Source organism: Amycolatopsis sp. NPDC051371, from assembly GCF_040682155.1.
GTDB lineage: Bacteria > Actinomycetota > Actinomycetes > Mycobacteriales > Pseudonocardiaceae > Amycolatopsis.
In genome coordinates, this window is the sequence record NZ_JBFBAG010000001.1 from 114,470 (window position 1) to 172,140 (window position 57,671).

A 57,671-nucleotide genomic window follows, 5' to 3' on the forward strand; every position below is an offset into this window, starting at 1 on the left:
CTGGACGGCCGGGCCGGACGGCAAGCGCGCCAAGGACGGCAAGCCGTTGACCCTGACTTTCCTCTACCAGAACAACAACGGCAGCGGAGGTGACGCCGCCGCCGAGCTCGCGGTGAAGCAGTGGAAGGCGATCGGCGTCGAAGCCACCGCGCACAGCCAGGACGAGACGACGCTGACCAGCACCATCTTCGGGTCGGGGAACTGGGACGTCGTCTGGGTTTCGCTCAACGTCAGCTCGCCGGACCAGCTCGTGCCGTTCCTCTCGGGGCCGGCTTCGCCGCAGGGGAACAACTTCGCCGCGATCGCCGACCCGGACTACGACAAGGCCGTCAAGTCGGCGATGGCGATCCCCGGTGCGACCGGGTGCCGGGACTGGCTCGCCGCGGAGTCCGGGCTGATCGCCAGGGCCGCCCTGGTGCCGTTCGCGAGCAAGGTCGTGCGGACGTTCGGCAAGGCCGCGGAGTTCCAGACGCCCGGACAGCTGGTCCCGACGAGCATCCGCATGCTGGCGAAGTAGCGGAGGGCGGCAGACATGACCGTGACGTCGATCGCTCCCGCGCCGCCGCAAGCGGATCCCGGCCGGCCGCGACCCTGGTCGCACCCGTGGGTGCGGTTCGCCGGGCGGCGCCTGGGGCGCCTGCTGGTCTCGCTCTGGGTACTGGTGACCGCCTCCTTCGCCATGATCCACCTCATCCCCGGCGACCCGGTCCGCGCGGCGCTCGGCCCGACCGCGCCGGCGGACCTGGTCGCGGCCCGCCGGCACGCACTGGGACTGGACGATCCGTTCTTCGTCCAGTACTTCCACTACCTGAAGGGGTTGGTCACCGGCGATCTCGGTACGTCGCTGTCTTCGCAGCTCCCCGTTTCCGACGTCGTCGCCCAGCGTCTGCCCGCCACGCTTTCCCTTGCCGTGCTGGCGTTCCTGGCGGCGGTGGTGGTGGCGGTCCCGCTGGGGGTGACGATGGGCGTGCTGACCCGGCGCGGCCACGGCCGCCGCACCGAGCTGGTCTTCACGACGTCGAGCATCGTCCTGGCGACGGTTCCGGACTTCCTGATCGGGGTCGCGCTGGTCTACGTCTTCGGGATCCGGCTCGGCTGGCTTCCGGTGGCCGGCAACGACACCGCGGCGGCCTACGTGCTCCCGGTGGTCTCCTTGGCGATCGGCCCGGCGGCGATCCTCTCGCGCATCGTCCGGGTGGAGATGGTGGGCGTGCTCGAAGCGGACTTCGTGCGCACCGCCCGGGCCAAGCGGCTGCCCGCCCGCACGATCTACCTGGGACACGCCCTCCCGAACGCCGTCACCGCGGCCTTGACCCTGGGCGGGCTGCTGCTGAGTGCGATGGTCGCCGGCACGGTGCTCGTCGAGAACGTCTTCGCCTGGCCGGGGCTCGGCAGCACCATCGTGCAGTCCATCCTCGTCAAGGACTACCCGGTGGTGCAGGCGATCGTCCTCCTCTACGGGCTCGGCGTGCTGCTCACCAACCTCGTCGTCGACGTGGCACTCGCCCTGCTCGATCCGCGTTCGAAGATCCGGGAGGACTGAGCGATGCACGGACGCTGGACACGGGTCGTCCGCACACCGCTGGGGCTCACCGCGACGGTGCTCGTGGTCGCGATCCTCGCCCTGGCCTGCCTCGGGCCGCTGCTCTGGGGAGCCGGCGCCGACGCCGTCGACACCGACAACATCCTGGCCCAGCCGTCGGAACAGCACTGGGCGGGGACGGACAACCTCGGCCGGGACATCCTGCTGCGGGTGCTCGTCGCGTCCCGGCTGTCGATCGCGCTGGCGCTGCTCGCGATCGTCATCTCCGTGGCCGCCGGCCTGGTGCTCGGCTCCGCGCCGTTCGTGCTCGGCAGGCGTCCCGCGCGGTGGGTGTCGGCGGCGGTCAACATCGCGGTCGCGTTCCCGGGGCTGTTGCTGGCACTGTTCTTCGCGGTCGTGTTCGGCGCCGGCGCGACCGGGGCGGTGCTGGCCATCGGGCTGGCCGGAGCCCCGGCGTTCGCGCGGCTGACGCAGACCCTGGTGGCCGGCGTCGCGGCGCGGGACTACGTCGCGGCCGCGCGGACCCTGGGGGTCGGCCGGCTCCGCGTCCTGCTCCGCCACGTCCTGCCGAACATCGCCGAACCACTCGTCGTCAACGCCACCATCGGCGCGGGCAGCGCGTTGCTGGCGTTCGCCGGGCTGTCGTTCATCGGGCTCGGTGTCCAGGCGCCCGCCTACGACTGGGGCCGGCTGCTCAACGAGGGAACCAGTGCCCTGTACGTGAACGCGGCCGCGGCGCTGGTCCCCGGCGCCGCGGTGCTCCTGGCGGGCCTGGCGTTCAACCTCTTCGGCGAGTCGGTCGCCAAGGGGCTGGGTGTTTCGGTGGGGCTCGGCGTGCGCGCGCTGCCCCGCCTGCGCCCCGGCGCGGCGCGCCAGTCCGAGCCGGCCGCCGCGGAACCGCGGATGAACTCCTACCAAGCGGTGCTCGAAGTCCGGGATCTCGAGGTCGCCTTCCCCGGGCCCGCCGGCCCGGTGCGGCCGGTCCGCGGGGTGTCCTTCCAGGTGGGCCGGGGCGAAGCGGTCGGGATCGTCGGGGAGTCGGGGTCCGGCAAGTCCCTGACCGCGCTGGCGATCACGCGGCTGCTCGGCGACCACGCCCGGGTCGACGCGTCCCGGCTGGAACTGCTCGGGGACGACCTGCTGGCCCCGGACTCGGCGGTGCAGCGGCGGATGCTCGGCACCTCGCTCGCCATGGTCTTCCAGGACCCGATGACCGCGTTCAACCCGACCCGGCGGATCGGCGGGCAGCTGGCCGAGGTGGCCACCCACCACCAGGGCCTGAACCGCCGCGAGGCGCTCGCCCGCGCCGTGGACCGGCTCGCCGCGGTCCGCATCCCGGACGCGGACTCCCGCGTCCGGCAGTACCCGCACGAGTTCTCCGGTGGCATGCGTCAGCGGGCGATGATCGGCATGGGGCTGATGGGGACGCCGGCGCTGATCGTCGCCGACGAGCCGACCACCGCGCTCGACGTCACCGTGCAGCAGCAGGTGCTCGACCTGCTCGCCGCGATCCGCGCGGCGGACGACGTGGCCCTGATCCTGATCAGCCACGACGTCACCGTGGTCGGTGAGGTCTGTGACCGGGTGCTGGTGATGTACGCCGGGCGGATCGTGGAGGACCTGCCGGCCGCCGAGCTGACCACGGCCGCCCGCCACCCCTACACCCGGGCGCTGGTGGCCGCCGTACCGGACATGACCACCGATCCGGCCGAGCCGCTCGCGACCATCCCGGGCCGTCCGGTCGCGCCGGCCGACGTACCGGCCGGCTGCGCCTACGCCGACCGGTGCCCGCTGGCCGACGCCCGCTGCCGGGCCGAGGACCCGCCGCTGTCGGACGACACGGCGGCCCCGGGCCGCCACCGGGTCGCCTGCTGGCACGCGGGAGAACCGCTGCCGGCCGATGTCAGTCCCGACGAGCTGGTGGAGTCACCGTGAGCGAGCTGAGCTTCGAAGACGTCACGATCCGCTACGGCCGCACGACCGCCGTGGACGGGGTCAGCCTGACCGTGCCGGCGGGCGCGGTGGTCGGGCTCGTCGGCGAGTCCGGGTCCGGCAAGTCGACGCTCGCCAGGGCCGCCGTCGGCCTCGCCCCGCTGACGTGCGGGCGGATCACGCTCGCCGGCGCGCCGGTCCCGACCCGGGGCCGGCCGCGTCCGCTGCAGATGGTCTTCCAGGACCCGTACTCCTCGCTCGACCCGCGGATGACGGTGGGCGACAGCGTGGCCGAGGCCATGCCCCCGGGCAGTTCGCGCGCCGAGCGGCGAGCCGAAGCCGCGCGGCTCCTCGAACTGGTGCACCTCGACCCGGTCTGCGCCGGCGCCGTGCCGTCCCGGCTGTCCGGCGGTCAGCGGCAGCGGGTCGCGCTGGCCCGCGCGCTGGCCGCGCGTCCCCGCGTGATCATCGCCGACGAGATCACCTCCGCCCTCGACGTCTCCGTCCAGGGCACCGTGCTGAACCTCGTCCGCGAACTGCAACGCGAACTCGGTCTGTCGATGCTGTTCATCTCGCACAACCTCGCCGTGGTGCGCTACGTCGCTTCGCACGTCGCGGTCATGCGAAGCGGCCGGATCGTGGAGCAGGGCCCCACCGCGCGTGTGCTCACCGAACCCGCTCACGACTACACGCGCGCGCTGCTCGCCGCCGTGCCGGGCAGTCGCAGGCATCCGGCGAAGCCGGGAGCAGGACAGCGGTGACCGACATCAGAGCGACCGCGGATCCGGTGGCGGACGCCGCGGGGCGGGCCGCGGAGGCGGCGGCCCGGGTCTCCGGTGTCGTGGTGCGCGAACTCGCCGACATCCGGCAGCTGACCCAGGTGGTCAGCCTGCTGGCCACCATCTGGGGACGGCCGGCGAACCCGCCGATGACCATCGAGCTGTTGCGCGCGTTCACCAAAGCCGGCAACTACGTCGCCGGGGCCTTCGATGACGGCCGCCTGGTGGGAGCTTGCGTGGGGTTCTTCCACGACCCGGCGGACCGGGCTCTGCACAGCCACATCGCCGGCGTCTCCCCGGAGGCCGCCGGGCGGAAGGTCGGGTTCGCGCTCAAGCTGCACCAGCGGGCGTGGACGCTGCGGCGGGGCGTCTCCGAGATCGCCTGGACCTTCGACCCGCTGGTCGCCCGCAACGCCTACTTCAACCTGGCCAAGCTGACCGCGCGCGTGGAGGAGTACCTCCCGGACTTCTACGGGCCGATGTCCGACGCCATCAACGGTGACGAGGACTCCGACCGGCTCCTGGTGCGGTGGCGGCTGCGCGACCCCGGGGTGGTCCTCGCGAGCGCCGGTGACCGCGCCGGTGCGGCCGCGGAGAAGGAGATCGCGGCGGGCGCCGTCGTGGCCCTCAGCACCGCCGGCGACGGCGGTCCGCTGACCGGCGCGCTCGACGGCAGGACCTCGCTCGTCGCCGTGCCTCCGGACATCGAGAAGCTCCGCGCGACCGACCCGGCACTGGCCCGGCGCTGGCGGGTCGCGGTGCGTGAGGCGCTCACCGGCCTTGCCGCACGCGGCGGGCGGATCGACGGCTTCGACCGTGCCGGGTGGTACCTCGTCCGGCGGTGATCGCGGAGCTCTCCCGTTTCGAGCGCGGCTGGTGTCGCGCGTTCGCTGCCGCGCTGTCAACGGACCTGGAACGCGGTGGTGCCGGGTCCGCCGCGGCCGGCCGCCGGTTCGCGGTCAGCCGCGGGTCAAGGCCACCGAGACCGTCCAGAGGCGCTCGGCCTTGGCGGGGTCGAGCGCCCACTCCTTCACGCCGTGCGGGTGATCGGCGAGATCGGCGTCGTCGGGCACGGTGTAGGCCTCCTGCCCGTCGTCGAGGTAATGGCCGCCGGTCCGCGCGAACTGCGGTGCGACGGCCGCGACGATGCTCGTCGCGGCGCCCTGCTCGATGGTCTTGTAGGCGAAGATGCCGGCGGCTTCGGCCGCGGCGAGGGAATCCTTCTGCGCCTGGGAAAAGTTCCGCTGCAGCCCGGTCGCGACGCCGCCGGGGTTCACGGCGTTGGCGAAGATGCCGTCGGCCGCCCAGCGGCGGGTCGCTTCGACCGCGAACAGCGAGTTCGCCGTCTTCGACTGCGCGTACGCGAGCTGGGGGTCGTAGGCCCGGCGTTCGAAGTGCAGGTCGTCGAAATCGACGCCGGTGCGCATGTGCGCGGTGGAGCTGACCGAGACGATGCGCGCCTCGCCACGATCGGCTCCGCCGCGGGCCAGCGCGTCGTGCAGCCCGGTGGCCAGGACGAAGTGGCCGAGGTGGTTCGTCGCGAACTGCAGCTCCCACCCCTGCGGCGTGGGGGCCGGTCCGCCGGTGACGAGCCCGGCGTTGCCGACGAGCAGGTGCAGCGGACCTTCCCAGGCTTCGGTGAAACGCCGGACGGACGCCGGGTCGGCCAGGTCGAGGGGGCAGACGCGGGGGCGGTGCGCCGCGCCTGCGCCGGCGATGGTGGCCGCGACGGCCTCGCCGGCGGCGGTGTTCCGGACCGCGAGGGTCACCTCGGCGCCGGAGGCGGCCAGCGCCCGCGCCGTCTCGGCGCCGATGCCGGAAGACGCCCCGGTCACGATCGCCCGCACCCCGGCGAGATCGACGCCCGCCAGCACCTCGTCCGCGGTCGAGGAGGCGGAGAACGGAGTGGTGATGAGCTGCTGTGCGGTCATGGCGCGACTATACAGAATGAACAGAAGTTGTATAGTTTGAGAGTAACGCGTACGGTGATCGCATGGCCGCACCGCCGAAGGTCGCCGATCCGGGCCGTCGTGCCGCGGTGCTCGAGTCGGCCCTGCTCACGTTCGCCCGCCACGGCTATCGGAAGACGTCCATGGAAGAGGTGGCGCGCGCGGCCCGCATTTCCCGGCCGGGCCTGTACTTCCTGTTCGATTCCAAGGAAGTGCTGTTCCGGGCCGCGGTCACGCGCGCGCTGGAGAACGACCTCGCCGCCGCCGAACGGATCCTCGCCGACACCGGCCGACCGGTGCGCGAACGCCTCGTCGACGCGTTCGACCAGTGGGCCGGCCGCTACGTCGGACCGCTGGGCAGGGACGTCCCGAGCGTCATCGAGCAGAATCCGGACCTGCTCGGCGCGATCGTCGAGACCGCCCCGAAACGCTTCGAAGAACTCGTCACGGCCGCGATCGCCGCGGCGTCGGGACGAGCGTCCGCCATCGGTGTGGCGCAGACCCTGATCAGCGCGTCGGTCGGGCTGAAGCACCAGGTGGAGACCCGCGAGGCGTACCGCGCCCGCTTCGCCACCGCGGTCGGCCTCCTGGTCGCCTGACGTCGAGGGCTGCCCTCGGGGCGTTTGTTCGGCGAGCGGCGTCCGGCGAGGCGCATCTTCGCAAGTCGCGGCGCGACGTCACCGAGGTTGCCGGTTCAGGTCCGCAATCGGACATTTCGGCTGGGGGCGAAACGTTTTTCGGGCGATTGACGCTGTCCGGGCACCGCTGGCACGGTCTGTCTCACGGGAGTGTTCAACCCGGCTGGGGGATGACGACGGAAACCGTCGGTATTCGGGGTTCACTTTTCTGGAAAGCGGAAGACCGCATGGGGGAAGAATGACGGCTGTCGTCGACACGTCCTGTGGAGCTGGTGGACACCGCCGCGGGCCAAGCCGCCTGCGCTGAGCTGAAGTACCGGCTGCTGGGACCACCCATGCCGGCTGTCCTCATCGGCGGGCGCCTTTCGTCGAGAAACGTGATCGCGCGGTGCCACTGAACCGCAACGGTCGCGCCCTTTGTCCGACTGCGACGAGTCCCACTCTGTTGCGGCAGAAAACCGAAAGAACGCGTGTTTCTTAAATGAAACTGAGAACAAGAGTTCTTGCCCTTGTCACGTTCACCCTGTCCGCGGTTCTCATGGGTACTACGCCGGCGCCGGCGGCCACGGCTCAGACCGTGGAACTCGCCGCGCCGGCGGGCAGCGGCCTCGCGCCGTACGTCGCCGTCATCAAGCCGGTCACCGCGGAGCGGCTCGGTTCCAGCTGGCACGAGGGCTGCCCGGTCGGTCCCGATCAGCTGCGGCTGGTGAGCCTGAACTTCCGCGGCTTCGACGGTGCGGTGCACCGGGGCGAGCTGGTCGTCAACGCCGATCGCGCCACCGAGGTCGCGCACATCTTCGCCGACCTGTACTTCGGCCGGTTCCCCATCGAGCGGATGGAAACCGTGGAGAAGTACGACTCCGACGACGACGCGTCGATGGCGGCGAACAACACCTCGGCGTTCAACTGCCGGGCGATCACCGGCGGAACCGCGTGGTCCAACCACTCCTACGGGCGCGCCATCGACGTCAACACCGTGCAGAACCCCTACATCTCCGGCAGCGGCGCGGTTTACCCGCCCAACGGCGCGCCCTACGTCGACCGCACGCTCGGCACGCCCGGCATGATCCATGCGGGCGACGCCACCGAGCAGGCGTTCACCTCCCGCAGCTGGACCTGGGGTGGATCCTGGGACACCCCGATCGACTACCAGCACTTCGAGAAGCCCTGACACCGGCCGGGGAAGCGGGCCGTCTCCCTCTGTTTCGGGGGAGGCGGCCCGCTGACGGGAACCGGATCTCAACCGCGAGCCGCGGCCACCGTGACCGGCGGCATCAGCTTCGGGTATTCCTTCTGGAACTTGTCGATCATCGTGGCGGACGGGACGATCCGGTTCGGGTTGCCCTGGCTCGTCGCCTGCTTCTCGCCCCAGGCGCCGGCGGCCTTGCGCTGGTCGGGCGTTCCGTGGCTGTGGTAGCAGTCACCGATGGAGGCGTCCAGGTAGGTGACCTCCTGCTGGGTGCGAGCGTTCCACCCGAAACCCTTGGCGTGCGCGACGAAGTAGCCGCCGTAGGCGTCGGGACCCATCTCGGAGGACTCGTTGCGCGGGTAGTTCTCGTGGGCGAAGTCGACCTGGTGGCCGTACTCGTGGCCGACCACGGACTCCACCGAGACGTCGTCGAACCCGAGGAAGTTGACCGTGTCGAGCAGGCCGTCACCGAGCGCCACGCGCTTGCCGCCGAGGCTGTCGGCGGGGGCGGAGAACGCGTTCAGGGTGAGCAGCGGGTGGCGGCCACCCTGCAGTGCCGGCACTTCGTAGAGCACCTTGGTGGCGAGCGCGGCGGCGTCCTTCACCTTCGCCGGCGCGAGGCCGAGGCTGAAGGTCTGCGCCATCTTCGCCTGACTGCCGAGATCGGTGCCCTTCCAGGCGACGAGCTGGACGTTCCAGCTCTCGATGTCCCAGAAGCCGCGCAGCTTGTCGATCGTGTCGGTGGCGCGCGAGGTGTACTGACCGTCGGTGCCGAAGACCTGCGGGGTCTTGTCGGACGCGACGCCCTGGACGTAGAGCTGGCTGAGCCCCGACAGCGCGTTGAACGCCTGGTTCTCCAGCGGGGTGAGCTGTGCCGCGAGGTTGTTCGCGTAAGTCAGCAGCGAACCCTCGGTGCAGCCCGGAATCGGGTCCTGCGCGGCCTGGCTCCGGGGGCCGATCCGCGGGATCGGTGACTCGATGAGCCGGTCGACGCCGCGCAGCGCGCTCGCGGGCAGGCCGTTGTAGAGGTCGACGACGTCCTGGTACAGCTGCGCGACGTCCTGCTCGACGGTGGATGGTGCGGCCGCGGCGGCAGGAACGGCCGTGGCGAGCGCGAGCGCCGCCACGGTGCCCGCTGCCGCGAGCGTTTTGCCGAGGAATCTGGTCCGGCTGGGCAAAATGGTTCCCCTCTTCTGTTCCGGTTCAAGATCACGAAGCACCGCCACACTAGGGCGGTGATTGGCGGTGGAACCGGCACCGGGACGAGAACCCCGGAATGGCCCACGTCTTTCGGAGGGTTTTCGCCGTGCGGGCATCGGCCGAAAGTACTAGGAGCTGCCGCGCCGGACTCAGGGTCCTGACCGGTGCCCGAAAGCCCGGTGGGCCTCCCACAACCACGTCCACGCCGGATCGCCGACAAACCCGCCGGGACAACGAATACGGTGGCGTTCGCGGTCGAGAGTCACGGATTCATCGACCCGGCAGCTGATCGAGTCTTTCCGCCGGAGGCCGTAGGCCCCTTCAGGTGCCGGGTGAATCAGGAGGCGTGTAGCGCCAGAACGACCGCACCAGGACGGCGCCGGCCAGGACGAGCACCACGCACGTCAGCGCGGGCGCCGACCAAGCCACCGAGAGCGGCAACGCCGAGGCCATGATCCCGGCGCGGAGGTCGCCGAGGCGGGGACCGCCGGTGACGACGACCGTATACACACCCTGCAGCCGGCCGCGCATCCGATCGGGGACGGCCGTCTGCAGGATCGTCTGCCGGTACACCGCGCTGACGAGGTCGGCCGCGCCCGCGACGACGAGCAGCGCGACCGCGAGCCACAGGCTCGGGGCGAGCCCGGCCAACGCGACGGCGCCCGCCCAGATCGCCACCGCCGCGGTGAGGGCGACGCCTTGGCGCCGCACCCGCCCGATCCAGCCGCTGGACACCCCGGCGAGGACCGAACCGATCGCGATCGAGGAGTACAGCAGGCCGACTCCGCCGTGCCACCGCGTCTCGGCGGCCTCGGGGAACAGGGCGGTCGGCATCGCCAGCACCATCGCGGCGATGTCGACGAGGAACGACATCAGCAGGACCTGACGGCCGGCGAGGAAACGCAAGCCGTCGAGGACCGAGCGCAACCCGGGGCGGCCGATGGGGTCCGCCGCCGGCAAGGGCGGGAGCCGGAAGGTGGCGTAGAGCGCGGCGGTGAACAGCACCGCGTCGGCGCCGTAGGCGTAGCAGAAGCCGTTCGGGAGTCCTAATAGGACACCTGCGATGAGGGGACCCAGTACCTGTCCGACCGTCGAGGCGGTGTAGGTGAGCGAGTTGGCCGCGGGCACCAGGCCGGGCGGGACGAGGGCCGGGGTGATGGCGCCGCGGACGGCGGACGACACGGCGAAGCCGCCGGACTGGACGGCGACGAGCGCGAGGATCACCGGCACCGACCCGAGTCCGGCCACCGCCTGGGCGAGCAACGCGAGCGTGACCGTCCAGGTGAGCGCCGACGAGGCCAGATACAGGCGCCGCCGGTCCACGGCGTCGGCGACCGCGCCGCCGTAGAGCCCGAACACGAGGATCGGGACGAGCCCGGCCAGCCCGGCGAGACCGACGTCGAACGACGAGTGCGAGAGGTCGTAGACCTGCACCGGCACGGCGACTTCGGTCACCATCGTCCCGACCACGGCGGCGCCCTGACCGAAGAAGGTCCGGCGGAACACCGGATTCGCCAGCGGCCGGGTGTCCATCGCGATCCGGCGCAGGCGGTTCTTCGGCGAACTGGTCGTCATGGGGTCACGATCGCAGCAACCACCGGAGCCGTACTTCCGATAATCTGTCGACTTGTGTCAGAAAACCGCCACCAGCACGCGGCCGGGCACGTCATCGAACGGCACCGCCACGACGAACACCAGCTGGTGTACGTCAACCGGGGCGTGCTCGCGGTCCACACCGACCACGGCACGTGGGTCGCCTGCGCCGACCGCGCCGTCTGGATGCCCGCCGGCACCTGGCACGAGCACCGCGTCTACGGCGACTCCGACGTCCTCACCCTCATGTTCCGCACCGACGACGCGCCGTTGGACGGCACCGCGCCCACGGTCATCGCCGTCAGCGCCCTGCTGCGCGAACTGCTCATCGCCGCCACCGAACCCGGTCTCGGCACCGCCGAGGCCGCCCGGCTCCACGCCGTGCTCCGCGACCGGCTCCGCCGCGCCCACGATCGGCCGCTGACCCTGCCCGAGGCAAGCGACCCCCGGCTGGCCCACGCTTGCCGGCTCGTCACCGACGACCTCAGCCGGCCCCGCACGACGGCGTGGCTCGCCCACCACACCGGCACCAGCGAGCGCACGCTGTCCCGGCTGTTCCGCCTGGAGTTCGGCACCACCTATCCGCAGTGGCGCACCACGACCCGCGTGTTCCACGCGATGATCCAGCTCGCGGAGGGCGCCAGTGTCACCCAGACCGCGCACCGCTGCGGCTGGGCCACGCCGAGCGCGTTCGTCGAGACGTTCACCCGCACCATGGGCCGGACGCCCGGCAGCTACCGGGCCACGTGACCTCGACGCCGGCCGCTCGTCCGAACGTGCGTGCTCAGAGCTGCAGCGCCTGAGTGCCCAGGACGACGGCGAGGTCCAGGCGGTCCGCGTCTTCGGTGCCGGGCTCGGCGGTGTAAACGGTGATGCGCAGGTCGTCCAGCGTGACGAGCAGCGTGTCGCAGTCCAGGGTGATCGGGCCGACCGCCGGGTGGTCGATGGTCTTGCGCCGGGACGGGTCGGCCAGGGGTGGCGGTGCCTCGGCGTCCCAGAGCTCGGCGAAGCGCGGGCTGCCGGCGGTCAGGTCGGCGATCAAGCGCCGCAGCGCGCGGTCGGCCGGGTAGCGCGACGCAGTCAGGCGCAGGTCGGCCACGAGCCGGGCCTCGTGCTCGGCCTGCTCGTCCGCGGTGTGCACGACCCGGGAGGGCAGGCGGGCGACGTTGCGCCAGACGGCGTTGCGGTCCAGGCCGCGCCAGGTGGTCGTGTCGCCCATGAGCGCGTCGTAGGGCGCGTTCGCCAGCACGAGTGTCCAGCCGGCGTCGTAGACGACCACCGGGGTGTGCGAGAGCCGGTCGAGCAGCCGTTGCACGCTCGGCGGGACCCGCGACGACACGACGTCCGGGCCCGGTGCGGCGTGCCCGGCCAGCCGGTAGAGCAGGTCTCGTTCGGCGTCGGACAGGCGCAGTGCGCGCGCCAGCGACTCCACCACTTGAGCCGACGGCGCGGTCGCGCGGCCCTGCTCGAGGCGGGTCAGGTAGTCGGCCGAGATGCCGGCGAGCGCGGCCAGCTCTTCGCGGCGCAACCCCTCGGCCCGGCGTCGGCGGCCCACCGGCACGCCGACGGTCTCGGGTGTCACCCGGTCGCGCCAGCGGCGGACTGTCCGCCCGAATTCCCACGCTTCCACGCCGTCCAGTCTGCCCGGGTCCGCACTGGTTGTCCTGGCCCTGGCAGTCCTACGAAAACCGGACGCCTGTCTGACGCCTGGCCGTTCCCGCAGGCTGGGGCCATGACCGAAACCGGAACCGTGTTGATCACCGGACCGACCCGCAACCTGGGCCGCCACGCCGTGCTGGCCATGGCCGGCCGCCCCGAGGGGCAGCGACCCGACCTGCTGCTCGTCGGCCGCGCCGGCCGCGACCTGACCGCGATCGCCGAGGAGGCCCGTGCCCTCGGCGCGCGCGTCCACGAGATCGGCTGCGACTTGGCGATGCTGGCCGATGTCCGGGCCGCCGCGGCCACCGCGCGCGGCCTGGTCGCCGACGGCGTCGTCCGGCCGCTGCGAGCGCTGGTCGCCAACGCCGGCACCATGTCGGTCGACACCCGGCAGGCCTCGCCGGACGGCTACGAGCTGACCTTCGCCGTCAACTACCTGGCGCACGCCCAGCTGATCGGAGACCTGCTCGGCTCGTTCACCGCTCCGGCGCGGGTGGTGCTGATCGGCTCGAACACCTACCACGCCAACTTCTGGCGCAAGCTGCTGCACGTGGCCGAGGCCGAGTGGGCCGATCCCGTCTCGCTGGCGCGCCCGGCCGCCGGTGAGCAGGTGCCGGGGATGACCGCCTCCGGCGTCGCGTACTCCAACGCCAAGCTGGCGATCCTCTACTACGCCCACGAGCTGCAGCGACGGGCCGGCGCCGGGATCGGTGTGTCGGTGTTCGAACCGGGCTGGATGCCCGGCACCGCGCTGGGCCGCGGGGCTCCCGCGGCGTTCCAGGCGCTCAGCCGCGCCTTGGGCCGGATTCCGGGTGTGTCGACGCCGCGGCGCTCGGGGCCGCTGCTGGCCGCGATGGCCCTCGACGAGAAGTGGGCACACCTGCGCGACGGCGCGTTCGTGGTGAAGACCAAGCTGACGGAGGTGCGGCCGGTCGCTCACGACCGCGACCGGGAGCGGCGCCTGTGGGAGGCGACCACCGAGCTGCTGGACCGTGTCCGCGCTACGCGGAGGGAGCGGTGATGCTCTCCGTGCCCAGCACGTTCAGCAGCGCCAGTGCTTCGGCGTCGCGGGAGCCCGCCGCCGCGGTGTAGAGCACGAGGTGCTGATCGCGGTCGGTGAGCGCGAGCGCGTCGCAGTCGACGGTGACGTCCCCGACGACCGGGTGGTGGAAGGTCTTCGTGAGCATGTGCGCGGCCTGCACGTCGCGCCGCTCCCAGAGCCGGGCGAACTCGGGGCTGCCGTCGCGAAGCTCCTCGACGAGGCCGGTCACCGCCGGGTCCGCCGGGTAACGGGCGAGCGTGGCCCGCAGCTCCATCACGACGTGGTGCCGGAACTCGGCGGCGTCGGAAACCCCGTACAGCGTGTTCGCCGGGTGCAGGAACGCGCGGCGGGCGAGGTTGCGCTCCCGCGGGGACAGCTCGCCGAAGTCCTCCATCAGCGCGGCCGCGAGGTCGTTCCACGCCAGCACCTCGAACAGCGCCGACGTCACGAACCCGGCGGTCTGCGGCAGCCGCTCGAGGAGCGTGAGGATGCTCGGCCGGACGTCACGCCGATGCAGCCCGGTGCGGCTGGGCGCGGTGCCCGCGAGGACGTGCAGGTGGTCGGATTCGGCGTCGGTGAGCCGCAACGCGGCCGCGATCCCGGCGAGGACCTCACCCGACGGCCGCGGCGCCCGGCCCTGTTCGAGGCGGATGTAGTACTCCGTGGAGATGTGCGCGAGGACCGCGACCTCCTCGCGGCGCAGCCCGGGCGTCCGGCGGCGCGGACCCGGCGGCAACCCGACGTCCTGCGGCCGGAGCCGTTCACGGCGGCTGCGGAGGAACGTGCCGAGCTCGCGCTTGTCCATACCCCGAGTATGCGCGCCGAACGACGGCGCACCCTGGTACACCCTGTGCCTGTCTGCGGTCGGCGACCGCTCCGAGACTGGAGTCATGAACACCACTTCCACTGCTCTCGGCCTGCTCACGGGCAAGGTCATCTTCATCACCGGTGCCTCCCGCGGGATCGGCGCGGCCGCGGCCCGGCTCTTCGCCCGCGAAGGCGCCGCCGTCGTGCTGGCCTCCCGCGGCACCGACGCCCTCGACCGGATCGTCACCGAGATCCGCGGCGAAGGCGGTACCGCCCACGCCGTCGCCATGGACCTCGCGGACCGGGCGAGCGTGCGCGCGGCGGTCGCCCGCGTCGAGGAACTGCACGGCAGGCTGGACGGCGCCTTCAACAACGGCGCGGCCATCCAGCGCCGGCCCGGCCCGCTCGACACCACCGACGACGAGGACGTGGACGAGCAGTTCGCCGTGAACTTCCGCGCGCACTGGACCGCCATGAACGCCGAGGCCGCGCTCATGCGCCGCACCGGCGGCGGCGCGATCGTCAACACCTCCAGCATCGGCAGCCGCCGCGCGAACCCCGCGCTGCCCGCGTACGGCGCGATGAAGCGCGCGCTCAACAGCCTCACCGAGACCGCGGCCGTGTCCTGGGCGCCGGACGGGGTCCGCGTCAACGGCATCACCCCCGGCGGCACCGCGACGGAGATGATCGACGCGTGGGAGGCCGCGACGCCCGGCGTCGTGGCGCGGATCAACTCGTCGACCCCGCTGGGCCGGATGGCCGAGCCGCACGAGGTCGCCGAGGCGGCGGCGTGGTTGCTGTCCGACCGCGCGTCGTTCGTGACGGGCGCGATCCTGCCGGTCGACGGCGGCGCCGGCGCCTGAAGGTCGGCGTCCGTCGTCTTTACCGGCCCTGGTCCGGCATATATGTTGTCACCCGCAACATATGTCGACCGTGGTGTGGGCCGCCGCGGGTCCTGCCACGAAGAGGTGCCGTTTCGATGAAGAAGCACGGCGAGGCCGGCAGAGCGAGGCAGGGTGTCACGCGCCGCGAGTCGGCAAGGAGCCGGGCGGGTTTCGCGCTGACGGTCGGCTGCCTGCTCCTGGGCGTGGTGACGGCGCCGGCCTCGGCCGCACCCGCGCCGGGGCACACCGGTGACGACGGGTGGGTGCTGAGCACGACCGACACGTCGAAGAACTATTCCCCGACGTTCGTCGGCAACGGCTACCTCGCCGCACGGGTACCGGCGGAGGGGCACGGGTACAGCAGCAAGCCCATCGTCACCCAGTCCCAGCTCGCCGGCTTCTACGGCGCTCCCTCGGCCGGGCAGGAGGAGCGGGCCGGTCTGCCGACCTGGACCACGCTCGGGTTCGGCCGCGGCAGTGACGTCTACGGGCTGGGGGAGTGGTCCTGCGGATTCGGACAGCTGTGTCCCACCGCGTACGGGAAGATCTCCGGGGGCGCGTTCGTCGAGAGCTCCCACCCCGGTTCCACCGTCGGTGCTTACCTGGCCGGACTGAACACCGACAACGCCCCGACGGTCGGCGGCAGCGACGTCATCCCGATCCGGGACGCGCCGGCCGGTCCGGCGACGCTGGCCGTGCGGTACGGCAACGGCAGTGGGAGCCCGCAGACCGTCCACATCGGCGTGAACGGCACGCTGCAGCAGCTGTCCGTGCCCAGCTTGGCCAGCTGGGACGACTGGGCGGTGGTGACCGTGCCGGTGACCCTGAACGCCGGCGCCAACACGCTCGAGGTCGAAGTCACCGACGGAGACACGGCGCGGGTGAACGTCGACTACCTCGCGCTGTACCCGGACGGCGCGCAGGCGCCGACGCAGATCGCGCCCGCGACGGTCGGCACCACCACGAACTACCGGCAGTCGATGGACTTGCGCACCGGGGTGCTGACCACGGCGTTCGACTGGACCTCGCCCGCGGGCGACACGACCGGCTTCACCTACGAGGTCAACGCCAACCGCGCGGACGGCCACCTGGGCACGGTGAGCGTGCGGGCCGTCCCGCACTGGAGCGGAACGGCCACGGTCGTCGACGAGTTCGACGGCCGCGGTCTGGACCACGCCTCGACGACGGATTCGCGGGTGGACGGCCGGACCGCGACGCTGTCGCAGACCGTCGTGACCGACGGGAACCTGGTCACCGCCGGGGTGAACTCCGTGCTGCGCGTCGATGAGAAGGCGGTGCCCACCCGGGCGATCGCCGACCCGGGCGACGGCGGCGCCGGCCAGCGCGCGGACTTCCCGGTCCGCGCCGGGGTGCCGGTGCGCGTCACCAAGTACGTGGGCGTCGCCTCCAGCGTCGACACCGACCGTGCGCTCGCGGCCGCGACCCCGCGGCAGGCCGCCGCGAAGACCGCGGCTCGTGCCGCCGCAGACGGCTACCGGCGTGCGTTGGCACGCAACGACGACGCCTGGTCGCGCCTGTGGCAGTCGAGCATCTCGGTGCCCGGCGACGCCACCATGTCCGCGCAGGTCCACGCGTCGATGTTCTACCTGCTCGCGAGCGTGCGCGCCGGGGTCGTCTGGAGCGCCAGCCCGGGCGGGTTGTCCTCGGACGGCTACAGCGGGCACGTGTTCTGGGACATGGAGACGTGGATGTACCCGGCGCTGCTCGCCCAGTACCCCGACATCGCCGCCGACGCGAACACCTACCGGCAGCAGCGCCTGCCGGCGGCCCAGGCCGCCGCCGCGGCACTGTCCACTCCGGACCACCCGATCAAGGGCGCGAAGTTCCCGTGGCAGAGCGCGCTGACCGGCAAGGAAACGACTCCGGACTGGTCGCCCGACGGCAAGCAGGAAATCCACATCAACTCCGACATCGCCCTGGCGCAGTGGCAGTACTACGAAGCGAGCGGCGACAAGGCGTGGCTGCGGGACAAGGCCTGGCCCGTGCTGCGGGGCATCGCCGACTACTGGGCCACGCGCGCCGTGCCCGACCCGGCCGGCGGGTACGCCGTCAACGACGTCAAGGGCGCCGACGAGTACCACGACAACGTCGACAACAGCGTGACCACCAACGCCGGGGCGCAGGCCTCGCTGCGCATCGCGATCCGCGCTGCCGGCATCGTCGGCCGGACCCCCGATCCCGCCTGGGGCAAGGTCGCCGACGGCCTGAAGATCCCGGTGGACGCGGGCGCGAACATCCACCCCGAGTTCGACGGGTACGCCGGGCAGACCGTCAAGCAGGCCGACGTCACGCTGCTGCAGTACCCGTGGGCGGTGCCGATGTCGCCCGAGCTCGCCCAGCACGACCTCGACTACTACCAGGAGCGCACCGACCCGAACGGCCCGTCCATGACGGGCGCGATCGACGCCATCGCCGGTGCCGCCCTCGGGTCGCCCGGCTGCGCCGTCTACACCTCCCTGCGCACCAGTGCGGACCCGTACCTGGCCGCGCCGTTCGACCAGTGGTACGAGACCCGCACCGGTGGGGCGTTCGACTTCACCACCGGCCAGGGCGGCTACCTGCAGGAGTTCCTCTACGGGTTCACCGGGCTGCGCTGGGGAACCGACGCGGTCACCGTCGACCCCTTCCTGCCGCCGCAACTGCCGGGCGTCGACATCACCGGGATCAAGTGGCACGGCCGCACGTTCGACCTGTCCGTCGGCCGGCAGACCACAAAACTGCATCTTCGTGCCGGCCCGCCGCTCCCGGTCCGGGTCGGTAGCGGCAGCGGTGACGTGCGCCAGGTCAGGCCAGGCACCGCCCTGCAGGTACCCACCCGGCACCCCGGAGGCGATCCGGCGAACTGCGGTTCGTGACTGTCGCCTCACTCCGGAACTCTCGAGCCCGGGCTCGAGAGTTCGCCGGCTCCAGCGCTGTCGACCCGGTCGCTCAGCGCAGCGTCCACTGCTGGTTCGCCTGCCCGCCGCAGGTCCACAGGATCAGCTGGGTGCCGTTGGCGGTGCCCTGCCCGTACGCGTCGAGGCAGAGGTTCGACTGGACGCCGGTGATCGTGCCGTTCGCGTTGACGGTCCACTGCTGGTTGGCCTGGCCGTGGCAGTCCCAGACGATCACCGGGGTGCCGTTGGCCGTGCCGTGGCCGGAGGCGTCGAGGCACTTGGTCCCGCCGACGGTCAGCGTCTGACCGGCCGGAGTCCACGCCTGGCCGGTCTGCCCGCCGCAGTCCTGCAGCCGTACCTGGGTGCCGTTGGCCGCGCTCGCGGCGTCGGCGCAGCGGCCCGACTGCGCGCCGACGATCTGCCGGGCCGCGGACGTCCCCGGCGTGCCGATGCTCCCGGGAACGGACCGCAGCGCGCCGAACCAGGTGGCGGCCATCTTGTCGTACCCGGCGGCCGTGGGGTGGACGCCGTCGATCAGGTCGGCGGCGGTCAGCGCGGCGTGCATGTCGACCAGGTGCACGTGCTTTCCGGCGTTCTGGTTGTTCGCCACGATGCCCGGGATGGCGGAGTTGAACGTGCGGACGGCGGACTCCTGCCCGGAATCGGCGAGCGGGATGATCGTCGCGACGAAGACCTCGGCGTCCGGTGCCGTCGCGGTGATGTGGTCGATCAGCCCGGACAACCGGGCGGGCGCGCGGCCGACGTCGTAGTTCTGCAGGACGTCGTTGGTGCCGATGTGCAGCAGGACCGTGTGCGAGGTGGTGGCGCGCAGCCAGGTGACGATGTTCGCGTCGATCTGGTCGATGCGCCAGCCCGGGTGGCCCTCGTGGTCGTGGTCGCCGAGGGCGGCCGGGCCGTTGTACTGCGAGCCGGTGAAGTCGACCCGGTAGCCGCCCGCGTTCAGGCGCTGCCACAGCCCGATCCGGTACCCGCCGGGCACCTGCGTGCCTTCGGTGATGGAGTCGCCCAGCGGCATGACGCGGACCCCGCCGTTCGACTCGGCGGCGGCCGGCGTGCCCGGGAGCAACGCGCTCAGGAACAGGGCCGTGGTGGCCACGACGAGCCGGATTCTCATGGTTCTCCTCGATCGTTCAGCCGAAGGCCGACTGCGGGTTGGCCCCCGGCGCGGCATCCCTTCGCCCGCGCGGTGATCGCGGGCGCCCGGCAGTCCACAGTGGACCAGGCGAACCAAGGACGGATGTGTCCGACTCATGGGAGATCATGGTGCGCCCGGCGTCAAGGAACGAGCCGGCGCATCGCCGGTGTTCGATATTTTCACCTGGGGCAACGCATGTAAGTTTCATCCGTGCTTCGCCGGTGTTGACCGGGCGGGCGGGTCGCGAGGTACAGTCACTGGCCGTCGCCCGCTGAGTAATACTCATCGGGTGACTCGCAATGAGGAAACCGCACCGCCTGCCCCGTACCGGCCCGGCTACGAAGTGGTGGCCGAGCAGATCCTGCACCTGATCGCCGAGCGGGAACTGAAGCCCGGCGACCGGATGCCGACCGAGGTCGAGCTGGCGGCGCGGATGGGAACCAGCCGGACCGTGGTGCGGGAGGCCGTCAAGATCCTCTCGGCGATCGGCCGGGTGCGAGCGCACAAGGGACGTGGGCTGTATGTGTCCGACGACGAGGGCATGCTCGGCGCTTCCCGGTGGGGCGGCTTCTTCCTGCCCACCGACCTCGACCACGTCTACCAGCTCTTCGAGTTCCGCCGAGTCCAGGAGACCGCCGCCGGCCGGCTGGCGGCGACGAACGCGACCCCGGTCGAGCTGCGTGCGATCGAGGCCGCCGCCGAGACCTGCCGGCACGGTCACCTGACCGGGCAGAGCGCGCTGTTCGACCGCGGCGACGACGACTTCCACGTCGGCATCGCGACCGCGTCCCACAACCAGTTCCTCGTCGCGGCCGTGCGGGAAGCCCGCCGCCTGCAACGCCAGACGAACATCATCGGGATGTCCGGCGCGGTCGGCGGCCACGCTTCGGCCGCGGTCGACGAGCACGCCGCCCTCTACCGGGCGATCCGTGACGGCGACCCGGACGAGGCGGCCCGGGCGGCCGCCATCCACCTCGACAACACCTTGGAGGACTACCGGCGGGAGATTCAACGGCGGCTCTTCAGCCAGTGAGCACAGGAGTGCGTACCCGGGGTCCGGCTTCGGGTACGCACTCCTGTGCTCATTCCGGTGCACGGTCCTTTGTGGACCGTGATGATCGAGCGGCGGCCGCGATCCGTTGCGGGTGAGTAAGTTTCACCGCGCATTGACCTTTGCCGCCGACCGCTTCTATCTTGGCTCCAGCCCGTTCGGTAGCCGAGCGATTTCGGAGCGCGCATCCCCGCGTGCTCCTTCCGTTCCTCAGTGGGAGTACCTGTGACGACACTCCTGGTGTACTCCAAGGCCACTCGGTCCGGCACGGCTCCATCCTGACCAGGAGGCGACTGTTAGCGTGAACAAAGTCACCGGTGGCCAGACCGGCCGCGCGGGCGGGAACGTCGTCAAGTCGGCTCAGCAGTGGGCCGATCAGGCTCACGCCATGTACCCGGGCTACTCCGGCACCTACCCGCGAATGCAGCTGTGGCAAGGGAATCAGGACACCACCCTGGCGTACCCGAACTACGGCGAGGAGATCAAGCAGTGGACCGCCCTGCGCGGGGTGAGCCGGACGCCGTCCGCCACCGACCACCCGCAGTCGTCCTGGACCCGGAACCGCTACGGCGGCACCGGCACCCAGGCACCCGTCGAAGGCATCACGATCGCGGGTACCGGCCACACTCTGCCGCAGGTGGGGATGATCGCGTATGCCATCGGCGGCGGCACGCGAACCCAGATCCGGGACTGCCACGGCGGACCAACCAGAAGGGGCGGATCGGCTCCGACGGCTCGATCACCGCGACACAGTCGGGACTCTGCCTGGAGCTCGCCGCGGGCTCGACCGCGAACGGCACCGCCGTGCGGCTCGGGACCTGCACGCACGCCATTACCCAGCAAGGGAACCGACCCGGAACCCTGGAGAACGACGATGTTCGCAGACCGGAGGGAGCCGCATGATGGTGAGGTTTAGAGGTTTGCTGGTGTCCGTGGCCGTCGGGGCGCTGCTCGCGATGGCCGGAACCGGCACCGCACAAGCAGTTCCCGGTGTTCTGCCGGCGGCCGGGACCGCGGGCTGCGGGACCGCGCCCGGCCTGGCGAGCGGCAACCACACGATCTCCAGCGGCGGCCAGAACCGCAGCTACATCCTGCGGATCCCGGCCGGCTACGACAACAGCCACCCGTACCGGCTGTTCGTCGGGCTGCACTGGCGCGGCGGCACGGCCAACGACGTCGACTCGGGCGGGACCGACGGCTACAACTGGTCCTACTACGGCCTCCGTCGGCTGGCGGACAGTGCGGGCAACAACACGATCTTCGTGGCGCCCCAGGGCAACGGCAACGGCTGGGCCAACCCCGGCGGCCAGGACGTCACCTTCGTCGACGACCTGCTGAGGCAGCTCGAGGCGGCGCTGTGCGTCGACACCTCGCAGGTCTTCGCGGGCGGGTTCAGCTACGGCGGCGCCATGAGCTACGCGCTCGCCTGCGCGCGGCCGACGGTCTTCCGCGCGGTCGCCGTCTACTCCGGGGCGAACCTCAGCGGATGCAGCGGCGGCACCCAACCGGTCGCGTACATCGGTATGCACGGCATCGGGGACAACGTCCTGCCCATCGCGTCCGGACGTTCGCTGCGCGACCAGTTCGTCCGGAACAACGGGTGCACCCCGCAGAACCCGCCGGAGCCCTCGAGCGGCAGCCACACCCACATCGTCACCGCCTACTCCGGCTGCCGGGCCGGGTACCCGGTGGTCTGGGCCGCGTTCGACGGGGGCCACGACCCCGGCCCGCGCGACGGGTGCACCTGCAGCGGCTGGCAGACCTGGACATCGGGCGAGGTGTGGAAGTTCCTGACGCAGTTCGATTCGTCGACCCCGCCGGCCGGGGCACCGGTGCAGGTCGGGGTGGACTACACCCTGGCGGCCGGGCACAGCGGCAAGCTCCTGGACATCAGCGGCGCCTCCACCGCGGCCGGCGCCCTGCTGCAGCAGTGGACGGCCACCGGCGGGCGAACCAGCGGTTCGACTTCCTCGACTCCGGCGAGGGCTACTACCGCGTCCGGGCCCGCCACAGCGGCCTCGTGCTCCAGGTCGCCGGTTCGGCCACCGGCGCGGACATCAGCCAGCAGCCGGATTCCGGCGCCACCGCCCAGCAGTGGCGCGTGGTCGACCAGGGCGGCGGTGTCGTCGGCCTGGTCAACCGCCTGAGCGGCCTGACGATGGACGTGTGGGGGGCCTCGACCGCCGACGGCGCGCGAATCTCCCAGTGGACGGCCACCGGCGGAGCCAACCAGCGGTTCGGCGTCCAACGCGCCTGAGGCGCCGGCTACCCGGCGGTACCCTCTGGTGAGCCCTGCAGAGACAAAGACGTCTTGGGAGAGCGAACGTGTCGTCCGTCGAGGTGCCCCAGCTCCGTCCGACCCTGGCCGACGTCGCGCGGGCGGCCGGGGTGTCGACCGCCACCGCGTCCCGCGTGCTCAACGGCTTTCCGCGGGTCCGGCCGAAAACGCGCAAGCAGGTGGAGTCGGCGATGTCGGCTCTCGGCTACGCCCGGCAGAGAGCCGCGCGGGCGACGGCGGGGCGCACGGGATCGGTCGCGCTGGTCGTGTGCGAGGAGGTGCTGCGGCTGTTCGCCGATCCCTATTTCGCCCGCATTTCCGCCGGTGCCGGGAAGGAGCTCACCGAGGCGGGCCTGCAGCTCGTCCTGCTCACCGTGCCCGCGACGGAGAACTACCAGGCCCCGGTGGTGCGGTACCTCGACGGCGGTCACGTCGACGGTGCGCTCGTCGTCGGCATGCACGGCCGCCGGCCGCTGGACCTGGACTGGCTCGGCATCCCGGTGGTGTTCGGCGGCCGCCCGGTCCGCGAAGGGGGCCGCTCGTCGTACGTCGACGTGGACAACCGGGGTGGTGCGCGGCGGGCCACGCAGCGTCTCATCGACGCGGGCCGGCGCACGGTGGCGACCATCGCCGGCCCCCAGGACATGACCGCCGGCGTGGACCGGCTGCTCGGCTACCGGCAGGCGGTGGTGGGCGCCGGCCACGCCGACCGCGGCCTGGTGGTGTTCGGGGACTTCGGCCAGGCCTCCGGCGAGCACGCCACCGCCCGCCTGCTGGACCGCCGCCCGCACGTCGACGCCATCTTCGCCGCCTCCGACATGATGGCGGTCGGCGCGATGCGGGCCCTGCACCGCGCGGGCCGGCGGGTACCCGGGGACGTGGCCGTCATCGGGTTCGACGACCTGCCGATCGGCCGCCGGACGGACCCGCCGCTCACCACCGTGCGCCAGCCGATCGAAGAGATGGGTGCCCGGATGACGGGTGAGCTGCTCGCGATGCTCGGCGGCTCGGCCGCGCCCCGGTGCGCCGTGCTGGACACCAAGCTCGTCCTGCGGGCTACGGGGTGAAGCGAACTGTGTCCTCAGTTCGGTGTTAGCGCTAACAATGGGTCTGCGGAGGGATTCGCAGCGCTCGAAGGAGGATTCGTGACCACTCGAGTCAAACCGGTCCGGGCCGTCCTGGTCCTGGCCGGGGTGCTGGCGGCCGCGCTGACCGGCGCGCCACCGGCGTCCGCGGCGTCGACGTCTCTCACGAGCGCGGCGTCGGGGCGGTGCTTGAACGTGACGGGCGGCGTCGACACGGCGGGAACGGCGCTGGAGATCCGGGACTGCACCGGTCAGGCGAGCCAGGCCTTCGAGTTCGGCTCCACCGGGGAGCTGCGGACGATGAGCGGGACGCGGTGCGTCGACGCCTACGGCAACCGGACGACCCCCGGCACGGCGGTGATCATCTGGTCCTGCACCGGCGGGGCGAACCAGCAGTGGCGGCAGAACTCCGACGGGACGGTCACCGGGGTCCAATCGGGGCTGTGCCTGGACGTGACCGGGGCCGGCACGGCCAACGGCACCGCGGTCGTCCTGTGGACGTGCCACGGGCAGAGCAACCAGCGGTGGACCACCGGAACCCCGCCACCGGCCGGCGCGGGCCCGTGCGATCTCTACGCCTCGGGCGGCACGCCGTGCGTAGCCGCGCACAGCACGGTTCGCGCGCTCTACGGCTCCTACACCGGAAATCTCTACCAGGTCCGGCGCGCGTCCGACAACACCACCAGGAACGTCGGTGCCGTGGCGGCGGGCGGTGCCGCCGACGCCGCGGCCCAGGATTCCTTCTGTGGCGGCACGTCCTGCGTCATCACGGTGGTCTACGACCAGTCCGGACGGGGGAACGACCTGTGGTACCAGGGGTCGAGCGCGGTTCCGGGCTCCAGCCAGAGCAGTCCCGCGAAGGCGACCACGGAGTCGCTCACGGTCGGCAGCCGGAAGGCTTATTCGCTGTACATCAACCCCGGCAACAGCTACTGGCGGGACGGCCACCTGACCGGCGTGCCCACCGGCAGCGCGCCCGAGGGCATGTACATGGTGACCAGCGGGACGCACGTCAACAGCGGCTGCTGCTTCGACTACGGCAACAGCGAAACGACCCGCAAGGCCGACGCCGCCGGGGCCATGGACGCGATCAACTTCGGCAAGCAGTGCTGGTTCGGCGGGTGTTCCGGCACCGGCCCGTGGGTGCAGGCCGACCTCGAGTGGGGGCTGTACCCCGGCGGCAGCCAGTCGTGGAACCCGAACCAGCGGGCGTTCGGCAGCAAGTTCGTCACGGCGACGCTGAAGAACAACGGGACTTCGCGGTTCGCCATGAAAGGCAGCGACGCCCAGTCCGGCAGCCTGACGACGTTGTGGGACGGCGCCCTTCCGAGCGGGTACAGCCCGATGAAGAAGCAGGGGGCGATCGTGCTGGGCAGCGGCGGTGACTGCTGCAAGCCGGGTGGGGGCGCCAACCTCAGTGCCGGGACGTTCTACGAAGGAGCGATGGTCGCCGGGTACCCGTCCGACGCGACCGAGAGCGCGGTGCAGGCCGACATCGTCGCCGCCGGTTACCGCTGACCCGCACGGAGGCCCGGGCCGTCCTCGGACGACCCGGGCCTCCGTGCGGTCAGGCGCGTCCCCAGTGCTGGTTGGGTTGACCGTTACAGGCCCAGAGGAGCACGCGGGCCCCGTTGGCGGTGCTCGCCCCTTCGACGTCCAGGCAGAGCCCGGCACGGACGTTGCGGAGCGAGCCGTCCTGGGCGAGCGTCCACTTCTGGTTGTCCTGCCCGGTGCACGGCCTGCTCGTCACCCGGGCGCCGCTGGTCGTGCCGTCGAGGCACTTGTCGCCGAAGACGCGCACTTCGCCGGTCTCCCAGCTGGTCCAGAGCTGGTTCGCCGCGGTCTGGCAGTCCCAGATGAGCGTGCCCGCGCCGGCGGCCGTCGAAGCGTTGTCGACGTCGAGGCAGCGCCCGGATCCCGCGCCGCGCAGCCGTGACGTCGTGGCGTTCAGCGGCGAACCACCGGACACCCGGTACGCCGCGGCGCCGTGCGCCGGCACGCTCGCGGTGATCGCGCCGGCCGTCGCGGACGTCGTGCCGGTCCACAGGTCGGTCAGGGTGAACGCCGTGCCGGAGAGCCCGGCCTGTGCCGCCGTCGTGCTCACGGTGGTCGTGGCGCTGCCGCGGTTGAGCAGCCCGACCGCCACCGATCCGTCCGCCAGTGGCTTCGCGAAGACCTCGACATCGCCGTCGTCGCGCACCCGGCGGCCGCCGGCACCGAGCCGGTCCTGGTCGACCGCCAGCAGGCGCGGGTTCCGGAGGACGGCGCTGATGTCGGCCGACATCGTGCGGATGTCGTTGCCCGCCATCAACGGCGCGGCCATGAGGGCCCACAGCGCGAAGTGGGCGCGCGATTCGGTCAGTGACAGCCCGGGCCGGCCGACCACGAGCATGTCCGGGTCGTTCCAGTGCCCCGGGCCGGCCTGCGCGGCCAGCGGGGCGGTGACGTCGAGGACGTTGCCCACGCCCATCGGGTAGCTGTTGGTGTTCCCGTTCTGCCAGATGTCCAGCAGGTCCTCGGTGGTGCGCCAGAGGTCGGCGACCTGGCCCCAGTCGTACTTGTCCCCGGTGATGGCGTGGTAGCTGTTGGGGTTGATGCTGTAGACGATCGGGCGCCCGGTGGCGCGCACCGCGTCGCGCATCACCGTGAACCGGGCGACCTGCTCGTCGCGCGTGCCGGCGGGGGAGCACCAGTCGTACTTGAGGTAGTCCACGCCCCAGGACGCGAACGTGCGGGCGTCCTGGACCTCGTGCCCGGCGCTGCCGGTGGAACCGGGGTAGGTGCCGGTGCGCTGGGCGCAGGTGCGGTCGGTCGGTACCTGGTAGATGCCGAACTTCAGGCCACGGCCGTGGATGTAGTCGCCCAGGGCCTTCATACCGCTCGGGAACTTCGACGCGTTGGCGCGCAGAGCGCCTTGGGAGTCGCGTTGCGGGTCGAACCAGCAGTCGTCCACCACGACGTACTGGTAGCCCGCGTCCTTCATCCCGGACGAGACCATCGCGTCGGCTGCCTGGCGGATCGCGGTCTCGCTGACGCCGCAGCCGAAGCTGTTCCAGCTGTTCCAGCCCAGCGGCGGGGTGAGCGCCGGGCTGCCGGGTGCGGCCACGGCAGCCGTCGGCACGGTGAGCACGGCCAGTGCGGTGGCCGCGGCGGTGAGCAGGTGGCGCATTCGAACGGGCATCGTCGCCCCTTTCCAGGAGTCGTCAGGCCGCGAACTGCCACCAGTTGACGTTGAACAGGTAGCCGCTGCCGCCGGTGAACCGGAGGTACAGGTCGTGGGTCCCCGTGGCCGCGGTCACCGGGCAGGACACGCTCGTCCAGGTCTGCCAGCCGCCGGTGCCCCCGACGGTGCAGGTGCCGGCCAGGGTGCCCCCGGTGCCGTCCAGCCGGACCTCGATCCGGCCGCCGGCGGCCGCGGAGGCCACTCTCGCGGTGAAAGTCCGGGCGCCGGACCCGAAAGCGGCGCCCTTGACCTTGATCCAGTCACCGTTCTCGAGGTAGCCGACGTTCATCCCACCTTCGGTGGACGGCTCGGTCTCGACGCCGGACTCCCAGGCGATCGTCTCCGCTTCTTGCCGCGTGAACGGGTTCAACGTGCCGACCTGCGGCGCACCCGTGGTGCTCATGCCGATCGTGGGGATGGAGCCGTCGGAGTTGTAGGCGAACTTCTCCACGGCCACCGAGCGCGTGTAGCCGCTGCCGCCCGGCAAAGCGCCGTTGTGGTAGAAGAAGTAGGAGTTTCCGGCGAAGTCGATCACGCCGGGGTGGTTGGTGAAACTGGCGCCCTGGGTGGGCATGACCGTCCCGCGGTAGGTCCACGGCCCGGTGGGGCCGGTCGCGGTCGAGTAGCCGATGAACTCCGAGCAGCACTTCGCGGCGAAGACGTTGTAGTACAAGCCGTTGCGCTTGTAGACCCACGGGCCTTCCTCGAACAGCGTCGGCCGGCTCGTGTTCCCCGGGCGCGTGCCGAACCCGGCGGTGGTGAGCGGGATCTGGTTCACCCCGCCGGAGTAGGAGATCATGTCGGGGTTCAGCTTCACGTACCACAGGTGCGGGTTGCCCCAGTACAGGTACGCCTGCCCGTCGTCGTCGACGAACACCGTGGGGTCGATCTCGCCGTTGCCGACGAGCGGGTGCCCGAGCGCGTCGCTGAACGGCCCGGTGGGGCTGTTCGACACGGCGACGCCGATGGCCATCGAGCCGGTCGCCCGGACCGTCATCGGGACGTACCAGTAGAACTTGCCGTTGCGGTAGACGGTCTGGCCCGCCCAGGCGTTTGCGCTCGCCCAGGTGAAGCTCGCGAGGTTCAAGGGGGATCCGTGGTCGGTCCAGTTCACCATGTCCGCCGACGACCACACCCGCCATTCCTTCATGGTGTAGGTGGTCGAATTGTCTTCGTCGTGGCCGGTGTAGAGGTAGACGCGGCCGTTGTACACCAGCGGCGCCGGGTCGGCGGTGTAGCTGGTTTGGACGATCGGGTTGTCCGCCACGGCCGCGGCCGGGAACAACCCGAGAGCGCACAGCAGCGCGACGACGAGGGTGAACGTCCGCCGGGGCTTGACGATCGCCGAAGGCGAGGAAGCGACTTTCACGGGTGCTCCTTCGATTTGTGGTCACCGTTGCTCGCGCTCCGAGGCCAGGCGGAGAGCAGTCTGGCACGCCGATGTTCACGCTCACAAGCATTCGTCGCAACGCATGAAAGTTTCACGTCGTTCGAACGGTTCACGCTGGGAGTTCGCCGCATTCCTCGTTTTCGGGCGCGGGCAGGGCTTGACCACCGGTGTCGGCTGAGCCTAAACAGATCGTGTTAGCGCTAACTCAATTCGGCGCCGAGGAGGCTTCCCGCCATGCCCGAGTTCAGCCGCCGCGCCATGCTGGGTCTGATCACCGTGAGCGGCGCGGCGACGGCCGGCCTCCTGCGCGGCGGGGCCGCGTGGGCCACCGCCGGTCCGAGCAGCTACACGCCCACCTGGTCGTCGGTCGACCAGCACCCGCCCGCGGCGGAGTGGTTCCAGGACGCCAAGTTCGGCATCTACTTCCACTGGGGCGTCTTCAGCGTCCCGGCGTACGGCAACGAGTGGTACCCGCGCACCATGTACATCAGCGGGTCCCCCGAGAACAACCACCACAAGGCCGTGTACGGCGACCCGTCGGCGTGGCCGTACCACAACTTCGTCAACGGGGCCCGCGACAAGGCCGGCAACCGGGTCCAGTTCGCGCCGAAGCTCAAGTCCGCGGGCGGGAACTTCGACCCGGCGGAGTGGGCGCAGCTGTTCGCCGACGCCGGTGCCAGGTTCGCCGGGCCTGTCGCCGAGCACCACGACGGCTTCTCCATGTGGAACAGCGCCGTCAACGAATGGAACTCGGTCGCGAAGGGGCCGCGGCTGGACCTCGTGCGGCTGCACGCCGACGCGATCCGCGCCCGGGGCCTGAAGTTCATGGTGTCGCTGCACCACGCCTACCACTTCACCGGCTACTACGACCACGTGCCGGCACAGTCGGACGCCAGTCTGCGCAAGCTCTACGGCCAGCTGGGCTCGGCCGCGGAGAACCAGCTCTGGTACGACAAGCTGGCCGAGGTCGTCGACGGTTACCAGCCGGACCTGCTCTGGCAGGACTTCAACCTGCCCCGCGTCGACGAGTCCCGGCGGCTCGACTTCCTGGCGCACTACTACAACAAGGCCGTCGCGTGGAACAAGGACGTCGTCGCGACCTACAAGGACGGCTTCGACAACCGGGGCGAGGTCTTCGACTTCGAGCGCGGCGGCCCGGGGGACATCCAGAACCCGTACTGGCTGACCGACGACAGCATCTCCAGCTCCAGCTGGTGCTACACGACCGGCATCGGCTATTACTCGACGAAGGCGATGCTGCACGCGCTGATCGACCGCGTCAGCAAGAACGGCACCATGCTGCTGAACATCGCGCCGATGGCCGACGGCACCATCCCGGCGGGGCAGCGAACGGTCCTGCTCGGCATCGGCGACCACCTGACCCGTTTCGGGGAGTCGATCTACGCGACCCGCGCGTGGTCGGTCTACGGCGAGGGCCCGACGCAGATGGGCGGCGGCTCCTTCACGACGCCGCGCGAGGGCACCAACCGCGACCTCCGGTTCACCCGCGGCAAGGACGAAACCGTCCTGTACGCCACGGTCCTGGGCTGGCCGGGCGCCACGCTGGACATCACCACGCTCGGCTCGAACCGGATCGACCTCGGCTCGCTGAAGACCGTGCAGCTGCTCGGGTCCGCCGCCGGCTCGTACACCGACCTGCCCGACCGCACCCAGGACGGCGCCGGACTGCACATCCGGATGCCGTCGGCCACGGCGCCGTTCAGCGCCCTGGCGTACGCGGTCAAGCTGACCTTCTCGGGACGGATCCCGGCCCCGGGGTCCGGTCCGGTGCCCACGAGCTGGGTGCGGATCGCGAACGTCACCACCGGTCTGGTCCTCGACAGCGGCGGGAATGTCGCGGCCGGCTCGGTGCTCAAGCAGTGGTCCTACGACGGCTCGGCCAACCTGCAGTGGCAGCTGGTCGACCTGGGGACCGGGTACCACCGGATCGTCAACCGCACCAACGGCATGGTCGCCGACAGCGGTGGTCGGACCGGGAACGGCGTCAACGCGGTGCAGTCGGCCTGGACCGGTGGCGAAAGCCAGCAGTGGCGGCTGGCCGGGCTCGGCGACGGGCGCTACCAGATCGTCAACCGGGGCACCGGCACCGCACTCGACGGCGCGGGCACCACCACCGCCGGCTCGGCCGTGGTCCTGTGGGCGCCGAACAGCAGCACCAACAACCAGTGGACCGTCACGGCCGTCTGATCCCCTGCGTCGGAAGAGAGAACCGCCATGCCCGGAACCCGGCTTTCGATGATGGTCGCGGCGGTCGCCCTGGCCGCCGGCGTGGTGGCCGGGGCCGCGCCGGCCCAGGCCGCCACGTCGATCACGATCAACGGCGGCTCGGCCGGCCGCACGTTCGACGGCGTCGGCGCCGTCAGCGGCGGTGGGGGCAACAGCCGCCTGCTGATCGACTACCCCGAGCCCCAGCGCGGTCAGATCCTCGACTACTTGTTCAAGCCGGGCTACGGCGCCGCGCTGCAGATCCTCAAGGTGGAGATGGGCGGGGACACCAACTCCACCAGCGGGGCGGAACCCAGCCACGCGCACTTCCGCGGTGATCTCGACTGCAACCGCGGCTACGAGTGGTGGATCATGGAGCAGGCGAAGGCGCGCAACCCCGGCATCAAGCTCGTGGGCCTGCCGTGGGGTGCCCCGGGCTGGATCGGCAACGGCACGTTCTTCTCCGGCGACCTGACCGACTACTACCTTTCCTGGCTCGGGTGCGCCAAGCAGCACGGGCTGACGATCGACTACCTCACGACCGTCCAGAACGAGAAGCAGTGGAGCGCCGACTGGACCGTCACGATCCGCAACGCGCTCAACGCCAACGGGTACAGCGCCGTCAAGCTCATCTCCGGTGACTCGTGGCCGGGGGACTGGGGACCCGCGAGCGCCGTCTCGACGAACACGGCCTACCGCAACGCGACCGACGTCCTCAGCGCCCACTACACCTGCGGCTACCTCAGCGCGCAGACATCGTGCAGTGTCCCGGCCAGTGTCACCGGCATGGGCAAGACGCTGTGGTCCAGCGAGAACGGCTCCCAGGACTACAACGACGGCGCCAAGCCGCTGGGCCGCGGCATCAACCGCGTCTACCTCGACGGCAAGATGACCGCGTACCTCAACTGGGACCTCATCGCCGCCACCACACCGAACGTCCCGTGGCCGACGGTGGGGCTGATGCTGGCCAACCAGCCTTGGTCGGGCTACTACTCGGTCGGCAAGGACGCCTGGGCGCTGGCGCACACCACACAGTTCACCGCGCCGGGCTGGAAGTACCTCGACGCCTCCAGCGGCTACCTGGGCGGGAACCGCGCCAACGGCAGCTACGTCTCGCTGAAATCCCCGAACACCACCGACTACAGCACGATCATCGAGACCATGGACGCCACCGCGGCCCAGACGCTGAACCTGAACGTCACCGGTGGACTGTCCACCGGCCAGGTGCACGTGTGGGCGACCAACCTCAACTCGAACAATTCTGCGGACCACTTCGTGCACAGCACGGACATCACCCCGTCCGGGGGAGCGTTCTCCTTCACCGCCCAACCCGGCTACCTGTACTCGATCACGACCACCACCGGGCAGGGCAAGGGCACCGCGAGCAGTCCCTCGCAAGGTTCGCTGAATCTGCCCTACAGCGACGACTTCGACGGGTACGCGGCGGGCAAAGAGGCCAAGTACCTGATGGACATGGAGGGCGCTTTCGAGACGGCCACCTGCGGTGCCGGCCGCTCCGGCACTTGCGTGCGCCAGGCGGCGCCGCAGAAGGCGATCCCGTGGAAGAAGACCACCGATCCGTACGCGTTGCTGGGCAACGTGGCCTGGAGCAACTACACGGTCAACGCGGACGTGCTGCTGGAGAAGTCCGGGTACGTCCAGCTGCTCGGCCGGGCCGGCTCGCAGGACACGGGCGACCAGGGCGCGCTGAACGCGTACTACCTGCGGGTCGGCGACACCGGCGCGTGGTCGATCCAGCGCAACAACACCAGCCGGCAGGTCACGACGCTGCGCAGCGGCACGACGGCCGCGTTGGGCACCGGCCGCTGGCACCGGCTGTCGCTGGGCTTCTCCGGCAGTACCATCACCGCCGCGGTCGACGGCACGGTGCTCGGGACGGTCACCGACACCACCTTCCCGGCGGGCCAGGTCGGGATCGGCGCGAGCCAGGGAGAGACCGCCCAGTTCGACAACCTCGCCGTGACGGGCTCGGGCGGCGGGTCGACGTCCGTGCTGCGCAACACCGGCTCGAGCCGGTGCCTCGACGTCCCGAGCGCGTCGCAGGCCAACGGCACCCAGGTGACGCTGTGGGACTGCAACGGCGGCGGCAACCAGCAGTGGACGCTCACCTCCGGGAAGCAGCTCCAGGTGTACGGCACCAAGTGCCTCGACGCGGAGGGCGCGAGCACGGCCGCCGGCACCCGGGCGATCATCTGGGACTGCACGGGCGGCACCAACCAGCAGTGGAACGCGAACGCCGACGGCACGATCACCGGTGTCCAGTCGGGACTGTGCCTCGGCCCGAACGGGGGCGGCACCGGGAACAGCACGCCGGTGACCCTGCAGGCGTGCACGGGCGGTAGCGCCCAGAAGTGGGCACGAAGCTAGCCGCGGGCGTTCGAGGTTCGTTGACAGCGCGGCGGCGAGTGCGAACGTCTTGAACGACTCATTCAGGTCTTCGGAGGTCCTGAATGACTCATTCAAGACCTTTGGTCCGGGCTACCGAGCCGGGCCCGGGCTCGGCGCGGCGGAAGCATTCCCCTCCGGACGAAGGAGTTCGCTGATGACCCCACGATGGAAGAGGTTGCTTCAGGCCGGGGGAGCCGCTTCGGCGCTCACCGCTGCCGCCCTGGCCGGCCCGGCCGCGCCCGCGCAGGCCGCCACGCAAGGGCCGTGCGACCTCTACGCCGCCGGCGGCACGCCGTGCGTGGCCGCACACTCGACTACGCGGGCGCTGTACGGCGCGTACAACGGTGCCCTGTACCAGGTCCGGCGGGCGTCCGACACCGCGACGCGGGACGTCGGGCTTCTCAGCGCGGGCGGCGTCGCGAACGCCGCGACCCAGGACTCGTTCTGCGCCGGCACGACCTGCCTGATCACCGTCATCTACGACCAGTCCGGCCGGAACAACCACCTCACCCAGGCGCCTCCCGGCGGGTTCTCCGGCCCGGCGGCCGGCGGGTACGACAACCTGGCCAACGCGACCGCCGCCCCGATCACCATCGGCGGCCGGCGGGCCTACGGCGTGTTCGTGGCTCCCGGCACCGGGTACCGGAACAACAACGCCACCGGCACGGCGACCGGCGACCAGCCGGAGGGCATGTACGCGATCTTCGACGGCACGCACTACAACGGCGGCTGCTGCTTCGACTACGGCAACGCCGAGCGCAACAGCCGCGACAACGGCAACGGCACCATGGAAGCCATCTACTTCGGCAACATCAAGGTCTGGGGCTACGGCGCCGGACCCGGTCCGTGGATCATGTCCGACCTCGAGAACGGCCTCTACTCCGGCGTCAACGCCGGTTACAACGCCAACGACCCGACCATCAACCACCGCTACCTGACCGCGATCCTCAAGGGCGAGGCCAACCACTGGTCCATCCGCGGCGGCAACGCGCAGTCCGGCGGCCTGTCCACCTTCTACAACGGTGCCCGCCCCAACGTGTCCGGGTACAACCCGATGCGCAAGGAAGGCGCGATCATCCTCGGCACCGGTGGCGACAACAGCATCGGGTCCGCGGGCACCTTCTACGAAGGCGTGATGACCTCCGGCTACCCGTCGGACGCCACCGAGAACGCGGTGCAGGCCACCATCACCGCGGCCGGGTACGGCAGCGGCGGCAGCGGCACCACCACCGGGCCGCTGCACGCGGTCGGCGCCGGCAAGTGCCTCGACGTGCCGGGCTCCACCACGACGTCCGGTACCCAGCTGCAGATCTACAGCTGCAGCGGCCAGCCGAACCAGGCCTGGACCCGCACGTCGTCGAACCAGCTGACGGCCACCATCGGCGGGACGACGCTCTGCCTGGACGCGTCGGGCAACGGGACCAGCGCCGGGACGAAGGTGGTGACCTGGTCGTGCAACGGCCAGGCCAACCAGCAGTGGACCGTCAACGCGAACGGCACGGTCACCGGTGGCCAGTCCGGGCTGTGCCTGGACGTGACGGGCGCGTCCACGGCCAACGGCGCGCTGGTGGAGCTGTGGACCTGCAACGGCGGCAACAACCAGCAGTGGACGCTGGGTTAGGTCCCGGCCGAGTCGGATCACTACGGGAGGAGCCCCAGCCGCGGTGGGCGGCTGGGGCTCCTCCCCGGGACAGCTGCCGGGCTAGCGCTGCAGCGTCAGGACGCCCGGCCGCCACGGCAGCTGGTCGTAGGGACCGCTGGCGGAGGGGGATTTGCCCTGGTAGAGGAGCTGCAGGTTGCAGGGGTCGACGGTCATGGTCTGGTCCGGGTTGGTGCGGACCAGGTCACCGTGGCTGATGTCGTTGGTCCAGCCGGCGCCGCTGTTGGCCTTGCCCGCGAAGGGGTTGCTTTCGCTGGCGGCCTGCGGGGTCCACGAACCGCTCAGGCTGCCGGCCGTGAACGAGCGGAAGTAGCGCCCGTTCGCCCCCATCGCCTCGACGATCATGAGGTACTGGTTCTGGCCCTGGACCTTGTAGACCTGGACCGCTTCGAACAGGTTGGCCTGCGAGTCGCTCATGATCGTCGTGTACGACGAGCCGAAGCTGCCCGGGAAGTTCCCGATCGGCATGCTCGCCCGGTAGATCTTGCCGTTGTCACCGGCGAAGAACAGGTACATGTTCGAGCCGTCGGCGATCAGCGTCTGGTCGATCGGGCCGGTGCCGGACCCGGAGATGCTGCCCGTGAACAGCGGCTGCGGCGAGGACCACCCGTTGGGGTTGGTCGGGTCGCTCGACGTGCGGTAGATGAAGGGCCAAGCGCCCCATTGGTACGCCAGCACCCAGATGTTCTTCGGCGCGAAGTAGAACAGTGTGGGCGCCACAGTGCCCTGGTTCATCCCGTTCTGGCCGGCCGAGGCCATGTCGGACCAGTTCGTGAAGGGACTGAACGCCATCGAGCCGTACGACGATCCCGAGACGTTCGACGCGTAGACGAGGTGCTTGCCGTTGTAGACGACGTTGGTGAAGTCCTTGAGCGAGACCCACCCGTTCTTCGGCGTCGCCAGCACACCCGTCGACGTCCAGCGGTAGGTCGACGGAAGGGAGCAGCTGCTTCCGCCGGTCGTGGTCGTGGTCGGCGGGGTCGTGGTCGACAGGCCCGTCCACTTCTGGTTGCCGCCGCCGTTGCACGTCCAGATCTCCACCGCGGTGCCATTGGCCGTACCGGCGCCGGTGACGTCCAGGCAGAGCCCGGACTGCACCGCGACCACCGTGCCGTCGGAGTTCACCCGCCACTGCTGGTTGGCCCCGCCGTGACAGGTCCAGATCTGCACCCGGGTGCCGGCGGTGGTCGCGCTGCCGGGCACGTCCAGGCACTTGCCGCCGTACACCGTCAACGTGCCGCCGGAGGTCGACGTCCACTGCTGGCCGGCACCGCCCGAGCAGTCGTAGATCTGCAGGTAGGCGCCGTCGGCCTGGCCGCCGTTCGGCACGTCGAGGCACCGACCCGAACCGACACCGCGCAGGGCGCCGGTGACGTCGGCGCCGGCCGAGCCGGCCCCCAGCGTCACGCCGAACGCGATCATCGTCGCGGCGGCGAGCAGAGCGATCAGGGATCGACTCCCGCGGCTGATCCTTCTTCTGTTCATGAAAACCTTCTCCCGGCGAGTTTCAGGTCCACGTGAGCGAGACGACTGTTATCGCTAACATGCGCCGCGCCAGCCTGGGCTCCGGGGAGAAGCGTTGTCAATCCACGCACCGGGTACTCGGGGACCCGGAACCCCGGCCGGGCGGCCCGGCCACCTCAAGGCCATGGTCTCGGGTCCACAAAGGACAGCCGAGTCGTGAAAGTTACACGCGCCGACGGAGTCGCGCCGGCCGTGAGTGGTGGAGGCAGTCGGACAAACTCGATCACGGGGTGATGGCCGCCCTGGAGGGGCAGGCGGCCACGCCGCGGCCCGATATCGAATGTTGTTCCGGTCGGGCCGCAGGTGCTATACCGGCAGCTGCGCGGTGTCGCGAGGACGCGATGCCACAAGCGAGCGGAGTGGCTGGTGGCGAACCGTACTTTGCGCTCATCCGTCGTGGTGGCGGCCCTGACCGCGCCCGTCCTGCTGCTGGGGACCGCGACCGCGGTGGCCGCTCCCGGCCCGCCACCGGGGCGGCAGCTGACGATCGAGACGGTGTCGAACCCGCGGCCCGCGCTGGTCAGCGGGGGACAGGTCCTGGTCAAGGTCGTCCCGCCGGAGCGAACGCAGGCCGGCCGGGTCACCGTCAGCGCCAACGGCCACGACGTCACCTCGAGTTTCCGCGCCCAGCCGGACGGCAGCCTGCTCGGCCTGGTGGCCGGCCTGCGGGACGGTGCCAACGACCTGAGCGCCCGGACGACCGGGCACGGCCGGGACCAGCGGGCGAACCTGCGCGTCACCAACCACCCGATCACCGGGCCGGTCTTCTCCGGCTCGCAGCAGCACCCGTTCTACTGCGAGACCCAGGCGTTCGGCCTGCCCGCGGCGTCGCAGCCGTTCTGCAGCGCGCCGACCCAGGTGAGCTACCAGTACAAGACCACCGCCGGGGCGTTCGCGCCGCTGGCGGACCCGGCGACGCGGCCCGCGGACCTCGCGACGGCCACGGTCGGCGGGCACGCGGTGCCGTACGTGGTCCGCGTCGAGCGCGGCACCATCGACCGCGCCGTCTACGAGATGGCGGCGCTCTACGACGGCGCGCCGTCGCCGGTCGCGCCGGACGCCGGCTGGAACGGGAAGCTGGTCTACACCTTCGGCGGCGGCTGCAACGCGGGCTACCACCAGGGCAACTCGACCGGCGGAGTCGTCAACGACCTGTTCCTGGCCCAGGGCTACGCGGTCACGTCGTCGAGCTTGAACGTGCTCGACAACAACTGCAGCCCGATCATCTCCGCCGAAGCGGCGATGATGGTCAAGGAACACTTCATCGAGACCTACGGCCCGGTCGCCCACACCATCGGCTGGGGTGGCTCGGGCGGGGCGATCCAGCAGTACGACATCGCGGAGAACTACCCCGGCATCGTCGACGGCATCATCCCCGGCGTCTCGTTCCCGGACCCGCTGAGCACCGGGGGACCGGTGTCGGACTGCCGCTTGCTGGAGCAGTACTTCGCCGGGCCCGGGGCGTCGTTCACCGCGGCGCAGAAGCAGGCCGTCGCGGGCTTCGCCAGCTACGACACCTGCGTCTCCTGGAACCTGACCTTCGCCAGCCGCGCCACCGCGACCGGCAGCTGCAACGCGGCCATCCCGGTCTCGGCGCGGTGGGATCCGGTCACCAACCCGCGCGGGGTGAAGTGCAACTCCAACGAGCAGCTGGCCAACCAGATCGGGCGGGACCCGAAGACCGGGTTCGTGCGCAGCCCGCTGGACACCACCGGCGTGCAGTACGGCCTGGCCGCGCTGAAGGCCGGGACGATCACCGCGGCGCAGTTCGTCGACCTCAACGCCACCATCGGCGGCCTCGACTACACCGGAAAGCCCGTGGCGCAGCGGATCGCGGCCGATCCGAAGGCGCTCGACACGGTGTACGCCGAGGACATCGTGAACTCGGCGTCGCAGGGCCTGCGGGAAACGCCGATCATCGACCAGCGGACGGATCTCGACCTCGCCGGGTTCGGCAACGACATCCACACCACCGAGTGGTCCTACGTGATGCGGCAACGGCTTCTGCGGGCCAACGGCACCGCGGGCAACCAGGTCATCATCGAAAACCACGCCACCGCGGCCGAAGCGGCGGCCGCGAGCGTCTACGAGCTCAATGCCATGGACCGCTGGCTCACCGCGATCGACGCCGACGGTTCACACCGGAGTCTCCAGCAGAAGGTGCTGGCGAACCGGCCGGGCGACCTCGGCGACGGTTGCTACCTCTCCGCCGCGTCGCGGATCACCGAGAAGCTGACGTACCCCGCGAGCGGCCAGTGCGGCGCGCAGTACCCGGTGGCGGCCAACACCCGGATGGTCGCGGGGGCGAGCCTGTCCCTCGACGTGCTGAAGTGCCGGCTCCGGCCGCTGAACTTCCGCGACTACCCGGTCACCTTCACCGCCGCGGACCGGAACCGGCTGCGAGCGGCGTTCCCCGGCGGCGTGTGCGACTACAGCCGCCCGGGCGTCGGGCAGCGTGCCCCGATCGGGACCTGGCTGAGCTACGGCGACGAACGGACCGGCACCACCCCGCCGACGAAGCTCAGGGAGCGGTAGCCGTCATGGCGTGGACGGCGCTGTCGATCTCGAGGTCGATCAGCCGCTGCGCCTCGATGGTGCGGTTCTCGAACATCCCGGTGAGCTCGAGGCTGACGATCCCGTGGACCCGCGTCCAGATCCGGATGGCGGCGGTGGCGGCGCGCGGCGTGGTGTCCGGCCGCCCCCGGGCGCGTGCCCACTGCCGCAGCTGCTCGTCCAGGGTGCGGTCGCCGGTCGTGGTGTCGGCGGGTGCGGGGTTCTGGACCGCGGCCAGCAGGTCGACGAGCAGGGCCATCGCCTGGTCCAGCGGGGTTTGCCCGGGCGGCCGGCTCGCCACGTCGCCGGCGCGTTCGGCGAAGAGCATCCCGTAGCGCCGGCGGTGGCTCAGGGCCCAGTCACGGTACGCGGCGACCAGGAGCCGTACCCGCGAGCGCGGCGCTCGTCTGCTGCCTTCGACCGCTTCGGCCATCGCGGTGGTGAGCTGCTGGTAGGACACGGTGACCAGGTGGGCGATCAGCGCGTCCCGCGAAGCGAAGTAGCGGTAGACCGCCGGTGCGGACATCGCCATGCTCCGGGCCAGCGCCGCGATCGTCAGCGCGTGCACGCCGTCGGCGTCGATGATCGCGAACGACGAGTCCTCGATCTCCTGGAACGTCTGGGCCCGGAGGCGCTCGCGCCGGCTCACCGCCGGCGGCTGGTTAGTCATCGTCGCATTGTAACGGACCGTAGCGACATCGACGGGCAAGTCGTCGCGCTATGGGTCGTCACGAACAGCCGGGTGGTCACGCGGTGGCGCCGCAGCGGTGGCGCAGGGCGTCCAGCATCGCGTCGATTTCGGTCCGGTAGAGCAACGCGGTGTCCACGCCGGTGGCGGCCAGGTGCTGCCCCAGTTCGAGGCTGATCAGGCCGTGCAGCCGGCTCCACCAGACCAGCCCGAAGTGCAGCACCGCGGCCGGGATCCGGTGCTGATCGCCGTGCCGGCGCCGGAGCTGCTTGTCCAGCGCGGCCGGGAGCGCCGCGGCGACCGGCTCACCGGCCTCGGCCACGACGCCCAGGAACACGTTCATGCACCGCTGCGCGGCCGGCACGATGCGGTCGGCGGCGTGCTCGCGGGCGGCGCCGTAGGTGGTTTCGTAGGCCAGGTGGTAGGCGTGGGGCTGCGCCAGCGCCCAGTCGCGATAGGCGTTGGCGACCGCCTCGACCCGCGACACGGAGGACGCCTCCCGGCCAGCCGCGGCTTCGAGAGCGCCGGCGAGCGCCAGGTGGACATCGACCGCGAGGTCGGCGAGTAGCTCGTCGCGGCCGGCGAAGTAGCGGTACAGCGCCGGTGTGGACATCGCCATGCTGCGCGCGATCGCGTTGAGCGACACCGTCTCATCGCCGCCCTCGCACAGCTGGGTCATGGCGGCGGCCTTGATCTCCGCCACCGTCTGGCGCCGGTATCGCTCGCGCCGGGTCGGCTCCTGCTCGGCCATCGTGGGCACCTCGTTTCGCGCTATGGGTTGACGCAGTATGACATGGCGATGCATAGTTACGATCATTAACAGAGCGACGAAGAGTCGCACCAAGTTCGAGGAGCCGGTCATGACCGAGACGAACATCCCCGCCGAAACCACCGTCACCGCCACCGAAGTGGTGCTGCCGGGCAAGGTCGAACCGTCCGGGCTGCACCTGGTCCAGCGCCCGTTGCCGGCGCCGGCGGCCGGCCAGGCTCTGGTGCGCGTCGAAGCGACTGCCGTGTCCTTCGCCGAGAGCGCGATGCGCCGGGGCCGCTACTACGGCCAGCCCGCGTTCCCGTTCGTGCCCGGCTACGACCTCGTCGGGGTCGTCGAGGCCGTCGGCCCGGACGTGGACCGGACGCTGATCGGCAGACGGTTCGCCGCGCTGACCAAGACCGGCGCCTGGGCCACGGCCGTCCTGCTGCCCGCCGCCGACCTCGTCGAGGTGCCGGAGGGGGTGAGCGCGGAGGAAGCGGAGACGCTGACGGTCAACGGATTGACCGCCTACCAGATGCTTCACCACGTCGCGAAGGTGCGCGCCGGACAGACCGTGCTTGTGCTGGGGGTCGGCGGTGGCGTCGGCACCCTGCTGGCCCAGCTCGCCCGCCACGCCGGCGCCCGGGTGATCGGCACCGCGAGCCCACGGCACCACGAGGCACTGCGCGAACTGGGCGTCGAGCCGGTCGACTACCGGGACCCCGACGTCACCGCCCGGGTCCGGGAACTGGCTCCCGGCGGCGTGGACGCCGTGTTCGACCACCTCGGCGGGGCCAGCATCTCCCGCTCGTACCGGTTGCTCAACCGCACCGGAACCCTGGTCGGCTACAGCATCGCGAGCAAGCTCGACGACAGCACTCCCGTGGTGCTCAGCTTCCTGCACGTGCTGACGAAACTGGCGTTCTGGAACTATCTGCCCACCCGGAAGCACGCGAGCTTCTTCGACGTCTGGTCGGGCGCGGGCAAGCCGGACTCCGCGAAGCGCGAGGCGTTCCGCGCCCGGATCCGCACCGACCTCACCCATGTCTTCGGCCTCCTGCGCGACGGGGTCCTCACGGCGAAGATCGCCGCCCGCTATCCGCTGGCCGAGGTGGGGGCGGCCATCGAACTTTCGGAGTCCTCGGCCCGGACCACCCTCGGAAAGATCGTGCTGGTGCCGTGAAGATCACCATCTCCGGCGCGTCCGGTCTCATCGGCGGCAAGCTCGTCACCCGGCTCCGGGAGCGCGGCGACGACGTCATCACGCTCTCCCGCTCCGCGACCACCGACCCCTCGACGTGGCAGTGGGACCCGCTCGCCGGACCCGCCCCGGCCGGCGCGCTCGCCGGCCGGGACGCCGTCGTCCACCTGGCGGGCGAACCCCTCGGCCAACGCCTGACCGACGAGGTCAAGGACCGAGTCCGGCGCTCGCGCGTCGCCGGCACCCGCAACCTCGTCGAAGGCCTGCGTGCCGTCCCCGAAGCGGACCGGCCGCGGGTCCTCGTCTCCAGCTCGGGCGTCGCCTACTACGGTCCGCGCGGCGACGAGGAGATCACCGAGGAAGCCCCGCCGGGCGACACGTTCCTCGCCAAGGTCTCTGCCGCGTGGGAGGCGGAAGCGGCCAGGGCGGCCGAGTTCGGTGTCCGCGTCGTGCGGATGCGCACCGGTGTCGTCCTCGACGCTGCGGGTGGCACGCTGAAGTCGCTGCTCGCGACCTACCGCCTCGGGCTGGGCGGGACCGATCGCGGGCGGCGCGTTCGCCGTGCCGTGGATCCACGTCGACGACATCGTCGGCCTGTACGTCAAGGCGGTCGACGACGCGTCGTGGAGCGGGGCCTACAACGGCACGGCGCCGGAACCGGTTACCCAGCGGGAGTTTTCGAAGGCGCTGGGCCGCGCGCTGCACCGCCCCGCGATCCTGCCGACGCCCGGATTCGCGCTCAGGATGGCGCTCGGCGAAATGGCCGACATGGTGACCACCGGCCAGCGTGCCGTGCCCGGCCGGGCGCTCGACGGCGGCTACCGGTACGCGCACCCGCGGCTGGCCGGGGCGCTGACCGCCGCGTTGAGCTGAGCACCTCCGGGCTCGGCGGATTGGCTTGCCGCCTCTTGTCTTCGAGACGAGCTTCTGCTTACCATGACCACCGTCACCCGGATTGAAACGATTCATTTTTCTGGCTCGAGATCACTCACCGCGTGCGTCGCTGAGCGACTTCGGTCCGGCGCCGACCTGTCACCGCAGAGAGGAACGCGATGATTTCGCGCCTGATGACGGCTTCGTCGGCCTTGCTGACCTTGCTCGTCCTGGGAGTGACGCCCGCCGGGGCCTATCCCGCCGCCCCGGCCGGCGGCGTCCAGGCCGACGGCCTGCAGGTCGAGCACCAGGTCGATCCGCTCGGGGTGGACGTCGCGCGGCCGCGGCTCGGCTGGGTCCTGACCGCGAAGGACAACGGGCGCCAATCGGCGTACCGGATCGCGGTGTCGACCAAGCGCGACGGGCCGGCGGACGTGTGGGACAGCGGCGAGGTGCGGTCGGCGCAGTCCTTCGACGTCACCTACGCCGGCCCCGCTCTGCGACCCCGCACCCGCTACTTCTGGCGGGTCCAGGTCTGGGACGCCGCTCGGCACGCATCGCGGTGGAGCGAGCCGGCGTGGTTCGAGACGGCATTCCTGGCCCCGGGCCAGTTCCGGGGTGACTGGATCGGTGCGCAAGCGACCTCGACCCCGCCGTCGTTCGACGGCGCGAGCTGGATCTGGTACCCCGAGGGCGCGCCGGCCGACTCGGCGCCCGTCGGGACGCGGTACTTCCGGCGCGCGTTCGACCTGCCCGCCGGTGGGCAGATCACCTCGGCTCAGCTGGAACTCACGGCCGACGACAGCTTCACCGTCTACGTCAACGGCCAGCAGATCGCCGCCTCCCCGCGCGTGGCGGACTCGTGGCGGACGGCGACCGTCGTCGACGTCTCGACCGCCCTTCGCCCCGGCCGCAACGTGATCGCGGCCGAGGCGGCCAACGCCGCGGCGGGTCCGGCCGGGTTCCTGGGCAAGCTCCGGGTCGAGGGCTCGGGTGCCCCGGTCGACGTCGTCACCGACGCTGCCTGGAAGTCCGCCGACACCGCCGCGACCGGCTGGCAGCAGCCCGGCTTCGACGACGCGGCCTGGCCGCAGGCGCTGGTGGCGGCCGCGTACGGGGCCGGCCCGTGGGGCAGCTCGGTCACCACGCAGCCGCCGCCGGAACCGTTGCTGCGCAAGGAGTTCACCGCGGACAAGCCGATCAGGTCGGCGCGCGCGTACATCGCCGGTCTCGGCTACTACAAGCTCTACCTCAACGGCGGCCGGATCGGCGACCACGAGCTCGACCCGGGGTTCACCGTCTACGACAAGACCGCCCTCTACGCGACCTACGACGTCACCGATGCCCTGCGCAAGGGCGGCAACGCGGTGGGGGTGAGCCTGGGACGCGGGTATTACGCGATGACCAACCCCGACGAGTGGATGGCTTCGCCTTGGCACAGCGAGCCCAAGCTGAAGTTCGAGCTCGACATCACCTACCAGGACGGCAGCACCAAGCAGGTCACCAGCGGCGGCGACTGGAAGCTCGACGACGGGCCCACCCGCTCGGAGTCGCTCTGGTTCGGCGAGACCTACGACGCGCGGCTGGAGCAGCCCGGCTGGAACCGCACCGGGTTCGACGACACCGGCTGGCGGCCCGCACGGGCGGTGCCCGCACCCGCGGGCACGCTCCGCGCCGAGGCGTTTCCGCCCATCAAAGCGACGGACAAGCTGCCGATCACCGCCGTCACCACGCCGGGCGACGGCGTGCACGTCTACGACGTCGGCGGTCCCACGGCAGGCTGGGCGCGGGTCGCGGTGCACGGGCCCGCCGGCGCCGAAATGAAGATCACCTACGGCGAGAAGCTGCGCCCGGACGGCACCGTCGACAACATCGGCGGCTTCGGGATGCAGCTCCAGTCCTATTCGTACGTCCTCAGTGGACGCGGCTCGGAAAGCTACCAACCCAGCTACAGCTACGCGGGCTTCCGCTACGTCCAGGTCGTCGCGCCGGCGGGCGTCACCGTCGAGTCGGTCGACGCGGAGCGCGTCCACACGGCGGTCGCCACCACCGGTGACTTCACCAGCTCCAGCTCGCTGCTCAACCGCTACGACGACGCCGAAGCGAACACGATCCTGAACAACCTGCACTCCGTCCCGACCGACACCCCGATGTACGAGAAGCGCCCGTACACCGCGGACGCGCACCTGTCCGCCGACTCGGCGATCGCGCACTTCGACATGCAGGGCTTCTACGAGAACTGGATGCGCGAGCACCGGGACGACCAGAACCCGGACGGGACGATCGGCCAGACCGTGCCCGCGACGGTCGGCGGCAAGAAGGTCGCCGACCCGGTCTGGTCGGCGAGCTTCGTCCTGATCAACTGGGATCTCTACTGGTACTACGGCGATACGCGCGCGCTCGCCGAGAACTACGACGCGATGAAAGCCTGGCTCGGTTACTACGAACAGGACATCGCGAAGACCGGGAACATCTACACGGGCTTCAGCTACGGCGACTGGCTCGCCCCGGGCGCCGCGAACCCGCCCGAGGGCACCCGGCTCTCCGGTACCGCCTACATCACCAAGACCGCCACGACCATGGCCAAGATCGCGCGCGCCCTCGGCCGCGACGCCGACGCCAAGCACTTCGACGCGTTCGCGGGCACGGTCGCGAACGCGCTCAACGCGACGTTCCTCGACCAGGCGTCCGGGGCCTACTACGACGACCGGGCGGCCGGCTACCGGCAGACGTCCAACCTGCTGCCGCTGAGCCTCGGCATCGTCCCGGCGGCGAACCGCCCGGCCGTCGTCGCCAACCTCGTCGGCGACATCAAGACCCGCGGCGTCCACCTGAACACCGGCGCGCTGGGCACGAAGCTCATCCTCCCGGCGCTCACCGACGCCGGGTACGGCGACCTCGCCTACCAGGTGGCCACCAACCCGACGTACCCCGGCTGGGGCTACTGGTTCGAGGGGCTCGGCGCGACGACGATGTGGGAGGAGTGGCCCGCCACCTCACGGTCGCACGACCACGCGTTCCTCGGCACGGTCGACGACTGGCTCTACCAGCGCGTCGCGGGCATCCAGCCGGCGGCGCCGGGCTACACGGCGGTCAAGATCCAGCCCTACCCGGTCGGCGATCTCACGAACGCGTCCGCCCACGTCGAGTCTCCACTCGGCCCGGTGAGCTCGGCCTGGACCCGCGACCACGGCCGGTTCACGTTGCGCGCCGGGGTACCCGCCGGAGCGACGGCGGAGATCCTCGTCCCGGCGCGCGACTCCCACGCGGTCCAGGCCCCGAAGGGCGCCCGGTTCGCCGGGATGCGCAACGGTTACGCGGCTTTCGACGTCGGCTCCGGCGACTACGTTTTCCGCGCGGCCGTGTGAGGGCCGAGGTGGGGGACCGGGCCGGCACGACTCGGCGATCTCGGCCTTGAACTCCCGCTCCGCTACTCGAACACCCCGTAGCCCTCGACCGCGTGCGCCCGGACGCCGTCCATGTCGAGCTCCACGCCGATTCCGGGAGTGTCCGGCAGCGTGATGTAGCCGTCCTTGACGATCGAGCCGCTTCCGTCGGGGGCGTGGACGTAGCTGTCCCACACCTCGCGCTCCTCGAGGGCGTGCCATTCCTGGACGAGGAAGTTGGGGATCGCTCCGCACTGGTGCGACGTGGCCATCGTGCCCAGCGGTGTCGACACCAGGTGCGGTGCGAACGGGATGTAGTGCAGCTCCGCGAGGTTGGCGATCTTCTTGGCCTCGGCGAGGCCACCGCACTTCGGTACGTCCGGCTCGATGACGTCCACGGCGCCGCGTTCGAGCAGCTCGCGGAATCCCCAGCGCAGGTAGAGGTTCTCGCCCGCGCAGATCGGCGTGCGGGTCTGCTCGCGCACGCGCACCAGCGCGTCGATGTTCTCCGCCGGAAGCGGCTCCTCGAGCCACATCAGGTGGAACGGCTCGAGCTCCCACGAGATCCGGCACGCGCTCGGCACGTCGTAGCGGGCGTGCAGGTCGATGGCCAGGTCGACGTCCGGGCCGATCGCTTCGCGGACGGCGGCCACGCGCTCGACCATCGAGCGCAGCTCGGCGGCGTTGACCGTGTGGTTGAAATCGTCGAACTTGGCCGGGTGGCGGAGGTTGTCGATGTCGAACTTGATGGCGGTGAAGCCTTCGGCGACCATCCGCTGGGCCCGGTCGACGCACCCGGCGATCGAGCCCGCCGGGTCGTCGCCGTCGCCGCAGTCGGCGTAGAGGCGGATGCGGTCGCGGAACTTTCCGCCGAGCATCCGGTAGACCGGCTGGCCCGCGGCCTTGCCCGCGAGGTCCCACAGCGCGAGCTCGATCCCGGACAGCGCGATCACGAACACCCCGCTCTGGGCGCCCGCGAAAACCTTGCTGCGGCGCAGTTTCTCCCAGCACCGCTCGACGTTGCGGGGGTCTTCGCCGATCAGCAGCGGCGTCAGGGATTCGATCATTCCGACGACGGCGCCTGCCCCGGCGTCGGGATTGGCCTCGCCGAACCCGCTGAGACCCTCGTCGGTGTCGATCCGCACCAGCGTGGCCTGTCCGTGGTAGGCCACCACCGCCGTCGTGACGTTCACGATCCGCATTGCTCTCCCGCCGCTGAGTAGTGCCGGTGAAAGGACTGTCGCGAGGTCCAACTTGTCCTATAAGCTGATGACATGCAAAGGAGACAAGAGTCTCCGGACGCTGTCAAGGTCCGGACTCTCCCGGTGCAGGTGGCGGCCCACCTGACCCGGCGGATCGTCAGCGGTGAAATCGAGGACGGCCGGGCCCCGTCGGAGCTCGACATCGCCCGGGAGTTCGGGGTGTCCCGCGTGGTGGCGCGGGAGACGCTCAAGATCCTCGCCTCGCTCGACATCGTCGACGTCGCCCAAGGTCGCCGCGTCGTCGTTCGCCCGCGCGCGGAGTGGGACTACCTGAACCCGTTGCTGATCGAGTGGCTGCCGACGGAGATCGTCGACGACCTGCTGGAGGAACTGCACGGAATGCGCGTGCTGCTCGAACCCGAGCTCGCCGCGATGGCCGCGGCCAGCATCACCGACGAGGCGCTGGCCCGGCTCGGAGACGAGATCGAGCGCATGTCGCCGCTCGAAGCGGATCCCGAGGCCTACCTCGAGGTCGACCACGAATTCCACATGGAGATCTGCCGGGCGGCCGACAACCGGATTCTCGACCGGATCATGTACTCCGCCCGCTGGCTCGGCACCGCCAGCCGGCGCGTCACCAACGAGGCGCCGGCCGGGCTGCGCCGCGCCACCGCCCAGCACACGGAGATCTACGAGGCACTCGTGGCGCGCGACCCGGAAGCCGCGCGCGCCGCGATGCGCAAGCACCTGAGCAACAACTACTCCACGCTCGTCGCGGAGAAGAAGCAGCGAAGCAAGCGTCGCTGACACACTGCACGACCGAGTTCCGGAACCGATGACGAGGACGGACGAGGCATGGCAGCACCTGCGATCCCGCCGATCCGGCTGGGACTGATCGGCACCGGGCTCGCGGTCGAGAAGCTGCACTGGCCGGCGTTGCGCGGCCTCGCCGACCGGTACGTGGTCACCGCGTTCACCGACTCCGCCGCCGAGCAGCGCCGGCGGTTCGCCGGCTACAGCGGGGTCGATCCGGCCCGGGCCGCCGCCGACCGGGCCGCGTTGCTGGCCCGCGACGACGTGGACGCCGTGCTGATCTCGGTGCCGATCCCGCACTTGTACGAGGTGGCGTGCGACGCGCTCGCGGCGGGCAAGGACGTGTTCTGCGAGAAGCCGGCCGGTGGCGACGCGGAGCAGGCCGCGGCCTTCCTCGCCCTGGCGGCCGGGCACCCGGACCGCACCTTCGTGGTGGGCGAGAACTTCTTCTACCGCGACGACCTGCGCTACGCCCGCGCCCTGCTCGACAGCGGCGCGATCGGCCGCCCGCACCTGATGGCGTGGCGGCACGCCGGCCAGTCGGTGCCCCGGCCGGGCGGGTTCACCAGTACGCCGTGGCGCCAGCGGCCGCAGTACCGCGGTGGGGTGCACCTCGACTTCGGCGTGCACCACATCGCCCAGATCCGGTTGCTCTGCGGCGACATCGCGCGGCTGCACGGTGCCGTGCAGGCGGCCAACAGCACGATCGACGCACCGTCGGACCTCGCGCTCACCCTCGTCTTCACCGGAGGCGCCATCGGCAACTACACCGCGTCCTTCCCCGAAATCCCGGTGCCGCCCGAACCCAACGAGATGCGGCTGTACGGCACCGAGGGTGTGCTCGTGCTCGCCGGAGACGAGTCGGAGCGCCGCGTGACGCGCAGCAGTCCCGACGCCACCACCCACACGACGGTCTTCCGCGGCAGCGACAACGGCTACCGCGCGGAACTCGTCGACTTCGCCGACGCCGTGCAGTTCGGCGTGCGGCCGGTCGGCAGCGTCGCGCAGAGCGTGGCCAACACGATGGTCGTCCAGCGGGCGCTCGACTCCGCGGAACAGGCGGCCGCACTGGCGCTCGACCCCGTGCCCGGCGCGGGCCCGGTACCGCTGTGGCGGCCCCGTGGCTCGACCGGGCTCTTCGACGGGCTGCCAGGACAACGCATCAGCAGTACGGCGTCCTTCGCCGCATGAACGACCCCAGCTTGTGAAGACTCACAGCGTGGCACTCGCCTCGCTGTCCCCGCCGGTTGCAACGTCGCCCCGTCGGTACGAGGAGTTGTCATGGAAGAGAAGAATGACCTGTCGAGGCGCACGTTCCTCGGAGTGAGCGCGCTGGGCGTGCTCGGGCTGGCCGGGTGCGGAAGCGGCCCCGCACCCGCGCCGCAAGTCGATGTCCAGGTGCCCAAGGCGCTGCTCGACCAGGCGGCCGCGCTCCGCGGCGGGTCGGTGGGAATGCTCTCGCAAAAGCTGTACTCGGAGGCCGCCAACAAGGCGCTGGACAAGTCGCTGCAGGTGTTCGCGCAGGCCACCGGCACCACCGTCCACAACGACCTGGTTTCCGGCGACGCCGGCGACATGGTCGCGAAGATGGACGCCGAGGTGAAGGCGGGCACCAACCGCGATCTGGCTTTCGTGAGCGACCGGCGGTTCGTCGGCCAGCTCCACAACCTGGGCGCCCTCACCGACGTCACCGACGTGGTCACGGAGATGCGCGCGCTCTACGGGGAGCCTGCGACGGCGTCGACCAAGTTCTGCGTGTTCGACGGGCGCTGGTTCGCGATCCCGTACCACTTCATCGCGTCCGGGATGTACCTGCGCAAGGACTGGTACGCGGAGAAAGGACTGCCGCTCAAACCCTATTACTCGTGGGAAGAGCTGCGCGACAACGCATTGGCGGTCTCCGACCCGGGGAAGCGGCGGTTCGGCTGGGGCCTCACGGTCAACCGCTCCGGCGACGCCAACGGCTTCATCCAGAACGTCATCGACACCTACGGCGGGGCGATCGCGGACAACACCGGCACGAAGGTGGTGTTCAACTCACCGGAGACCGTCGCCGCCGTCACGTTCATCGGCGACATCTACACGAACCCGAAGTACCAGCCGATGCTGCCGCCCGGGGTCGGGAGCTGGACCGACTCGAGCAACAACGAAAACTGGCTGGCCGGGATCCTGGGGCTCACGCTCAACCAGTTCAGCGTCTACGCCGACTCGAAGACCAAGAAGAACCCGGTGTACGCCAACACGCACGTGTTCAACGGCGCCACCGGACCGGCGCTCGACCGGCCGCTCGCGTACGGCGAGTCCAACTCGTTCGTCGTGTTCAAGGGGGCGAAGAACCCCGATCTCGCCAAGCTGGTGGCGAAGTTCATGGTCAGCGGGAGCGCGCTGCTCGGGGTGGCGAAGGAAGCACCGTGCCTGGTCAACCCCTCGTGGGACAAGGTGTGGGACTCCGACCCGTACTACACCGGCGGTGACCCGGCCTTCTCCGCGTTGCGAGAGCAGACCCGCGCGCAGCTCCCGGTGACCACCAAGACCGGCTACGCGTTCCCCCAGGCCCCGAGCCCCGGCGAGCAGGCCGCGCTCGCCGCCTACCTGCTGACCGACATGATGCAGTCGGTCATCCAGGGCGCCAAGCCGGCCGACGCCGTCGCCGCGACCCACGGCCGGATCGTCCAGATCTTCGAGCAGCAGGGCTACCGGCAGTGACCCTCCTTCGTCCGCGCTCGGCGCCAACCCGTCCGGCGCCGGGCGCGTCTTCCTCGCTGACGCGAACGCAGCGGCGGCTCGGCCGCGACTGGCGCCTCGCCGCGGTGTTCATCGGGCCGACCCTGGTGCTGGTCGCCGGCCTGATCCTGGTCCCGATCATCAGCTCGATCTTCACCAGCGCCACCGAACGCCACGGCGCGGAGACGGTCTTCGTCGGGCTGGACAACTACACCGCGCTCATCCACGACGGCTTGTTCCACCAGGGTGTGCTCAACTCGTTCGTCTTCACCGCGTACGCCGAGATCTTCAAGGTGACCTTTGGTCTCATCGCGGCGTTGATGCTGCACCACATGCGCCGCGGCCGGGCGATCATCGCCGCGGTGATCCTGCTGCCGTGGGTGATCCCGACGGTCGTCACGGCCTTCACCTGGCGGTCGCTGCTCGACCCGATCTTCGGCAGCGTCAACGTCCTGCTGACGGACTCCGGCATCGGGCCCGCGCTGACTTCGATGGGGCTCGTCGACAAGTGGCCCGCGGAATGGCTGTCCGATCCCGCGCTCGCGATGCCGGCGATCATCCTGGTCAACGTCTGGAAGGGCATCCCGTTCTTCACGGTGACGTTCCTCGCCGGGCTCAAGGCCATCGACAGCGGTCTCCACGAGGCGGCGATGGTGGACGGCGCCTCGCCGTGGCAGCGCTTCGTCCACATCACACTGCCGGGGCTGCGTCCCGTGATGATCGTGACGGTGCTGCTGTCGTCGATCTGGACGTTCAACAACTTCGACCTGATCTGGCTGATGACCCAGGGCGGACCGGGGGACGCCACCGCCCCGTACGTGATGGTGGCCTACTCGAAGGCCATCCAGCAGCTGCAGCTGGGCGCGGGCGCCGCGGTCACGCTGGTGATGCTGCCGATCATCGCGATCCTCGTGGTGATCCTCGTGCGGATGATGCGCCGCAGCGACCAGCCGGGCGCGGCCGACCTGGGACGACGGCGGCTGACTCCCGCCCAGCGGCAGGCGCTGCCGTGGGTGATCGTCGTGGGCTCGGTGCTCGTGCTGGTCTGGGCGTCGCCGCACATCGTGTGGAAGGCCGGGCTCGTACTGGGCGTGTTCGTGCTCCTCGCGGCCGCCGTCGGCCGGGTCGTCTCCGTGCTCGCCATCCGGGGCAACCGGCCGGCCGCCCGGCTGGTCGCCGGCACCGGCTCGGGCGTCGCGCTCGTGGGCCTGCTGGGCTTCGTGCTCGCCCCGCTCTACTGGATGACGGTCACGGCCTTCAAGTCCGACGGCCAGATCGTCGCGCGCACCGACGACCTCTGGCCGACGCCGTGGACCACCGAGCAGTTCACCAACCTGTTCACCGGCGCGTTCGGCACCTGGTACGTCAACACGATCCTCGTTTCGGTGGCGTCCACCGCGATCGCCCTGGTCTGCGCGGCGCTGGCCGGCTACGCCCTGGCGCGCTTGAAGTTCCGGGGTTCGGAGAGCTTCACGGTGACAATCCTGCTCACCTACGTGATGCCGGGCGCACTGCTGTTCATCCCGCTGTACCAGCTGATGAGCGGGATCGGGCTCAACGACTCGTTGTGGTCGCTCGTGCTCGCCTACCCGACGTTCACCCTGCCGTTCGCGACGTGGCTGCTCGTCGGCTACTTCAAGTCGATCCCGGCCGACCTCGAAGAAGCCGCGCTGGTCGACGGCTGCACGCGGTTCGGGGCGTTCCTCCGGATCGTGCTGCCGCTGGCCAAGCCGGGGCTGCTCGCGGTCGCGCTGTTCACGCTCACCAACGCGTGGAACGAGTTCTTGTTCGCCTTCGTGTTCATCACCAAGGACGAAAACAAGACGCTGCCCGTCGGCATGCAGTCGATGATCTTCGGCGACGTCGTGCCGCAGGGACAGCTGGCCGCGGCCTCGCTGCTGGTCAGCATTCCGGTCGTGCTCATGTACGGGTTCGGGCAACGGTTCCTGACCGAGGGTCTCACCGCGGGGGCGGTGAAGGGATGAGCGCCATCACGGAAGAGCACGTCGCGACGGCGTCGCGGCCGAGTGACCTGCGCATCACCGACCTGCGGGTGGCCAACGTGGCCGGTGTGCCGTTCCGCTCGTCGATCATCAGGATCGACACCAACCAGGGGCTGGTCGGCTACGGGGAGGTGCGCGACCAGGCCAGCGCCACCTACGCGCTCGTGCTCAAGAGCAGGCTCGTCGGTGAGAATCCCTGCAACGTCGACAAGATCTTCCGCAAGATCAAGCAGTTCGGGTTCCACGGCCGCCAGGGCGGCGGGGTCTCCGGCGTCGAGATGGCGCTGATGGACCTGGCAGGCAAGGCGTACGGAGTGCCCGCGTACGCATTGATCGGGGGCCGGTTCCGGGACGAGATCCGCTGCTACGCGGACACGCCGTCACTGCCGGACCCGCACGCGATGGGCGCCCGGCTGCTGGAGCGCAAGCAGCGCGGGTTCACGATGCTGAAGATGGACGTGGGCATCGACCTGCTGTGGGACGTGCCCGGGGCACTGATCGCGCCGCCGGGTGCCCGCGAGGACGTCACGACGATGCATCCGTTCACCGGCATCCAGGTCACCGCTCGCGGCGTCGAGCACTTGGTGTCCTATGTGGACATCGTCCGGTCGGTCGTCGGTTACGACGTCGCGCTCGCCGCCGACCACTTCGGCCACATCGCCCTCGACTCGGGCATCCGGATCGGCCGCGCGCTGGAGCCGTTCACCCTGGCGTGGATCGAAGACCTGATCCCGTGGCAGCTGACCGACCAGTGGCGCCGGCTCACCGCGGCCGTCGCCGTCCCGACGTGCACGGGGGAGGACATCTACCTGCTCGAGGGCTTCCGGCCGCTGCTGGACGCGGGAGCCATTCGCGTCGTGCACCCCGACCCGGCGACGGCGGGCGGGATCGCGGAGACCAAGCGGCTCGGCGACTACGCACAGGAGCGTGGGATCGCGATGGCGCTGCACCTGGCGGCGTCGCCGATCGCGACGATGGCGTGCGTGCACCTGGCCGCCGCCACGGAGAACTTCCTCGCCCTCGAACACCACGCGGCCGAGGTGGAGTTCTGGAGCGACCTCGTCACCGGCCTGCCCCGTCCGCTGATCCGCGACGGCCACATCACGGTGCCGGACACGCCGGGACTGGGGTTCGGCGACCTCGACGAGGAGCTGCTGCGCCGCCACCTCGACCCGCGCGATCCGGTGTTCTTCGCCGAGACGACGCACTGGGACAAGGAGTCGAGCCACGACCGGCTGTGGAGCTAGTGTCGCGCGTGGCAAGTTCGTCGACGTTCGGGCCGCTGGAGTGAGGGCGCTCGCGGAGCCCGGGGCAGGCTCGGTAGCCCGGACCAAAGGTCTTGAATGAGTCATTCAGGACCTCCGAAGACCTGAATGACTCATTCAAGACGTTCGCACTCGCCGCCGCGGTGTCAGCGCGACACTAGGCGCGGCCCTGTTCGGCGCGCCACCGCTCGTACTCGGGCCGGGCCTCGTCCGAAAGCGGGTAGTACAGCCGCATGTCGCCGCCTTCGGACAGCCGGATCCGGGAGAACTCCTCCCAATCCGCGTGCTCCTGAGCGTGGGCCACCAGGGCGGGCGCGAGCTTGACCGGCACCACGACCGCCCCGTCGTCGTCGGCGACGACGATGTCGCCCGGCTCGACGAGCGTGCCACCGCACGCCACCGGCACGTTGACGGCGGCCGGCACGATGCCGGTCTGGGTGTGGAAGTTCGGGGTGGCGCCCCGGATCCACAGCCCGAGGCCGAGCTGCTTGGCCTCGCCGATGTCGCGCAGGCACCCGTCGATCACCACGCCGGCGCCGCCGCGGCCCTTGAAGAAGGTCAGCATCATCTCGCCGAACACGCCGCTGCTCATGTCCCCGCGCGCGTCGACGACGATCATGTCGCCGGGCTGGGCGTGGTACATGACGTGCCGGTGCAGCTGCTTCTCCGGTTCTTCGTACTCCTCGACGGGGTAGAGGTCCTCCCGCTTCGGCAGGAACTGCAGCGTCAGCGCCGGTCCGGCCACGCGCACGCCGGGGGTCACCGAAACCGGGCCCCGGATGAACGCGCTGCGAATGCCCATGCGGCTGAGTTCGCCGCTGGCCGTCGCGCTGCCGATGGCCGCGAGGGCCGCACTGAGCTCGGCAGGCGGGCGAACGATGTCGTGCGTCTCGACCACGTCGGTAGCTCCCTCGGGTCCCCGTTGACCGTGCCTGTCAAAGAGTTTCGGTGAGATTCCTTGATCTCAGCCTAGTCCGGCGAAGCCGCTTTCGCGATCTCTTGGAGCGAGTTCCTGAACCACTGCCGCCGGACGGTGATCGACGCGATCCGATACCTGGTCAAGGAAGGATCACCTGGCGGTGTCTACACCGCAGCACCCGAGTCGCAGTGGTACTCGTTCTCGCGTCACTGCCGCCGAAGTGTGCTGAACAGGGCCATCGCGTTCACCTTCCGCGGTTTGGGCAGCCACACCGGCTGGTCGGCGCCGCGCGGGGAGAGCACGTTCAGGTAGTGGTGCGGGGTCCGCGACAGCGTGATGTTCTCCGTGACGCCCTGGTAGATCCCGAGCGGGGTCAGCGAGGTGAACAGCTGCGGGTCGAGCAGTTCGTGCTCGCCGCCGCTGCCGACGGCCTGGTGGACGTAGTCCCAGTCGAAGAAGCCGAGCGTCACCGCCCACATCGCCGCGCGCGTCAGCGACACGTGCACCCGGTAGCTGCCGCCTTCGGTGGCGCGGCGCACCAACGCCGCCATGGCGCCCGTCGCGCCGAGCCAGGCGACCAGGTAGTCGTTGATGATCGACGTCGGCGGCAATTTCGGTTCCGCCAAGCTGCCTTCGGCGGCGACCATGCCGGTCACCGTGCCGGCGACCTGGTCGAACCCGACGCGCTGGGCCCACGGGCCGCTTTCGCCGTGACAGCTGGCGGTGACGTGGATCAGGCCGGGCCGGACGGCGAACGCCTGCTCGGCGTCGACGCCGAGTTCGGTGAGCAGGCCGGGACGGCGGTTGGCGTAGAAGACATCGGCGTCGCGCAGCAGGGCGCGCAGAGTCGCCTGTCCGTCGGGGTTGCGGACGTCGAGGCGGGTCGAGCGGACGCCGACGTTGGCCGTGGCGATCAGCGGGTCCTCTTCGAACTCCATGGCGCGCCAGACGTTGAGCACGTCCGCACCGAGCGACGCCAGCGAGCGGCCGATGCCGGCGCCGGCGATCACGTGGCCCATGCCGAGCGCGCGGATGCCGGACAGCGGGTGGGTGCCCCACTCCGGCAGCGGTTCGGGCGCGGTGTCGGCGACCTTCTCGATCTCGATCAGCGGCCGGGACGCGAGGTGCTCGAACACCGGCTCTTCGACGAATTCCTCGACGCTGCGGACCTTGGCGAACACGATCCCGTGCTGCTCGCCGAGCGCTTCCAGCTCGTCGGCGCTGTGGCGGACGATGGCGCGCCCGAGGGCTTCGGGGTTGTCGGCGCAGTCGAGGACGGCGAGCATCTTCGACTTCAGCCCGGAGTAGATGTTGACCGGGATGACACGGCGGCCGTCGCGGGTCGGGTAGAAGGCGAAGTGGGCGCCGACCGAGCGGTCGGACATGGCGGCGGGATAACCGTTGAGGGTCTCCCACCGCATTTCCGAGGCCGGGGCGAGCCGGCGGATGGCCTGGCCGAGATCGACGGTGATGTCCTGGCCGAGACCGGTGCGCATCCGCCACAGCTTCGCGGCGATCACCGACTGCTGGGCCAGCGCGACCGCGGCGGCGCCGCCGATGCGCAGGGTGCTGGGCATCAGCGGGTCGCGCTTGAGGAACGTGACCGTCCCGCCGCTGTCTTCGGGGGTGAAGCCGAGCGGGGTGAGGATGGCGCGGAGTTCGGCGTGCGGGTCGAACTCGTCGTCGGTGGCGCGGTTCTGCACGGCCTTGAGCATGGCGTCGCGCAAGGCCCGCGGGTCGGTGGTTTCCACTGTGGACTCTCCGGTCAGGGCAGCAGGGCGGTCGGGACGTCGACGTGGCGGGCGCGCAGGAACTCCCCGAGGGACTTGCCGATCTGGTCGAGGGCCAGGTTGGCGGAGCCGCTGGGTGGGAAGTAGCCGCGCAGCACGAACGAGATGCCGTGCAGGTTCGGCTGTTCGTAGCGTTCGATGTCGACGGTGTCCGGGCAGCCGAGCAGCTCGCGGAGGCGGTCGGTGGTCAGGAACCCCGCGAGCCACGGCCACGCGGCTTCGTCGCGGGACCACACGCCGAGGTTGGCGTTGGCGCCCTTGTCGCCGGTGCGCGCGTAGACGATCTGTCCGAAGGGGACGGTCGTGGTGAGGCCGGATGGTGTCGTGGCGCTCGAAGGGGTTTCGGGCTGGCCGGTGAAGACGGTGGTGTCCGGTGGGGGAGCGATATCCAGCACGCGCCCGTCGGGCAGGTGGACCTGGTGCTGGAGGTCGGCCTGGCGCACGAGCCCGGGCCAGTAGTCGATCCGCGGCTGGCCGCCCATCGAGTACATCTGGGTCATGTCGATGTAGAAGCCGGGGATGCTGCCCAGGCCGTAGGAGCAGAACTGGTTCAGGAACCCGGACACCGTCTTCTGGTCCGATGCGGCGACGGCGAGCTGGACCGCGACGGTGGCCTGCCATTGGTTCTCCGGGTCGGGGACGGGCTGCCCGCAGACGAAGAAGTGCAGCTCGTCGACCGGGTGATCGCGGCGCGTCCGTTCGGCCTGGGCCTTGAGCACGTCGACCTTGGCGTCGACGTCGAGGCCGGTGGGGAAGAGCCAGGTCGCGCCGCGGTAGCCGCGCTGGAAGTTGATACCGACCTTGGTCGTCCGGGACGCGGCGCTGCCCCGGGCGCCGGTGACCCGCACCCGGTCCGGGCCGTCTTGGGCCAGCTCGATGGAGTCGGTGTGCCAGGTGACGTCCGGGTTGAGGTAGCGCGGGCCCTGGATCTCGTACATCAGCTGCGCGGTGACGGTGTCGACGGTGACCTCGCCGTCGTCGCCGGCTCGTTTGGTGATCACGAAGCTGCCGTCGCCGGCGACTTCGGCGATCGGGAAGCCGGGCAGGGTGTTGTCCGCGATGCCGGTGAAGCCGGCGAAGTTCCCGCCGGTGGCCTGCGGCCCGCACTCGATGATGTGCGCGGCGGCGGTCGCGCCGGCGATGCGGTCGAGGTCCTCGCGGTCCCAGGCGTGCCACCACGCGGCCGGTCCGGTGACGAGGGAGGCGTCGGCGACGCGGCCGGTGATGACGATGTCGGCGCCTTCGCCGAGGGCGGTCTTGATGCCCCAGCCGCCGAGGTAGGCGTTGACCGCCAGCAGCTCGGCGGGGTCGACGTCCAGGGTGGCGCCGGTTTCCAGGTGGTTCAGCTGCCCGTCGGCGATCAGGTCCTTCGCGGTGTCGGTGAGGTCG

At 70.8% G+C, this 57,671-nt stretch carries 41 protein-coding genes and 2 pseudogenes (2 of these 43 running past the window's edge); 28 read left to right on the forward strand and 15 right to left on the reverse strand.

Annotation, left to right across the window (positions count from 1 at the left end; translation table 11 throughout):
• The 5 genes in view from AB0M59_RS00515 to AB0M59_RS00535 are tightly spaced (at most 15 nt apart) and all read left to right on the forward strand, a layout consistent with a single transcriptional unit that may run on beyond the window.
• Positions 1-517, forward strand: the 3' portion of a protein-coding gene (locus tag AB0M59_RS00515; RefSeq protein ID WP_364606177.1) for an ABC transporter substrate-binding protein. It extends 1,079 nt beyond the left edge of the window; 517 of the gene's 1,596 nt are visible here — the last part of the coding sequence; its start codon lies beyond the left edge, outside the window; the stop codon is at positions 515-517.
• A gap of 15 nt (positions 518-532) precedes the next feature.
• A complete protein-coding gene (locus tag AB0M59_RS00520) occupies positions 533-1,543 on the forward strand; it encodes an ABC transporter permease (protein WP_364606180.1) in 1,011 nt (336 codons plus the stop codon).
• A 3-nt stretch (positions 1,544-1,546) separates the two neighbouring features.
• A complete protein-coding gene (locus AB0M59_RS00525; RefSeq protein WP_364606183.1) occupies positions 1,547-3,478 on the forward strand; it encodes a dipeptide/oligopeptide/nickel ABC transporter permease/ATP-binding protein in 1,932 nt (643 codons plus the stop codon).
• Positions 3,475-4,236, forward strand: coding sequence for an ATP-binding cassette domain-containing protein (locus AB0M59_RS00530; RefSeq protein ID WP_364606186.1), 762 nt, complete (start codon positions 3,475-3,477; stop codon positions 4,234-4,236). Before AB0M59_RS00525 ends, AB0M59_RS00530 begins: the two co-directional genes overlap by 4 nt.
• Positions 4,233-5,099 (forward strand): GNAT family N-acetyltransferase, encoded by an 867-nt coding sequence (locus tag AB0M59_RS00535; protein ID WP_364606189.1) that lies wholly within the window; start codon positions 4,233-4,235, stop codon positions 5,097-5,099. Before AB0M59_RS00530 ends, AB0M59_RS00535 begins: the two co-directional genes overlap by 4 nt.
• A gap of 114 nt (positions 5,100-5,213) precedes the next feature.
• On the opposite strand, the gene AB0M59_RS00540 is transcribed toward AB0M59_RS00535, so the two are convergent.
• Entirely contained in the window at positions 5,214-6,185 is a 972-nt protein-coding gene (locus AB0M59_RS00540; protein WP_364606192.1) for an SDR family NAD(P)-dependent oxidoreductase, read from the reverse strand.
• 62 nt (positions 6,186-6,247) lie between these two features.
• Here AB0M59_RS00540 and AB0M59_RS00545 point away from each other — a divergent pair, with 62 nt between their 5' ends.
• Positions 6,248-6,802, forward strand: coding sequence for a TetR/AcrR family transcriptional regulator (locus AB0M59_RS00545; protein ID WP_364606195.1), 555 nt, complete (start codon positions 6,248-6,250; stop codon positions 6,800-6,802).
• 577 nt (positions 6,803-7,379) lie between these two features.
• On the forward strand, positions 7,380-8,012 hold the full coding sequence (locus AB0M59_RS00550) for a M15 family metallopeptidase (protein WP_364606198.1): 633 nt from the start codon (positions 7,380-7,382) through the stop codon (positions 8,010-8,012).
• A gap of 68 nt (positions 8,013-8,080) precedes the next feature.
• On the opposite strand, the gene AB0M59_RS00555 is transcribed toward AB0M59_RS00550, so the two are convergent.
• Both AB0M59_RS00555 and AB0M59_RS00560 read right to left on the reverse strand, forming a co-directional pair.
• Positions 8,081-9,208 (reverse strand): hypothetical protein, encoded by a 1,128-nt coding sequence (locus AB0M59_RS00555; protein WP_364606201.1) that lies wholly within the window; start codon positions 9,206-9,208, stop codon positions 8,081-8,083.
• 343 nt (positions 9,209-9,551) lie between these two features.
• Complete coding sequence (locus tag AB0M59_RS00560; protein ID WP_364606204.1) at positions 9,552-10,805, reverse strand: MFS transporter; 1,254 nt, start codon at positions 10,803-10,805, stop codon at positions 9,552-9,554.
• Between the two features lie 54 nt (positions 10,806-10,859).
• Between AB0M59_RS00560 and AB0M59_RS00565 the strand changes: the two genes are divergently transcribed.
• A complete protein-coding gene (locus tag AB0M59_RS00565; protein ID WP_364606207.1) occupies positions 10,860-11,573 on the forward strand; it encodes a helix-turn-helix transcriptional regulator in 714 nt (237 codons plus the stop codon).
• Between the two features lie 34 nt (positions 11,574-11,607).
• On the opposite strand, the gene AB0M59_RS00570 is transcribed toward AB0M59_RS00565, so the two are convergent.
• Positions 11,608-12,453, reverse strand: coding sequence for a helix-turn-helix transcriptional regulator (locus AB0M59_RS00570; RefSeq protein WP_364606210.1), 846 nt, complete (start codon positions 12,451-12,453; stop codon positions 11,608-11,610).
• Positions 12,454-12,555: 102 nt separating this feature from the next.
• Here AB0M59_RS00570 and AB0M59_RS00575 point away from each other — a divergent pair, with 102 nt between their 5' ends.
• On the forward strand, positions 12,556-13,503 hold the full coding sequence (locus AB0M59_RS00575; protein ID WP_364606213.1) for an SDR family NAD(P)-dependent oxidoreductase: 948 nt from the start codon (positions 12,556-12,558) through the stop codon (positions 13,501-13,503).
• Here the strand turns inward: AB0M59_RS00575 and AB0M59_RS00580 are convergent.
• The gene (locus tag AB0M59_RS00580; RefSeq protein WP_364606216.1) at positions 13,484-14,329 is read right to left on the reverse strand and encodes a helix-turn-helix transcriptional regulator; all 846 of its coding nucleotides are present in this window, start codon (positions 14,327-14,329) and stop codon (positions 13,484-13,486) included. The genes AB0M59_RS00575 and AB0M59_RS00580 overlap by 20 nt on opposite strands.
• 85 nt (positions 14,330-14,414) lie before the next feature.
• Here AB0M59_RS00580 and AB0M59_RS00585 point away from each other — a divergent pair, with 85 nt between their 5' ends.
• Complete coding sequence (locus AB0M59_RS00585) at positions 14,415-15,194, forward strand: glucose 1-dehydrogenase (RefSeq protein WP_364606219.1); 780 nt, start codon at positions 14,415-14,417, stop codon at positions 15,192-15,194.
• A gap of 116 nt (positions 15,195-15,310) precedes the next feature.
• Positions 15,311-18,091, forward strand: coding sequence for a glycosyl hydrolase family 65 protein (locus tag AB0M59_RS00590; protein ID WP_364606222.1), 2,781 nt, complete (start codon positions 15,311-15,313; stop codon positions 18,089-18,091).
• 73 nt (positions 18,092-18,164) lie between these two features.
• Here the strand turns inward: AB0M59_RS00590 and AB0M59_RS00595 are convergent, their stop codons facing one another.
• Positions 18,165-19,247 (reverse strand): RICIN domain-containing protein, encoded by a 1,083-nt coding sequence (locus tag AB0M59_RS00595; protein WP_364606225.1) that lies wholly within the window; start codon positions 19,245-19,247, stop codon positions 18,165-18,167.
• A gap of 310 nt (positions 19,248-19,557) precedes the next feature.
• Between AB0M59_RS00595 and AB0M59_RS00600 the strand changes: the two genes are divergently transcribed.
• The 4 genes and pseudogenes from AB0M59_RS00600 to AB0M59_RS00615 all read left to right on the forward strand — a co-directional run bounded on the left by AB0M59_RS00600 (position 19,558) and on the right by AB0M59_RS00615 (position 25,200).
• Positions 19,558-20,301: a FadR/GntR family transcriptional regulator gene (locus tag AB0M59_RS00600; RefSeq protein ID WP_364606227.1), complete on the forward strand. Its 744-nt coding sequence runs from the start codon at positions 19,558-19,560 to the stop codon at positions 20,299-20,301.
• A 920-nt stretch (positions 20,302-21,221) separates the two neighbouring features.
• A pseudogene (locus AB0M59_RS00605) lies at positions 21,222-22,576 on the forward strand (RICIN domain-containing protein).
• A 68-nt stretch (positions 22,577-22,644) separates the two neighbouring features.
• Positions 22,645-23,664, forward strand: coding sequence for a LacI family DNA-binding transcriptional regulator (locus AB0M59_RS00610; RefSeq protein ID WP_364606229.1), 1,020 nt, complete (start codon positions 22,645-22,647; stop codon positions 23,662-23,664).
• Positions 23,665-23,742: 78 nt separating this feature from the next.
• The gene (locus tag AB0M59_RS00615; RefSeq protein ID WP_364606230.1) at positions 23,743-25,200 is read left to right on the forward strand and encodes an arabinofuranosidase catalytic domain-containing protein; all 1,458 of its coding nucleotides are present in this window, start codon (positions 23,743-23,745) and stop codon (positions 25,198-25,200) included.
• Between the two features lie 49 nt (positions 25,201-25,249).
• Here the strand turns inward: AB0M59_RS00615 and AB0M59_RS00620 are convergent, their stop codons facing one another.
• A complete protein-coding gene (locus tag AB0M59_RS00620; RefSeq protein ID WP_364606232.1) occupies positions 25,250-26,863 on the reverse strand; it encodes a ricin-type beta-trefoil lectin domain protein in 1,614 nt (537 codons plus the stop codon).
• A 22-nt stretch (positions 26,864-26,885) separates the two neighbouring features.
• Entirely contained in the window at positions 26,886-28,274 is a 1,389-nt protein-coding gene (locus AB0M59_RS00625) for a glycoside hydrolase family 43 protein (RefSeq protein ID WP_364606235.1), read from the reverse strand.
• 255 nt (positions 28,275-28,529) lie between these two features.
• On the opposite strand from AB0M59_RS00625, the gene AB0M59_RS00630 reads away from it, so the two are divergent.
• From AB0M59_RS00630 to AB0M59_RS00640, 3 genes are all read left to right on the forward strand, one after another.
• Complete coding sequence (locus AB0M59_RS00630; protein ID WP_364606238.1) at positions 28,530-30,503, forward strand: alpha-L-fucosidase; 1,974 nt, start codon at positions 28,530-28,532, stop codon at positions 30,501-30,503.
• Positions 30,504-30,530: 27 nt separating this feature from the next.
• The gene (locus AB0M59_RS00635; protein ID WP_364606241.1) at positions 30,531-32,909 is read left to right on the forward strand and encodes a ricin-type beta-trefoil lectin domain protein; all 2,379 of its coding nucleotides are present in this window, start codon (positions 30,531-30,533) and stop codon (positions 32,907-32,909) included.
• Positions 32,910-33,084: 175 nt separating this feature from the next.
• On the forward strand, positions 33,085-34,551 hold the full coding sequence (locus AB0M59_RS00640; RefSeq protein WP_364606244.1) for an arabinofuranosidase catalytic domain-containing protein: 1,467 nt from the start codon (positions 33,085-33,087) through the stop codon (positions 34,549-34,551).
• 81 nt (positions 34,552-34,632) lie between these two features.
• Here AB0M59_RS00640 and AB0M59_RS00645 read toward each other — a convergent pair whose 3' ends face one another.
• Positions 34,633-36,075 (reverse strand): non-reducing end alpha-L-arabinofuranosidase family hydrolase, encoded by a 1,443-nt coding sequence (locus tag AB0M59_RS00645; RefSeq protein ID WP_364606247.1) that lies wholly within the window; start codon positions 36,073-36,075, stop codon positions 34,633-34,635.
• Positions 36,076-36,480: 405 nt separating this feature from the next.
• On the opposite strand from AB0M59_RS00645, the gene AB0M59_RS00650 reads away from it, so the two are divergent.
• A complete protein-coding gene (locus tag AB0M59_RS00650) occupies positions 36,481-38,649 on the forward strand; it encodes a DUF6351 family protein (RefSeq protein ID WP_364606250.1) in 2,169 nt (722 codons plus the stop codon).
• On the opposite strand, the gene AB0M59_RS00655 is transcribed toward AB0M59_RS00650, so the two are convergent.
• The gene (locus tag AB0M59_RS00655) at positions 38,636-39,337 is read right to left on the reverse strand and encodes a TetR/AcrR family transcriptional regulator (RefSeq protein WP_364606253.1); all 702 of its coding nucleotides are present in this window, start codon (positions 39,335-39,337) and stop codon (positions 38,636-38,638) included. The genes AB0M59_RS00650 and AB0M59_RS00655 overlap by 14 nt on opposite strands.
• Positions 39,338-39,413: 76 nt before the next feature.
• Positions 39,414-40,106, reverse strand: a complete 693-nt coding sequence (locus tag AB0M59_RS00660; RefSeq protein WP_364606256.1) for a TetR/AcrR family transcriptional regulator — start codon at positions 40,104-40,106, stop codon at positions 39,414-39,416.
• A gap of 109 nt (positions 40,107-40,215) precedes the next feature.
• Between AB0M59_RS00660 and AB0M59_RS00665 the strand changes: the two genes are divergently transcribed.
• From AB0M59_RS00665 to AB0M59_RS00680, 4 genes and pseudogenes are all read left to right on the forward strand, one after another.
• Entirely contained in the window at positions 40,216-41,289 is a 1,074-nt protein-coding gene (locus tag AB0M59_RS00665) for a medium chain dehydrogenase/reductase family protein (RefSeq protein ID WP_364606259.1), read from the forward strand.
• Positions 41,286-41,711 (forward strand): annotated as a pseudogene (locus AB0M59_RS00670) (NAD-dependent epimerase/dehydratase family protein); the annotation flags it as partial. The gene AB0M59_RS00665 and the pseudogene AB0M59_RS00670, both read left to right, overlap by 4 nt.
• A gap of 157 nt (positions 41,712-41,868) precedes the next feature.
• Entirely contained in the window at positions 41,869-42,180 is a 312-nt protein-coding gene (locus AB0M59_RS00675) for a DUF1731 domain-containing protein (RefSeq protein ID WP_364606262.1), read from the forward strand.
• Positions 42,181-42,359: 179 nt separating this feature from the next.
• Positions 42,360-45,548, forward strand: coding sequence for a family 78 glycoside hydrolase catalytic domain (locus AB0M59_RS00680; RefSeq protein ID WP_364606264.1), 3,189 nt, complete (start codon positions 42,360-42,362; stop codon positions 45,546-45,548).
• A 62-nt stretch (positions 45,549-45,610) separates the two neighbouring features.
• Here the strand turns inward: AB0M59_RS00680 and AB0M59_RS00685 are convergent, their stop codons facing one another.
• Positions 45,611-46,768: a mandelate racemase/muconate lactonizing enzyme family protein gene (locus AB0M59_RS00685; protein WP_364606267.1), complete on the reverse strand. Its 1,158-nt coding sequence runs from the start codon at positions 46,766-46,768 to the stop codon at positions 45,611-45,613.
• 72 nt (positions 46,769-46,840) lie between these two features.
• Between AB0M59_RS00685 and AB0M59_RS00690 the strand changes: the two genes are divergently transcribed.
• The 5 genes from AB0M59_RS00690 (at position 46,841) to AB0M59_RS00710 (ending at position 53,555) form a co-directional block, all read left to right on the forward strand.
• Positions 46,841-47,575 carry a FadR/GntR family transcriptional regulator gene (locus AB0M59_RS00690; RefSeq protein ID WP_364606270.1) on the forward strand — a complete coding sequence of 245 codons (735 nt, stop codon included), beginning with the start codon at positions 46,841-46,843 and terminating at the stop codon, positions 47,573-47,575.
• A gap of 48 nt (positions 47,576-47,623) precedes the next feature.
• Entirely contained in the window at positions 47,624-48,772 is a 1,149-nt protein-coding gene (locus tag AB0M59_RS00695) for a Gfo/Idh/MocA family oxidoreductase (RefSeq protein WP_364606273.1), read from the forward strand.
• Between the two features lie 90 nt (positions 48,773-48,862).
• Entirely contained in the window at positions 48,863-50,287 is a 1,425-nt protein-coding gene (locus tag AB0M59_RS00700; protein WP_364606275.1) for an extracellular solute-binding protein, read from the forward strand.
• Positions 50,284-52,290 (forward strand): ABC transporter permease subunit, encoded by a 2,007-nt coding sequence (locus AB0M59_RS00705; protein ID WP_364606278.1) that lies wholly within the window; start codon positions 50,284-50,286, stop codon positions 52,288-52,290. Before AB0M59_RS00700 ends, AB0M59_RS00705 begins: the two co-directional genes overlap by 4 nt.
• Positions 52,287-53,555 carry a mandelate racemase/muconate lactonizing enzyme family protein gene (locus tag AB0M59_RS00710; RefSeq protein WP_364606281.1) on the forward strand — a complete coding sequence of 423 codons (1,269 nt, stop codon included), beginning with the start codon at positions 52,287-52,289 and terminating at the stop codon, positions 53,553-53,555. Before AB0M59_RS00705 ends, AB0M59_RS00710 begins: the two co-directional genes overlap by 4 nt.
• 175 nt (positions 53,556-53,730) lie before the next feature.
• On the opposite strand, the gene AB0M59_RS00715 is transcribed toward AB0M59_RS00710, so the two are convergent.
• The 3 genes from AB0M59_RS00715 to AB0M59_RS00725 all read right to left on the reverse strand — a co-directional run.
• Positions 53,731-54,471, reverse strand: a complete 741-nt coding sequence (locus AB0M59_RS00715; RefSeq protein ID WP_364606284.1) for a ribonuclease activity regulator RraA — start codon at positions 54,469-54,471, stop codon at positions 53,731-53,733.
• Between the two features lie 227 nt (positions 54,472-54,698).
• A complete protein-coding gene (locus AB0M59_RS00720) occupies positions 54,699-56,243 on the reverse strand; it encodes a CoA transferase (RefSeq protein ID WP_364606286.1) in 1,545 nt (514 codons plus the stop codon).
• Between the two features lie 14 nt (positions 56,244-56,257).
• Positions 56,258-57,671 carry the 3' portion of an acyclic terpene utilization AtuA family protein gene (locus AB0M59_RS00725; RefSeq protein ID WP_364606289.1) on the reverse strand. Its footprint extends 353 nt past the window's final position, so the window shows 1,414 of its 1,767 coding nt (coding positions 354-1,767); its start codon lies off the right edge, out of view — the gene reads right to left on this strand; it ends in the stop codon at positions 56,258-56,260.

Coding starts and splice junctions, on each gene's coding strand:
- AB0M59_RS00685 (WP_364606267.1), bottom strand. CDS start 46,768: ATGCGGATCGTGAACGTCACGACGGCGGTGGTGGCCTACCACGGACAG.
- AB0M59_RS00700 (WP_364606275.1), top strand. CDS start 48,863: ATGGAAGAGAAGAATGACCTGTCGAGGCGCACGTTCCTCGGAGTGAGC.
- AB0M59_RS00695 (WP_364606273.1), top strand. CDS start 47,624: ATGGCAGCACCTGCGATCCCGCCGATCCGGCTGGGACTGATCGGCACC.
- AB0M59_RS00545 (WP_364606195.1), top strand. CDS start 6,248: ATGGCCGCACCGCCGAAGGTCGCCGATCCGGGCCGTCGTGCCGCGGTG.
- AB0M59_RS00595 (WP_364606225.1), bottom strand. CDS start 19,247: ATGAGAATCCGGCTCGTCGTGGCCACCACGGCCCTGTTCCTGAGCGCG.
- AB0M59_RS00575 (WP_364606213.1), top strand. CDS start 12,556: ATGACCGAAACCGGAACCGTGTTGATCACCGGACCGACCCGCAACCTG.
- AB0M59_RS00660 (WP_364606256.1), bottom strand. CDS start 40,106: ATGGCCGAGCAGGAGCCGACCCGGCGCGAGCGATACCGGCGCCAGACG.
- AB0M59_RS00630 (WP_364606238.1), top strand. CDS start 28,530: ATGCCCGAGTTCAGCCGCCGCGCCATGCTGGGTCTGATCACCGTGAGC.
- AB0M59_RS00585 (WP_364606219.1), top strand. CDS start 14,415: ATGAACACCACTTCCACTGCTCTCGGCCTGCTCACGGGCAAGGTCATC.
- AB0M59_RS00665 (WP_364606259.1), top strand. CDS start 40,216: ATGACCGAGACGAACATCCCCGCCGAAACCACCGTCACCGCCACCGAA.
- AB0M59_RS00635 (WP_364606241.1), top strand. CDS start 30,531: ATGCCCGGAACCCGGCTTTCGATGATGGTCGCGGCGGTCGCCCTGGCC.
- AB0M59_RS00690 (WP_364606270.1), top strand. CDS start 46,841: ATGCAAAGGAGACAAGAGTCTCCGGACGCTGTCAAGGTCCGGACTCTC.
- AB0M59_RS00655 (WP_364606253.1), bottom strand. CDS start 39,337: ATGACTAACCAGCCGCCGGCGGTGAGCCGGCGCGAGCGCCTCCGGGCC.
- AB0M59_RS00560 (WP_364606204.1), bottom strand. CDS start 10,805: ATGACGACCAGTTCGCCGAAGAACCGCCTGCGCCGGATCGCGATGGAC.
- AB0M59_RS00540 (WP_364606192.1), bottom strand. CDS start 6,185: ATGACCGCACAGCAGCTCATCACCACTCCGTTCTCCGCCTCCTCGACC.
- AB0M59_RS00620 (WP_364606232.1), bottom strand. CDS start 26,863: ATGCCCGTTCGAATGCGCCACCTGCTCACCGCCGCGGCCACCGCACTG.
- AB0M59_RS00645 (WP_364606247.1), bottom strand. CDS start 36,075: ATGAACAGAAGAAGGATCAGCCGCGGGAGTCGATCCCTGATCGCTCTG.
- AB0M59_RS00550 (WP_364606198.1), top strand. CDS start 7,380: ATGGGTACTACGCCGGCGCCGGCGGCCACGGCTCAGACCGTGGAACTC.
- AB0M59_RS00680 (WP_364606264.1), top strand. CDS start 42,360: ATGATTTCGCGCCTGATGACGGCTTCGTCGGCCTTGCTGACCTTGCTC.
- AB0M59_RS00520 (WP_364606180.1), top strand. CDS start 533: ATGACCGTGACGTCGATCGCTCCCGCGCCGCCGCAAGCGGATCCCGGC.
- AB0M59_RS00580 (WP_364606216.1), bottom strand. CDS start 14,329: ATGGACAAGCGCGAGCTCGGCACGTTCCTCCGCAGCCGCCGTGAACGG.
- AB0M59_RS00710 (WP_364606281.1), top strand. CDS start 52,287: ATGAGCGCCATCACGGAAGAGCACGTCGCGACGGCGTCGCGGCCGAGT.
- AB0M59_RS00590 (WP_364606222.1), top strand. CDS start 15,311: ATGAAGAAGCACGGCGAGGCCGGCAGAGCGAGGCAGGGTGTCACGCGC.
- AB0M59_RS00640 (WP_364606244.1), top strand. CDS start 33,085: ATGACCCCACGATGGAAGAGGTTGCTTCAGGCCGGGGGAGCCGCTTCG.
- AB0M59_RS00525 (WP_364606183.1), top strand. CDS start 1,547: ATGCACGGACGCTGGACACGGGTCGTCCGCACACCGCTGGGGCTCACC.